General features: G+C 58.8%; 48 protein-coding genes and 1 pseudogene (1 of these 49 running past the window's edge). 21 read left to right on the forward strand and 28 right to left on the reverse strand.

Features of this window, described 5'->3' with window-relative positions; translation table 11 throughout:
- The 9 genes and pseudogenes from AACY11_RS10445 to AACY11_RS10485 form a co-directional block, all read right to left on the reverse strand.
- Positions 1–252: pseudogene (locus tag AACY11_RS10445) on the reverse strand (IS4 family transposase); the annotation flags it as partial.
- Positions 253–379: 127 nt separating this feature from the next.
- The gene (locus AACY11_RS10450; protein WP_339494662.1) at positions 380–820 is read right to left on the reverse strand and encodes a hypothetical protein; all 441 of its coding nucleotides are present in this window, start codon (positions 818–820) and stop codon (positions 380–382) included.
- 516 nt (positions 821–1,336) lie between these two features.
- Positions 1,337–1,747, reverse strand: coding sequence for a hypothetical protein (locus AACY11_RS10455; RefSeq protein WP_339494664.1), 411 nt, complete (start codon positions 1,745–1,747; stop codon positions 1,337–1,339).
- 99 nt (positions 1,748–1,846) lie between these two features.
- Positions 1,847–2,290, reverse strand: a complete 444-nt coding sequence (locus AACY11_RS10460; protein ID WP_339494666.1) for a hypothetical protein — start codon at positions 2,288–2,290, stop codon at positions 1,847–1,849.
- Positions 2,269–2,637: a hypothetical protein gene (locus tag AACY11_RS10465; protein ID WP_339494667.1), complete on the reverse strand. Its 369-nt coding sequence runs from the start codon at positions 2,635–2,637 to the stop codon at positions 2,269–2,271. The genes AACY11_RS10460 and AACY11_RS10465 overlap by 22 nt, the downstream gene beginning before the upstream one ends.
- Positions 2,638–2,698: 61 nt before the next feature.
- Positions 2,699–3,001, reverse strand: a complete 303-nt coding sequence (locus tag AACY11_RS10470; RefSeq protein WP_339494751.1) for a hypothetical protein — start codon at positions 2,999–3,001, stop codon at positions 2,699–2,701.
- A gap of 78 nt (positions 3,002–3,079) precedes the next feature.
- A complete protein-coding gene (locus tag AACY11_RS10475) occupies positions 3,080–3,583 on the reverse strand; it encodes a hypothetical protein (protein WP_339494669.1) in 504 nt (167 codons plus the stop codon).
- Positions 3,584–3,760: 177 nt separating this feature from the next.
- Positions 3,761–4,174, reverse strand: a complete 414-nt coding sequence (locus AACY11_RS10480; protein WP_339433179.1) for a hypothetical protein — start codon at positions 4,172–4,174, stop codon at positions 3,761–3,763.
- A gap of 15 nt (positions 4,175–4,189) precedes the next feature.
- Positions 4,190–17,098 carry a hemagglutinin repeat-containing protein gene (locus AACY11_RS10485; RefSeq protein WP_339494671.1) on the reverse strand — a complete coding sequence of 4,303 codons (12,909 nt, stop codon included), beginning with the start codon at positions 17,096–17,098 and terminating at the stop codon, positions 4,190–4,192.
- Positions 17,099–17,449: 351 nt separating this feature from the next.
- On the opposite strand from AACY11_RS10485, the gene AACY11_RS10490 reads away from it, so the two are divergent.
- Genes AACY11_RS10490 through AACY11_RS10500 form a run of 3 tightly spaced genes read left to right on the forward strand, consistent with a single transcriptional unit; the run spans position 17,450 to position 22,913 of the window.
- Entirely contained in the window at positions 17,450–18,694 is a 1,245-nt protein-coding gene (locus tag AACY11_RS10490; protein WP_339494672.1) for an exonuclease SbcCD subunit D C-terminal domain-containing protein, read from the forward strand.
- A complete protein-coding gene (locus AACY11_RS10495) occupies positions 18,691–22,332 on the forward strand; it encodes an AAA family ATPase (protein ID WP_339494673.1) in 3,642 nt (1,213 codons plus the stop codon). Before AACY11_RS10490 ends, AACY11_RS10495 begins: the two co-directional genes overlap by 4 nt.
- Positions 22,329–22,913, forward strand: a complete 585-nt coding sequence (locus AACY11_RS10500) for a glutathione S-transferase (protein WP_339494675.1) — start codon at positions 22,329–22,331, stop codon at positions 22,911–22,913. The genes AACY11_RS10495 and AACY11_RS10500 overlap by 4 nt, the downstream gene beginning before the upstream one ends.
- 11 nt (positions 22,914–22,924) lie before the next feature.
- Here AACY11_RS10500 and AACY11_RS10505 read toward each other — a convergent pair whose 3' ends face one another.
- The 8 genes from AACY11_RS10505 to AACY11_RS10540 form a co-directional block, all read right to left on the reverse strand.
- Positions 22,925–23,182: a hypothetical protein gene (locus AACY11_RS10505; protein ID WP_339433184.1), complete on the reverse strand. Its 258-nt coding sequence runs from the start codon at positions 23,180–23,182 to the stop codon at positions 22,925–22,927.
- Positions 23,179–23,391: a hypothetical protein gene (locus AACY11_RS10510; protein WP_339433185.1), complete on the reverse strand. Its 213-nt coding sequence runs from the start codon at positions 23,389–23,391 to the stop codon at positions 23,179–23,181. Before AACY11_RS10510 ends, AACY11_RS10505 begins: the two co-directional genes overlap by 4 nt.
- Before the next feature lie 252 nt (positions 23,392–23,643).
- Complete coding sequence (locus AACY11_RS10515) at positions 23,644–23,823, reverse strand: hypothetical protein (RefSeq protein ID WP_339433186.1); 180 nt, start codon at positions 23,821–23,823, stop codon at positions 23,644–23,646.
- Between the two features lie 156 nt (positions 23,824–23,979).
- The gene (locus tag AACY11_RS10520) at positions 23,980–25,155 is read right to left on the reverse strand and encodes a lactonase family protein (RefSeq protein ID WP_339494676.1); all 1,176 of its coding nucleotides are present in this window, start codon (positions 25,153–25,155) and stop codon (positions 23,980–23,982) included.
- Complete coding sequence (locus AACY11_RS10525; protein ID WP_339466136.1) at positions 25,142–25,453, reverse strand: DUF5629 family protein; 312 nt, start codon at positions 25,451–25,453, stop codon at positions 25,142–25,144. Before AACY11_RS10525 ends, AACY11_RS10520 begins: the two co-directional genes overlap by 14 nt.
- Positions 25,454–25,619: 166 nt before the next feature.
- Positions 25,620–27,200 (reverse strand): aldehyde dehydrogenase (NADP(+)), encoded by a 1,581-nt coding sequence (locus tag AACY11_RS10530; protein ID WP_339494678.1) that lies wholly within the window; start codon positions 27,198–27,200, stop codon positions 25,620–25,622.
- Positions 27,201–27,209: 9 nt separating this feature from the next.
- A complete protein-coding gene (gene araD1 / locus AACY11_RS10535) occupies positions 27,210–28,202 on the reverse strand; it encodes an AraD1 family protein (RefSeq protein ID WP_339433190.1) in 993 nt (330 codons plus the stop codon).
- Between the two features lie 99 nt (positions 28,203–28,301).
- Entirely contained in the window at positions 28,302–29,624 is a 1,323-nt protein-coding gene (locus AACY11_RS10540; RefSeq protein WP_339494679.1) for an MFS transporter, read from the reverse strand.
- A gap of 194 nt (positions 29,625–29,818) precedes the next feature.
- On the opposite strand from AACY11_RS10540, the gene AACY11_RS10545 reads away from it, so the two are divergent.
- The gene (locus AACY11_RS10545) at positions 29,819–31,555 is read left to right on the forward strand and encodes an IlvD/Edd family dehydratase (RefSeq protein ID WP_339433192.1); all 1,737 of its coding nucleotides are present in this window, start codon (positions 29,819–29,821) and stop codon (positions 31,553–31,555) included.
- A gap of 171 nt (positions 31,556–31,726) precedes the next feature.
- Entirely contained in the window at positions 31,727–32,446 is a 720-nt protein-coding gene (locus AACY11_RS10550) for a FadR/GntR family transcriptional regulator (RefSeq protein ID WP_339433193.1), read from the forward strand.
- A gap of 102 nt (positions 32,447–32,548) precedes the next feature.
- Here the strand turns inward: AACY11_RS10550 and AACY11_RS10555 are convergent, their stop codons facing one another.
- Positions 32,549–34,933 (reverse strand): efflux RND transporter permease subunit, encoded by a 2,385-nt coding sequence (locus AACY11_RS10555; protein WP_339494681.1) that lies wholly within the window; start codon positions 34,931–34,933, stop codon positions 32,549–32,551.
- Positions 34,930–35,973 (reverse strand): WD40/YVTN/BNR-like repeat-containing protein, encoded by a 1,044-nt coding sequence (locus tag AACY11_RS10560; RefSeq protein WP_339494683.1) that lies wholly within the window; start codon positions 35,971–35,973, stop codon positions 34,930–34,932. Before AACY11_RS10560 ends, AACY11_RS10555 begins: the two co-directional genes overlap by 4 nt.
- A gap of 439 nt (positions 35,974–36,412) precedes the next feature.
- On the opposite strand from AACY11_RS10560, the gene AACY11_RS10565 reads away from it, so the two are divergent.
- The 7 genes from AACY11_RS10565 (at position 36,413) to AACY11_RS10600 (ending at position 41,747) form a co-directional block, all read left to right on the forward strand.
- Positions 36,413–37,003 carry an amino acid synthesis family protein gene (locus AACY11_RS10565; protein WP_339466128.1) on the forward strand — a complete coding sequence of 197 codons (591 nt, stop codon included), beginning with the start codon at positions 36,413–36,415 and terminating at the stop codon, positions 37,001–37,003.
- 31 nt (positions 37,004–37,034) lie between these two features.
- Positions 37,035–37,868 (forward strand): alpha/beta fold hydrolase, encoded by an 834-nt coding sequence (locus AACY11_RS10570; RefSeq protein ID WP_339433197.1) that lies wholly within the window; start codon positions 37,035–37,037, stop codon positions 37,866–37,868.
- The gene (locus AACY11_RS10575; protein WP_339494684.1) at positions 37,865–39,346 is read left to right on the forward strand and encodes an aldehyde dehydrogenase; all 1,482 of its coding nucleotides are present in this window, start codon (positions 37,865–37,867) and stop codon (positions 39,344–39,346) included. The genes AACY11_RS10570 and AACY11_RS10575 overlap by 4 nt, the downstream gene beginning before the upstream one ends.
- A gap of 12 nt (positions 39,347–39,358) precedes the next feature.
- Positions 39,359–39,844, forward strand: coding sequence for a flavin reductase family protein (locus AACY11_RS10580; protein ID WP_339494685.1), 486 nt, complete (start codon positions 39,359–39,361; stop codon positions 39,842–39,844).
- 137 nt (positions 39,845–39,981) lie between these two features.
- Positions 39,982–40,371: a carboxymuconolactone decarboxylase family protein gene (locus AACY11_RS10590; protein WP_339494686.1), complete on the forward strand. Its 390-nt coding sequence runs from the start codon at positions 39,982–39,984 to the stop codon at positions 40,369–40,371.
- A gap of 58 nt (positions 40,372–40,429) precedes the next feature.
- Positions 40,430–41,182: a GntR family transcriptional regulator gene (locus tag AACY11_RS10595; protein ID WP_339433201.1), complete on the forward strand. Its 753-nt coding sequence runs from the start codon at positions 40,430–40,432 to the stop codon at positions 41,180–41,182.
- 1 nt (position 41,183) lies between these two features.
- Positions 41,184–41,747, forward strand: coding sequence for an NUDIX hydrolase (locus tag AACY11_RS10600; RefSeq protein ID WP_339494688.1), 564 nt, complete (start codon positions 41,184–41,186; stop codon positions 41,745–41,747).
- Between the two features lie 38 nt (positions 41,748–41,785).
- Here AACY11_RS10600 and AACY11_RS10605 read toward each other — a convergent pair whose 3' ends face one another.
- Entirely contained in the window at positions 41,786–42,082 is a 297-nt protein-coding gene (locus AACY11_RS10605; RefSeq protein ID WP_339494690.1) for a DUF1330 domain-containing protein, read from the reverse strand.
- Between the two features lie 65 nt (positions 42,083–42,147).
- Between AACY11_RS10605 and ribBA the strand changes: the two genes are divergently transcribed.
- From ribBA to AACY11_RS10630, 5 genes are all read left to right on the forward strand, one after another.
- Positions 42,148–43,257, forward strand: a complete 1,110-nt coding sequence (gene ribBA / locus AACY11_RS10610) for a bifunctional 3,4-dihydroxy-2-butanone-4-phosphate synthase/GTP cyclohydrolase II (RefSeq protein ID WP_339433204.1) — start codon at positions 42,148–42,150, stop codon at positions 43,255–43,257.
- A 321-nt stretch (positions 43,258–43,578) separates the two neighbouring features.
- A complete protein-coding gene (locus tag AACY11_RS10615) occupies positions 43,579–44,604 on the forward strand; it encodes an ABC transporter substrate-binding protein (protein WP_339433205.1) in 1,026 nt (341 codons plus the stop codon).
- Positions 44,601–45,548 (forward strand): ABC transporter permease, encoded by a 948-nt coding sequence (locus AACY11_RS10620; protein WP_339433253.1) that lies wholly within the window; start codon positions 44,601–44,603, stop codon positions 45,546–45,548. Before AACY11_RS10615 ends, AACY11_RS10620 begins: the two co-directional genes overlap by 4 nt.
- A gap of 6 nt (positions 45,549–45,554) precedes the next feature.
- Entirely contained in the window at positions 45,555–46,364 is an 810-nt protein-coding gene (locus AACY11_RS10625; RefSeq protein WP_339433206.1) for an ABC transporter permease, read from the forward strand.
- Between the two features lie 17 nt (positions 46,365–46,381).
- Complete coding sequence (locus AACY11_RS10630; RefSeq protein ID WP_339433207.1) at positions 46,382–47,536, forward strand: ABC transporter ATP-binding protein; 1,155 nt, start codon at positions 46,382–46,384, stop codon at positions 47,534–47,536.
- Between the two features lie 108 nt (positions 47,537–47,644).
- Here AACY11_RS10630 and map read toward each other — a convergent pair whose 3' ends face one another.
- From map to AACY11_RS10660, 6 genes are all read right to left on the reverse strand, one after another.
- The gene (gene map, locus AACY11_RS10635; protein ID WP_339433208.1) at positions 47,645–48,436 is read right to left on the reverse strand and encodes a type I methionyl aminopeptidase; all 792 of its coding nucleotides are present in this window, start codon (positions 48,434–48,436) and stop codon (positions 47,645–47,647) included.
- A complete protein-coding gene (locus AACY11_RS10640) occupies positions 48,433–48,660 on the reverse strand; it encodes a ParD-like family protein (protein ID WP_221734137.1) in 228 nt (75 codons plus the stop codon). The genes map and AACY11_RS10640 overlap by 4 nt, the downstream gene beginning before the upstream one ends.
- 114 nt (positions 48,661–48,774) lie before the next feature.
- Complete coding sequence (locus AACY11_RS10645; RefSeq protein WP_339494691.1) at positions 48,775–49,740, reverse strand: sensor domain-containing diguanylate cyclase; 966 nt, start codon at positions 49,738–49,740, stop codon at positions 48,775–48,777.
- A 63-nt stretch (positions 49,741–49,803) separates the two neighbouring features.
- The gene (locus AACY11_RS10650) at positions 49,804–50,382 is read right to left on the reverse strand and encodes a hypothetical protein (RefSeq protein ID WP_339466123.1); all 579 of its coding nucleotides are present in this window, start codon (positions 50,380–50,382) and stop codon (positions 49,804–49,806) included.
- Position 50,383: 1 nt separating this feature from the next.
- A complete protein-coding gene (locus AACY11_RS10655) occupies positions 50,384–52,546 on the reverse strand; it encodes a xanthine dehydrogenase family protein molybdopterin-binding subunit (protein WP_339494693.1) in 2,163 nt (720 codons plus the stop codon).
- A 20-nt stretch (positions 52,547–52,566) separates the two neighbouring features.
- Positions 52,567–53,022: a (2Fe-2S)-binding protein gene (locus AACY11_RS10660; RefSeq protein ID WP_339433212.1), complete on the reverse strand. Its 456-nt coding sequence runs from the start codon at positions 53,020–53,022 to the stop codon at positions 52,567–52,569.
- Positions 53,023–53,585: 563 nt separating this feature from the next.
- Here AACY11_RS10660 and AACY11_RS10665 point away from each other — a divergent pair.
- The 4 genes from AACY11_RS10665 to AACY11_RS10680 all read left to right on the forward strand — a co-directional run bounded on the left by AACY11_RS10665 (position 53,586) and on the right by AACY11_RS10680 (position 56,233).
- Complete coding sequence (locus AACY11_RS10665) at positions 53,586–53,951, forward strand: DUF6124 family protein (protein WP_339433213.1); 366 nt, start codon at positions 53,586–53,588, stop codon at positions 53,949–53,951.
- Between the two features lie 113 nt (positions 53,952–54,064).
- Positions 54,065–54,733: a class I SAM-dependent methyltransferase gene (locus AACY11_RS10670; RefSeq protein WP_339433214.1), complete on the forward strand. Its 669-nt coding sequence runs from the start codon at positions 54,065–54,067 to the stop codon at positions 54,731–54,733.
- A gap of 127 nt (positions 54,734–54,860) precedes the next feature.
- Positions 54,861–55,364 carry a VOC family protein gene (locus AACY11_RS10675; RefSeq protein WP_339494695.1) on the forward strand — a complete coding sequence of 168 codons (504 nt, stop codon included), beginning with the start codon at positions 54,861–54,863 and terminating at the stop codon, positions 55,362–55,364.
- Positions 55,365–55,399: 35 nt separating this feature from the next.
- The gene (locus AACY11_RS10680) at positions 55,400–56,233 is read left to right on the forward strand and encodes an AraC family transcriptional regulator (RefSeq protein ID WP_339494696.1); all 834 of its coding nucleotides are present in this window, start codon (positions 55,400–55,402) and stop codon (positions 56,231–56,233) included.
- A gap of 21 nt (positions 56,234–56,254) precedes the next feature.
- Here the strand turns inward: AACY11_RS10680 and AACY11_RS10685 are convergent, their stop codons facing one another.
- Together AACY11_RS10685 and AACY11_RS10690 are read right to left on the reverse strand one after the other, a co-directional pair.
- Positions 56,255–56,842 carry a LysE family translocator gene (locus AACY11_RS10685; RefSeq protein WP_339494697.1) on the reverse strand — a complete coding sequence of 196 codons (588 nt, stop codon included), beginning with the start codon at positions 56,840–56,842 and terminating at the stop codon, positions 56,255–56,257.
- A gap of 83 nt (positions 56,843–56,925) precedes the next feature.
- On the reverse strand, positions 56,926–57,671 hold the final stretch of the coding sequence (locus AACY11_RS10690; RefSeq protein ID WP_339494699.1) for an ATP-binding protein. It continues 1,492 nt past the right edge of the window; the window shows 746 of its 2,238 coding nt (coding positions 1,493–2,238); its start codon lies off the right edge, out of view — the gene reads right to left on this strand; it ends in the stop codon at positions 56,926–56,928.

Consider the following 57,671-nt stretch of genomic DNA (forward strand, 5'->3'; position numbering starts at 1 on the left):
TGCCCGAAGCATTACCCAATAGAACAATGGACGCTCTGATCTCAAGTGTTGATTGCCCAGCAACCGATCCACACGCTTGATCGAATGCTTGGGATAAGCACGCCCCGTCATGAAGCGACCAAGAGCGGTCAGTGTCAGTCGACGTCCTTGCAGTAACGAACTGACACAACTCATCAGTGATGTCAGGCGGCGAGAATGGATAGAGGGCAGTGCTTGAGCGAGCGCTCTGTGCAAAAATCGGATGGCTTGCATGGGTTCGGTTTCTTGTATTTGTGTGGTGCAAACCAAGTTGCCGACTCATGCAGGCCTCTTCAATATTCCAACTTCTTGACTTTCTGTAAGAAAAATCGGGGATCCCTCAGGGTCTGTCCCGTTATCCTCAGTGATCGAACACAGAACGAACATGTTCCGTCAGTCCAATTAAATCCTTGTATGCCACTGGACCAAGTAAAGGTTCATGAATGGACAAATAGACCGCTGCCGTCATGTTTGCTTGCAGAGCACATTCACCCACCTCCCACATCCTTGACGGTGCAATCATCCAGTTAATCCCGGGTAGCTCTTCGCGTGACCGGCCAACAAGCGACCATGATAAAGACCCCTTGTACCCTTCCACGGCGGCCTTCAACTTGTCGATATCAATCTTGATAATACACTCAAACCTGAAAGCGATGAAGGGTGGCAGCGCAGAATGATCCTCCCGCTGCATTTCATTCCCAACCCTTACTTTTGGAAAACGTTGTTGATACTTTTGCCACTCCAATACGCCAACTTCAGCAATAACAGTCAGGAGATGGCCTTCTTCATTCACAACTGCCATAAATTAAAGACCTTTGATCCCTCGAGACAGACCACGTTTATTTAAATGTGATCTACCCCATTACCCCCTCTGAGAAAAAAACAGGTCACAGAAGCTTTTTAAGCTCATTATAAACCGCCACTTATTCAATCATCTTCTTATACACCACAAGATCGTGATCCCTAACTGCGTATATTGATTCATATTGAAAGGACAGCAGAACTCCCGGAGAACTCAGAATCTTCAGCGTCGACTGACGCTCCCAGTGCTCTCAGGACATCTATTAGTTGCTCGACACGGGGGCAACCCTCAAATTCGAACACCATCATTATGCTCATGGCTTGTGCACCTCAATTACTCTGAACTGGCCATCTTTCAATAAACAGAATCGGAAACAGAATCGGGGACAGACCACGTTTACTTAAACGTGGTCTGTCCTATTTATAGCTTCCTCGACCTAACACAACAGCGTACCGACTGCTCATCAAATCCTTATCGATTCTAATCTCAGCCCCTTTCTTCCGTTTCAGTGATGACCTATGGCAATTTCAGTATCACGACCTCGTCAGAACCATCCGGCAATTCGAGAAGCCACTTCCATTGCTCCAGAACTTTCCTCCACTCCTGCAACGTAAACCAGCTTTGCGGCTGCCCAGTCCAGTCATCGTTGACCAGAATATCGACCTGTACTCCCTCATCACTCATATTCAACAGGACATCGTTTCCCCCGTCAGTGATTGAAGCTTGCACGCCCACCTCTACAGATGAAATAGCTGCCAGCAGACGATCACAATCCTCCGGAACTTGTGCGATGGCATCAAGAACGCTGCACACATAAAGCTGATAGCGTTCAGCGTCTTCCTGATCAGTATTCACTTCAACGATCGCGTGAAACAACTGTCCTTCGGGGTAGGTACCGCCGGCGGTTTGATAAAATTTCAGTTCCATAAATGCCTTGGAATTTACGACTACTCCTCAGTTCGTACGCTGAGGATCAACTTTTTTATGGCAGTTGGACTAACACAACCTCATCTGCGCCTTTCAGACCTATAGGAAAACCGGAAGCAAACCCACTTTACCCGTCACATGCTGCGCACGTTCAGTCGCAGCATTGATCTGATCCGCATACGTCGACACATCGAGGCCAAGACTGATCAAAGATCTGATGGATTCCAGTGCAGCGTAAATCACGCTGCCATTGCGTGAGCTCATCTTCAACAATACGAGCAGTGCTCTTTCATCCGGGGAATCTCCCAGCGTCTCACAGAGCCGCAACGCCCAAAAATCGCTTTTACTGTCTACAACCGCGAAGAGATCCAGCCAATCACCCTCAGAAAAGCCAACCAGCATTTCGGAGGCGCTGATTATGGCGACGTCAGACCAATAGTCCTTTGGATACTCCTCATCAGCGAACATCTCTATAAACTTATCAAACTTGATAAACATCGTTGTTGTACTCGCCGTTTCTCTTAAGAAAGAAACACCTTGCACACTGTGTCCATGTCCAACTGAATGGCTCTCAGCTCCTCGTCATTGACCCCAGCCTCAACAAGCCTCTCAACACTGCACTGATTGTACGTGTCGTTCAAAATATCCAACATATCAATCGCGTAAGGGCTGTCTTTCGACAACTTCAGGCCTCGTCGGTTACCTTCCATATAAATGGCCGTCTGCAGGATTGCATTCGGACCAGGTGCGTCTTTGCGCATCAGGCGCTCCAGCTCATCCTGAGCATAGGCAAAAGCTTGCTCCGGACGAAACCCAAGCTCATCCATCGCGTGAATATAAAGCCCTTTAACCATGCTTCGGGCCTGATTGAACAAGCTTTCAACCCGCATTTCCATTCTCCAGCAGTTTCCGCCCGCAATTAGACCGGGACAGACCACGCGCATTATCAAATCAGTAGTTAAATTTCGTTTTCACTTGTTCGCCTTCGCGGTAGGAGAGAACGAAAAACTTCCAGGGTTCACCACGTTTGACTGCGTTTGCCTGCAGCTGATCGACCAGACGAAGAATTATCGCCCCGTTTATATCGGTTTCGGCGTTCCAGTCCTCAATTCCATCTTTTTCGACGGCTAATTCCGTTTCTATGTAGCCCTCTCCGAGCTCCACACCATATCGGAACGCGTCATAGCCATGGACGATGCCTGCTTCGACCAATTGGAAAATTTCCTCGACGATCTTTATATCTTCAGTGATCACTCTTAAACCCTCGGTGCTGGGCAAAGGCGGAGTTTCATCAGGGCCATTCATATTCCCTCTTTAACCAAATTCTTCACGTTACTTGCCTCTGGCAGCCTGTTCACATCCGATCAATCGCTCTAGAACAGCCTGTTGAGCGGGTAAGGAAGCGACAATTTCGTCACTCACCTCTACGATACCGTCAGACCATCTGTAGACCTTGAACTGCTCCATAAAAACCGACACCAAACGCAGCAACAGACAATGGTCCAGCGCACTCCCGCCCTCGTCCAACTCAATAATCATGAGCGTTTTTTCTGCCAAATCGACAGGCCAAAGAGAGCCGTCTCTATGCAGAAAGTCATCGAGCGCTGACCCTTTAAGTTTTTCAATTCTTATCCAGAGTTCGCTGTCCTGCTTAGCGCTCCACTCCCTGTTGAGTTCCCATTTATTGACTTTTAAATCGAGAAAACTGCAGTCGTTAAACGCCTCTTGATCCTGGATGTAGGAGACGGGAACGTCGCCCCATGCCCGACTGACCAGAACCTCTCTGTCAGGCAAGTCAGATCCTGATTCCACAACAACTGCGTATCTATTGGTCAACACAAGCTTCCTTTTTCTTGCGAGCGCTGCTGGCCTTTCTCAGCGCTTTTGATCAGTTGATTTCTTGCTGACTGACACGAAAGCTAGACAACAATTCGGAGCAGAACCGCAGACAGACCACGTTTAAATAAACGTGGTCTGTCCCATTTACCCATACTCTGTAGTATCCAACATTCTCTACGGCAGTTTGACAAGCACAATCTCATCAGAACCCTTTGGTAACTCCAAAAGGTATTTCCAACCCTCGAGAATTTTTTGCCATTCCTGCAAGGTGAATTTGCTTTCTGGCTGACCGATCCAGTCGTCGTTGATTGATATGTCAACCTGCACACCAGTTGTATCGATATTCAAAACAACGTCGTTTCCACCCGCACAAATTGATTGCTCTGTGCCATCCAATACCGACGCCAGATACCGAAGCAGCCGATCACAACTTGCCGGGGTTTGAGCAACGGCCTCCAGCGTGCTGCAAACATAAAGCTCATAGCGTTGAGCCCCCTCCTGCCCCGGGCTCACTTGCGCCATGTCATAAAAGACCTCGCCCAAAACAGGGTGAGGACCGGCCGATTGATGAAAAAACCTCAGTTCCATGAATGCATCCGATATTTATGGTCTATAAACAGGAAAAACCGTTGTCCTCGGAGTGGTATAGCCGCGAACACTTACACCTGAAGGCGTTGTTGACCGCCAAGCAGTTCCGTTAACAACTTTTGCAGGACTGTTCCATGCGGCATCAACCTCTGCAACTATTCGAGCCTTGTCCCAAGAAGCCGGGAACATCGAGTTCACACCATTATTCGATGTTTTGGTGAGCCATCGATTAGGGTTATTTGGATCACGCACCTGCACCGTTGCCTCGTATACACCGGACGGATCAGCCGGCGTCTGCGTGCCAGGCACAATTCTTACATCCCCGTTCAATAAGGTATGTGCACCGGTAGGATTGCCATCCTTATCATAATCCGCACCAATGATATGCGGATAATCAACCGGACTGTTGTACATATTGCCCGGCGACAGAGGGTCTACCACCGGAGAAACCGTGCTCCACCCTTCTCCATTTTCAATCGTGCTCCCGCCTGTACTGCTCGGTGACGGGGGCTCGATAGTGCTGCCACCTGCGCTTACGGGATGAAGAACGTCAGTTTCTATAATCGGGTTGGTCAGCGTTCCGAACTTAGGATCCAGCAGTTCTATCGGGAAAGCCGTACCGACAATGGTCAGCCACAACTCGGCAGCCACCTTCAGGCGCTCTTGCATCTGCAGCCCTGAGTCCTTGGTCGACTCAATAAAGGCATTGACGGCGTCGCGCATAGCGTCCTGATTCTGTGGTGAGTTTGCCGCCGTCAGCAGCGCAGCGCTCAGGGCAACCAGCGCTCCTCCAGCCACTGCCAAAGGTAAAAAGTTTGTTTGGCCAGGCGTATTGGGCTGCAAGCGCATGAGTCCCAACATCATGCTCAGCGCCAGGCCCGGATTGGTCGCTGCAATTTGAGCAATTTTGTCAGCCAACGCTTGAGTTTCTGGCGTAACGTTGCCGTTCGTCATATTAATGAAGGCGATATTGATCGTTTTCTTTCGCGTTGTTTCATTGCGTAAGAGTTTTACGATCGCGCGAGTAACGGCCCGATCGGCAAGAATGTTATTCGCCTTGCCTACACCTTCACCCAGTGCAAACGCGTTTGTAGCAAGCACCAGGTCCAACAGTTTGTTCAGCGACTCAATGCTGTTGTCACCGTAGTTTTCGACGCTCTCCTTCCACGCGTTATAAGTCTTCACCGGATTCATGACCGCGCCTACGGAGGTACTGCTCGCGTAGAGATCCGTTCGGTGCTCGTCATCGCGAGTCACTTCATAAGCTTTGCTTACATCACGATTAAGTCCCGCCGTGGAGTCCTGACCGGTCGCTTTATCGTGGCGGACAACAATCTCACCTGCGCCAACCGTAGCGTTGAGTGTCTGCTCGCGATTCTTGGTGTAGTTGTAACCCTCCACTGCCCAGCTGTTTTTATCCGGACCTTCCATGCCCTTGTTGGGTTTGTCAGCCTGGGAGTTTGCGCTGCCACCATAACTGCCGCTGACGTTCAGGTAATAACCATGTTCATTGTCTTTGCCAGTGATGTTTCGATAGCCAAGCGTGTCGGTATCCAGTTTCAGGTTGCCGTTGTCGGCAGAGATCAGCGCACCGTCCAGTTGCGTGTGATCTTCGGTACGGATATCGACTTTGCTTTTGCCACTGATAACGGTCTGGTTTTCGACCCAGTTGGTCTTGCCAGTCGTCTGGCCATAGCCCAGTGATCCACTCGCGGTCATGCCCACACTGAACGCCAGCGTCAGGCTGGCATCCATCTCCTTGCCCTCGACCTTGCCGGTGTCGGGTACAGATGTCACCGTTAGATTGCGACCCACGTCACCAATCACTTCATCGCCGCGCAGAGTCGCTCCGGCAATCTTGGTATCGCGACCGCTTTCGAAGTTCAGACTGTTGCCTGCGTAGAGATACGCCTCTTGTTGCTGGACACCTTCACGCTTAAGGTCGCCCAGACCGGCGTTGACCGACCCATAGAAGCCAAATCCGTCGTTGCCGGCGATGACTCCCCCCTCAGCCCCCCAGCTACGACGACTGTCTTCACTGCTCGACGCGTTTTGCGCCGACAGGATATTCAGGTCATTACCCGCCTTGAGCTTGATGTCACGCTCGGCAATAGCATGGGTGCCAACCAGCGTCAGATCGTTTTTGGCGTCCAGATTGATGCTGCCACCGGCATTGAGCGCGGTCGCGACGGAGTTGCCTTGGGACGACTCGCCCTGACTTGCAGCGTTACTGACGCCGACTCCGAGCTTGAATCCACCCGTGGTGCCCCCCTTGAGGCCTCCTTTGCTTTGAGTGTGATTGCCGTCACTGCTTTGCGCTCCGTGAGCGACATCAAGGACGATGTTTTTCCCGGTGATGTTGATGTTACGTCCGGAGTCCAACTGGCTACCGTGAACGCTCACGTTGTTTTCAGCGTCCAGACTGATGTCATTGCCCGCCGAAAGCGTGGAAGGACGATTGCTGATTGATGTCTGCGTATGGGTCTGACCGATGCTCGAAGCACCTTCATGGCCATCGAACGTCGCACCGGCAAAAAACTGGCCGAGGGTATCGACTGACTTCAGCACACTCGAACCTTTGCTGACCCCATCTTCGCCCTTGCCAGCTCCCTGGAGAGTGTTGAGCGTATTGCCGATGTTGTAGGCCATCGTGGTCGTAGTGCCGTTGCGCTTGACGCTGTCCCAGGTGGTAATCACGCTCGCTTGTTCAGCGGCATCAATGTTGATGTCCCGCTTGGCGTTAACCTTCAAGTCAATGCCCGACTCCATGTCTGAACCTTGAAGATTGAAGTCCCGACCGGCAGCGACATTCAGGTTCTGCCCGGCAGAAATGGAGCTACCAGCAGCGGTATGCCCGCTACTGTTGACTCCATTCTTGATTGTTTCATTGCCGACAAAGGTGCTGAAGGCATTGCTGTCGATGGTTTGTTTGATGCCATAGCTCTTGTTGGTTTCCCAACTACTGCTGCGTTGCTCATCAATACTGGCGACCACGTTTACATCACGACCGGCATCAATGTTGGCATCGTGACCGGCATTGATGCCGCTACCGATAATGTTGATGTCCCGGGTCGCTTTCAGAATGGCGTCATGACCAGCATTGATTTCACTACCGACACTGGTGGAACTGACAACTTCACGTCCGCCTTTATGTGATGCATTTGCGGTGATGTCAGCGCCCGCTCCCGGGGTGCCTGCAAACAAGCCGACGGTGTCCTTGAGTGAAAGGCCCAGCTTTTTCTTGAACTCCTCGGCCCGACTGTAGGCTTCGTTATCGGCAGCGGAGAGATTGATGTCCCCGGTCTTGTCCAAAAGGCCGGCATGCAACTCCGCATTGTTGTCCGCGTTGATCACGCTGGCATTCAAGTTGATATCGCGGCCACCGATGATAACGGCGTCGTTCTTGGCGTTGAGTTCACTACCGACCTGAGTAACGCTGGTGGCAAGGTGACTGCTGCCCTTGGACGACATGCCAAACAGGCCGGTTTTGGTTTTCTTGGTATATGAGCCGGTTTCTTCGGTGGCAGAGAGCACGGAAACGTCATTATTGGCGCCCAACACCAAATCATTCCCTGCATTCATCTGACTGCCAATGATGGTGACATTTCGCCCACCATCAAGATTGACGCTGCCGTCTTCATCTTTATGGGTGTTGACGGTCAGGTCATCGCCTGCGTCGATGACTGAAGCGACATTGGTACTGTCGTAGCTTTGGCTTTGCGTGGTTTTACTGCGTCCGAACGATCCTTTTTTCTTCTTGTAGTAATAAGAAGAACTTTCGTCCTTGGCCGAAGCGACTAGGATATCCTGTTCTGCATTCAGACTGATGTTCTCATCGGCCTTGATCCGGCTGGCGATGATCCCCAAATCGTTGCCCGCATGAATGGCAATATCTCGCCCTGAGTTCAGCACGGTGGATTGCTGGGTAATATTGTGAGTCTCCTGCGCCCGCTTTTTGCTGCGAGACACAAAATCACTTTCGTTGGCAGCCGACGTCAGAAGTATGTTGTTACCCGCCGTCAAAGCCATGTCGAGCTTGGCATCCAGACGGCTGGCAATGGCTGTTACGTCACGATCAGCAGTGATCGTCAGATCCCGCCCGGACGTCACTTCAGCGCCGTGCTGCGTAATAGTCTGATTGAGGTAACTGCCGCCACGAGCATCGGTGCTGCGATTTTGAACCGAGGTGATATTCACATCGCGACCAGCATCAAGCGTCATGTCCCGACCGCTTTGCAGCACGCCGCCGATGTTGTTGATGTCCCGCCCGGCGTTCATCGTCAGATCGTTGGCCGCTTCGATCCGTGCAGCGTTGTCCAGGTAGTCGCGGTGCAACAGGTTGCCGCGACCGGCCAGGTCGAAGCCGGTCACGTCGCGCTGGTTGATCACGCTGCCGTTGGTGGCGGTCAGGCTGACGTCCTTGCCGGAGATGATGCCGCCGGACTTGTTGATGATGTCGTTGCCGGCCTTGAGCGTCAGGCGTTCACCGGCTTCGATCAGTCCGGTGTTGGTGAGGTTATTGCCAGCCTCGGCCGAAAGGTTATTGGAGGCTCGCAGCGTGCCGGCGTTATCGAGGTTGCCGCCGGCGATCAGAGTGACATCACCGCCCTGAATCAACGCCCCGTTTGGCGCCAAACGATTATTCGCCTGCGCCAGATACAGCACGGGCACCAGCACTTTTTCGCCGTTCACTTCGTGCTCTTCGAGCCAGACGATGTCGTGGGTCAACGCCGCCACTTGTTGCGCGGTCAGGGTGACGCCCATCGAGAGGTTGAGCTGATCCTTGCTGGCGATGGCGTTGTTCATCAGGTACTTGAACATCGCCTGGTCGGAGGTTTGACCGTCGATGAAGCGTTGGCCGGTGCGCTCTACGACCGCCTGCTGGATCATCCGTTGTTCGAAGAAGCCGTCGCCCAGGCGCTTGGCGCTGTTGTCCGGGTCGTAGCCGAGTTTTTGCAGCAGGTAATCCGAGCTCTCGAACTTCTTGAGGTCAGTGAGTACCGGGTTGGTTTCGATCAGGTATTTGTGCGGGTTGGAGCGCACGCTGGTATCGGGCAGGCCCTGTACTCGAGGCACATTGAAAGAAACGTTGCCACGATTGGGCAGTTGCACGCCGACTGGCCCGTCAGTGGCAGTGGTGCCGACGTTGAATTGGGCGGTTTTGTCGTTGAGGTTCACCGATGCGCCACTGGCAAGCGCCAGATCGCGCTTTTTCACCGAGACCGGGTCATTGGCGTCGAACTGGAAGTCGGCCGCCTGACGGACCGGCATGCCGTCCGAACGTTGGGCGGTGGTGCCGGAAATGGAGCCGACGGTCCATGTCGGGGCTGGCGCAGTGACTTGTTCGCTACCACCTTTTCCGCTGAGTCGGAACATGCCGTTGTCACCCACCGGCAGACTGAAGCCGGGTAATGTCAGCGGGTTGACCTGTTGTTGGGCCAGGTCGGGTGGTAACTGGCTGTTAAGGCTGATAATTACAGGTTTTCCCACTCCGCTAGCGCTAGTCGAGGCACTTCGCGGCGTTGTTGATAGGCCTGTGGAGAATGGGCGCTCCACGCCGTTGGAGATTTTATTTGTTGCCGAAATGGATATGTTGCCGCCGGCCTGGATGATCGCGGGCACCAAGTTGTCAGACGAGGTAGATGAGACAACTATTTGATCGAACGGGGTAGAGCCTTTTATGAAACCAGGCAACTCCATCCGAGTGCCGGTCGAATATTGAGAGTCTGTAAACTTTATTTCTGTACGGACCCTTTCCGTCAGCATGCCAAGTTTTATTACTACAGGACCGAACCGTTGATAATATTCGGTTTCAAAGGGCTTAGCACCATCCCGACCTACTTGTGTATAGGTAGTCGACTCGACGCCTGAAGCATTCCAAAAATGCATACCTCCATTATAAGCGACATCATTGTATATATTGTATTTTACAAGCTCAGCCATATTGCTATAAGTAGGTCTATCGTATGAAAAATACTCCCTACTAACATAATCACCTAAAGCAGAGCCCGAATTTTCAAAACCGCCCACAGAAATATCTATATTACCCGCTGCAGCAACTGTTGAATTTGAGTTTAGAAACGAGCCGCCTTTAACAGTCAAGTTCCCAGATGAGCTCAACGAAGCAGCATTTGAAGCGCTATCTCCCGAGACCGACACTCGATACTTCTTTTCATATACGTAATACGAGGCGGGCTGCCGGTCGTTGACATAAGTAGGAAGCGAATCACAGCTATAGCACCCAAACCCTATCGCCGAAGAGTACAACTCAGCATCGGTCTTAAACCCCCCACGCTTATTAATAATCGAATCCGCATTTATGGAGAAATCCCGCCCACTCTCCATGCTTCCGGAATCATTTTCAACCAACCCCGATCGCTCACCTAGTTCATTGAGCGCAACATCAATATTACCCAAGCTATAAACATCAGACTTGCGATTAGTAAAACCACCTACTCGCAACTTCATATCCGCCCCACTGAACAAAAACCCACCCTGATCGTTCAGCAGCGAAGCAGCAGTCAGTGTCAACGACGTTCCACCGGCAAGCGTGCCGTAGTTATTAACAGTACCTGCATTCATAGCGAGGTTATTGGCCGCAGTAAGCCGGCCATAATTGCTCACGACCGCCAAACCACCCCGCGCGCCAACGGCCGTGTTGCCGCCAGCCGCGATACTCCCGGCGCTGCCAATGTTGAGGGTGGAAGCATCCAGTTGCATGTCACCCAGGCTGCTCACTCGGCCATTGCCGCCGTATGCGCCACCGATCTGGAAGTCCATGCTGCCATCACTGGCGATCAAACCATCGTTTGTCCAGTTACCGCCGCGCGCCAGCAACTGATTCGAAGCGAGCAATTGCCCGCTCGCGGTCTGGACGAAATTACCGACGTTGACCGTCAGGCGCCCGGCCTGAATCACGCTGCTGTTGGTCCAACTGTCGGCGTTAAGCGTCAAGCCGCCACGGGTCACCAGTGAGCCGCCGGCGTTCATGACGTTGGCCGTCGAGATGCCGAACTCACCTAGGCCGACATGCGTCACCGTACCGCCGGCATTGAGGAAGCTTGGTGCGGCGAGGGTGAAATCGGTGTTGGCGGTTTCCACCAGACCGTTGCGGTTATCGAACTGGCTGCCGATCTGGAAACTGGTTTTGCCGCTGGTGCCCAAGGCACGCAGTTTGCCGCTCTGGTTATCGAGATTAGCGGCGCGAATCCCCAGAGTGCTTGCGCTTTCGATCAGGCCGCTACGGTTTGTAAGGTTGCCGTTAACGCCCAACTCGATGGCGCTGCCGCTGACCTGTCCGGCGTTGTTGTTCATCGAACCGGCGTCGACTTTCACCAAGCCTTTGGCATAGATCCCGCCGCCGCTGTTATCAAGTGCATTGCCGCCGGCATTCAGCAGAATGTTGCCGCTGTTGGCGGCGATACGCCCGCCGTCGCTGTAGATACCACCGAGTGCGCGCAGGTCGAGGCGGCGGCCTTCGATCTTGCCGCCCTGGCCGTTGCGCAACACGCCGGTCAGGCGGGTCTGCAGCAAACCCTTGAGGCTCGACAGCACACCGCCACGGCTTTCGAGGCTGGCGGCGGTGAGGGTCAGATCGCCGTTCTGGGCGATGATCTTGCCGCCCTGGTTGTCGATGGCGCCGCTGCCCGCATTCACGGTCAGTGCAGTCATGCTTTGCACGGCACCTTTGCCGTTATTCAGCGCGGCAGCGGTGAGGTTCACCCCGGCATCGCGGCTGGAGATCAGGCCATCGGTATTGTTGTACAGCGTGCCGCCAGCGGTGAGATCCAGTTGGTCTTTGGCCGACACAGTGCCGCTTTGGCTGTTGTTCAGATCACCGCTGGTGAGCAGGCTCAGCAGGGTTCGGCTGATCAATTGTCCGCCGCGGTTGTCGACGCTGGCGGAGCGTTTAATCAGCAGTGGGCCGTTGCTACCAAGCGCACCATTGACGTTGGTCAGGGCACCAAGCAGATCGAGGCTGACGCTGTCATCGCTAACGAGGCTGCCATGGCTGTTGTTCAGTTGTGTGCCGGTGAAGGTCAGGGCTTTTTTCGCGGTGATTCTGCCGCCGCTGTTGTCTAGCGTTGCAGCGCGGACGTCCAGCGTGTCACCGCTCTCGATCAAGCCGCCGGAAGCATTGCTGAGCGCGCCGCCGGTCAGGGTCAGCGTCTGCTTGCCGCCACTGCTGACGGTGCCGTTGCTGTTATCGAGGCTCGCGGCCTTGATGCTCACTTCACCCTTCGCGCCCACGCCACCGTTGCTGTGGTTGGTCAGCGCACCACTGAGGTCGATGCTGGTGTTGCCGAGCAGGCTGGAAACACTGCCTTGCTGACTGTTGTCGAGATTGCCGCCAGTGATGCTCACGCCACTCCAGCCGGAGAGCAGACCGCTCTGGTTTTTCAGATCCGCCGCAGTAATGGTCAGTTGATCGTTGCTGATCAGGTTGCCGCCACGGTTGTCCAGGCTGCTGCCTTTCAGACTGAAGCTGTTGACGCTGGAAATCTCGCCGTTCTGGTTATTCAGGTCACGCAGGTGGGCAATGCTCAGTAAACCCTTGCTGCTGATCAGGCCGCCCTGGTTATTCAGATCCTGTGCGGTGGCGCCCAGATCGATCGCGACGCCCGCAACACCCACCAGCGTGCCGCCCTGATTATTCAGGCCGGTGCTGTTGAGGGTCAGTTGTTGCGCGGCCTTGATGCTGCCCTTGTTCTGGTTGTTCAGCAGGCCATCGACCTTGACGTCGATATCGCTGTCACTGAGCAAAACACCTTCGCCGCTGTTATCCAGACTCGCCGCGCGAACCTGCAGCGCCGCCGCCGCGATCTTGCCTTTGATCGACGTCAGCGCGTTGTCGATCTGCAGGGTGAGTTTCTGATTGCTCAGCAGTTGTCCGCCGCTGTTATCCAGCGACTTGGCGAGCAGCTCGAAAGCCTGCTCGCTGGAAATCTCGCCGCCACGGTTGTTCACGTCAGCCAGATTCTTCAACAGCAACTGACCCGGCGCACTGATGACGCCGCCTTGGTTGTTCAAAACGCCGCCGTTCAGATCGACGCTGACATCAGCATTACTGCTGAACAGCTTGCCGCCCTGTTGATCGAGGCCACGAACATTGGCAATCAGTGCGTTGCCCGCACCGATGCTGCCGTTGGTATTGGTCACCTGCCCGGCTGTCACTTGCAGTTGGTCGCCGGCGTAGATCGTTGCCTGACTGTTGTTGAGGTCACCGGTGGTGAGGGTCAGTTTTGTTTTACTGCTGATCGTGCCTTGTTGCTGGTTATCCAGCGCACTGCTGTTGATCGTCAGATCGGAGTCAGTGAGCAGTTTGCCGCCGCGGTTGCGAATGGCGCCGCGAGTATCGACGGTGAGCGCTTTGGCGCTGGAGACGGTGCCGCCATTGTTGTTGAGGCTATCGGCGTTGATCGCCAGAGCCCCTTCGCTGACGACACTGCCCTGCACGTTGTTCAGGTCCGCAGAGAGGTTGATTGCGAGATCTTTCTGGCCGGTCAGACGTCCGCTGTTTTCCAGGGTCTTGCCCGTCAGGGTCAGGCCGCTGTCACCGGACAGCAGCCCCTTGTTGCGGTTGATGACTTCATTAACAGTCAGCGCCAGATTGCCGCCGGCGAGCATGTAGCCGCTGTCGCTGTTGTCGAGCCAGGCGCCGATGAGGCTCACATCAGCCTTGCTCGACAGTTCGCCGCTGCGGTTGTCGACGCGGTCGACGGTGAGGTTCAGCGCTTTTGTCGCGCCCACCAGACCTTCCTGACGATTATCCAGAGACGCCGCTTTGAGCGTCAGGCCGTTGTCGGCAATGACCACGCCGTCCTGATTATCGAACAGACCGGTGACGCTGAAGTCAACGTCGCCGCGACCACGGATTTCGCCATGGGTATTGTCCAGGCTGGCGCTGCGCGCTTCGATGCCCGCTGAGGCGATCACGCCTTTAATGTTGCTCAGGGCACGGTCAACAATCAGCGTGAGCTTTTCGTTGCTCAGCAGTTTGCCGCCGTCGTTGTTCAGGCTTTGAGCATTGAGGCTCCAGGCCTTGGCGCCGGACATTTCGCCTGCATTGTTGTTCACCTCATTGAGGTTCTTGAACAGCAACTGACCCGGCGCATGAATGTTGCCGCGCTGGTTGTTGAGCAGACCGTTGTGCATGTCCAGGGTCAGGTCGGCGTTGCTGAACAACTCGCCGCCGTCCTGCTCCAGCGAGGTGACCGAGACGTCCAGTTTCTCTTGACTGCCGATGGTCCCGCCCGAGTTGTCCAGGTGAGCGGCGGTGAGCAACAGCGTGCCGTCGGTGGCCAGACTGCCGCCCTGACGGTTGATGAACTCGCCGGTGGTCAGCGTCGAATCTGCCTTGGCGCTGATTACGCCGTTGTCACTGTTGTCGAGGCTGGCGCTGGTGAACGTTAGACCTTTTTGCGAGGCGATCAGGCCACCCTGACTCAATACAGCGCCTTTGGTGGTGAGCGCCATTGCCTCGATGCTCGACAACTTGCCCAGACGATTGTCGAGGCTGCCGCCATTGAGGGTCATCTGCCCTTCACTGCTGATCAGGCCTTGCTGGTTGCCCATGGCCTCGTCGAAGGTCAGGCCCAGCGTGTTCTGGCTGACGATGCGCCCGCCGACGTTGCTCAGGCCGATACCGCTGAGGGTGCTCGCGCCCTTGCTGAAGATCAGGCCGTTGGTGGCGTTGATGATCCGCGCGACTTTCAGGCCCAGGGTCGTGTCAGACAGCACCTTGCCGCCGTCTCTGTTGTCCAGGCGTGCGCCGTTGATGGTCAGGTCCAACTGGCTGGACAGTGTGCTGGCGCGGTTATCGATCTGATCGACGTTGACCGTCAGGGTTTTGAGCGAGCCAACGAGGCTGTCCTGACGACTATTAAGCGTTTTACCGGTGAGTTTCAGATTGCCTTCGGCGACCAGTTCGCCGTGTTGTTGATTGAGGGTCTCGATGTTGGCGTCGATATCACCCTTGGCGGAAATCCGTCCGCTATCGTTGGTCACTTCCTTGGCTTTGAGGCTCATCAGTCCCGTCGACGTCAGCAGGCCACCATTGCGGTTGTCCAGTTCGTTGATCAACAACTTCGCCGCCTGATCGGCACGAATCGTACCGCCGCGGTTGTCGGTGTTGTTGCTGCTGACGGCCAGGGTATTGAGGCTGGAAATTTTCCCGGTGCGGTTATCCAGACGCGTGGCCTGCACGTCCATCGCGCCGTTGGCCTGGATCAGGCCCTTGTTCTGGTTATTCAAGCGATCACTGACGCGGGTGGTCAACGTGCCTTCACTGGTCAACTGGCCTTGCTGGTTGTTGTCGAGTTGTTGCGCTCGCACGGTCAGATTCTGCTTTGCGCCGATCCTGCCGGTGCTGTTGTTGATCGCGCCGAGGGCTGTGATGTCGAGCAAACGGCCGGCGGTCATCAGGCCAGCGACGTTATCCAGCGACGTGACGGTCAGAACAATGTCGCTCTGACTGCTCAGCTCACCGTTGCTGTTGATGAGTCGGCCGACGTTCGCCGTAATCTTTGCGTTGCTGTTGATCACACCGTTGTTGTTCAGCACCTGAGTGGCATTCAGGATCAGCGTGGTATTGCTCAGGACCTTGCCTGCATTGCGGTTATCCAGCGTTGCGGCAGTGATCGCGGTGGTTTGCCCGCTAAGGGTGCCACCCTGGTTGCTCAGGGTTTGCGAGGTGTTGACCATCAGGTTGCGGCTGGCGATCAGGCTTTTGCCGGTGTTGTCGAGGTTCTGCGCGCTCAGGCTCAGATCACCGCTGGCGTTGCGGCTGCCATCGGCATTGACGCCCGCTACGATGGCACCGGCGTTGCTCAGTTGCCCGCCGGCGCTGAGGTTGATGCTGTCGCGTGCGGCGAGGGTCTGGCGGTTAGTCAGGTTACCTTGGGTCTGCACGTTCGCGCTGGTGCCGGCGTAGACCGGTCCGCGAGCATCGAGGCTGGCAGCCTTGACGTTGACTGCCCCGGTCGCCGAGGTATCAACCAGACTCAGATGACCATTGGCATCGAGCTGAATATCACCACCGCTGGCGATCAGTTTGCCGTCGAGTTTCACCCCGACCCCAGCCTCGGTGCCGACCAGTTTGATCGCCCCGGCGTACATGCCGCCCAGCGCCGAGGAGTCGATCGCCAACTGCGGCTTGGCGCTGCCATCATCGGCACGGGCCGTGGCATTCAAGGTTTGCGCGTTGACGTCGTTGCGCCCGGCGACGATGGTCAGGTTCTGTGCCTGAAGTTGCGCGTTGATCTTGGCGCTACGGGTGATGATTTCGAACCGGTCGACGTTGGTAGCATTGAGGCCTGAGCCTTCGATGGCCACAGAACCCTGATCGACCTGAAAGCGATCCAGCCGACCGTTGTCGAACACCGGTTTGCCGGTGGTCAGCGTCACACGCGGCGAATTGATAAAACCGCAGCCGTTGCAAGTGATGCCGTAGGGGTTGGCGACAATCACCCGCGCCGACTGCCCCGCCACTTCGGTGTACCCGCGCAACTGGCTCGGGTTGCCACTGATGACTTCGTTGAGAATCGCCTGCGCCGAACCGCTGTTCTTCAGGTTCGGGTTACCGATGATGTGACCACCCAGTTGTGTGGCGGAGGTCTGCACAGAGCCGTTGTTGAGGATGACGCCCTGCGCCCCTACGTTGTAGTCGTGGAACTGGTTGTGCGACAGCCCGCTGCCGTTGGGCGTGGCGATGTTGATGATCGGTACGCCGTTGCCAGCGCGATCCAGCGAGGTGTTCGGGTTAGCCACAACGATGCCGTCGGCCTGCGCCCAGATCGGTTGCCAGAACATCACGTTGGCCAACAGAAACGCCAGACCGCGCTTGGGCATACCCAGGAACGATTCACGATTTTTTACGGCAGCAGAAGGCTGGCGAGCAAAAAAGGCGTACTGGCGAACGTCCATGTTTGAAGTCTCATTACAGCAGGCAGGAATACGGGATCGACAACAGGCGCAGTACTCTCCAACAGGCACACACCTCTGTGCCGATCACAGTAAATAGTGTGCAAAGAAGAATTGCTGGCCAAGCGCCATCATGTTGGCAGCGCGATATTAGATGGCCACTATTTTGGCGTCAATTAATAGATGCGCCGACAAGCTGTTACGATGAATGGCGCCGGTTAAGCGGACGCTTACCCAGCAGGCAACCCGCTGCACGACCAGCCCTCCCACCGCAATAATCTGTAAACTCCCCCCTCTTTAGCCGCCCATCATTTTCCTGCGGCCATCACCTCTTTATCTGTAGCGGAGTCCACCTTGCGTCTGTTTCACACCTCCGACTGGCACCTTGGGCAAAACCTGCACGGCCAGGAGCGCGATTTCGAGCATGCGTGCTTTCTCGAATGGCTGCTGCGCCAACTGAAACTGGCGCAGCCGGATGTGCTGTTGATTGCCGGGGACATCTTTGACACGGTCAATCCGCCGGTCAAAGCCCAGGAACGCCTCTACGACTTCATCGTCAGCGCCCACGAGCAGCAGCCGTTGCTGACCATCGTGATGATTGCCGGCAATCACGATTCCGGCTCACGGATCGAACTGCCGGCACCGTTGATGCGGCGTTTGCGTACCCATGCGCTGGGTCGGGTGTTGTGGCTGGATGACGGCCAGCTCGATGCCGAACGTCTGCTGCTGCCACTGCCAAATGCCCAAGGCGAAATCGCCGCGTGGTGCCTGGCGCTGCCGTTCCTGCGTCCGGCCGAGGTGACTGGCGCGCATCTGGGTGACAACTACCTACGCGGTATCGGTCAGGTGCATGAATGGCTGATCGAAGCCGCCAATGCCAAGCGCAAGCCGGGTCAGGCGCTGATCGCGATCAGCCACGCGCACATGGCCGGCGGTTCGGTGTCGGAAGATTCCGAGCGCAGCCTGATCATCGGTAATGCCGAAGCCCTGCCCGCCAGTCTGTTCGGGCCGAGTATCAGCTATGTCGCCCTCGGCCATTTGCACAAGCCGCAGAAGGTCAACGGTGAGGAACGCATCCGCTACAGCGGCTCGCCGATTCCGTTGTCGTTCTCGGAGATCGGCTATCAGCACCAGATTCTCGACATCACCCTCGACGGCGAAACCCTGGTCAGCGTCGAGCCGAAACTGATCCCGCGCGCGGTCAACCTGCAACGCATCGGCCCGGCGCCGCTGGCAGAGATTCTGCTGCAACTGGCGGACCTGCCGAACATCGATCTGCTCGCCGAAACCCAGCGTCAGCCGTGGCTTGAAGTCCGCGTGACTCTCGACGAGCCGCAGCCAGACCTGCGCCACCAAGTGGAAAGCGCCCTGCAAGGCAAAGCCGTGCGCCTGGTGCGGATCGCCGCCGAGTACGCCGGCAACCGTGGCGCTGACGGCGCGGAAGAAGGCACGGCGCTGATCGAACTCGATCAACTTACCCCGCAGGAATTGTTCAGCCGCGCCTGGCTCGACAACTACGGCAACGAGGTCGATGAGCAGACGCTCAAGGACTTCGCCGAACTGCTGCAAGACGTGCAAATGGAGGGCGAGCAGCCATGAAGATTCTCGCCATTCGCTTGAAGAACCTGGCCTCGCTGGCCGGCCCCTTCGAGATCGACTTCACCGCTGAACCCCTGGCCAGTGCCGGTCTGTTCGCAATCACCGGGCCGACCGGCGCCGGCAAAAGTACCCTGCTCGATGCCTTGTGCCTGGCGCTGTTCGGCGCCGTGCCGCGCTTGAACAACACCGGCCGTGACGCCAAAGTCCCGGACGCCGACGGCGAAATCGCCACCGGTGACCCGCGCACTCTGCTGCGCCGTGGCACCGGCGAAGGTTACGCCGAGGTGGATTTTGTCGGTATCGATGGCCGTCGTTACCGCGCGCGCTGGGAAGCCAATCGTGCGCGGGAAAAGGCTGGCGGCAAGTTACAAGCCAGTCGGCAAAGCCTGCGCGATATCGATCAGGATCAACTGCTCGCCAGCCAGAAAAGCGAATACAAGACTCAACTGGAAGCCGCGCTGGGCCTGAACTTCGAACAGTTCACCCGCGCCGTGCTGTTGGCGCAGAGCGAGTTCAGTGCGTTCCTCAAGGCTGACGACAACGACCGCAGCGAACTGCTGGAAAAACTCACCGACACCGCGCTCTACACCCGACTCGGCCGCCGCGCGTTCGACAAGACCAAAGAGGCCCGCGAAGCGCACAAGCTGCTGCAGGATCAGGCCACCGGCGTCACGCCGCTGCCGCCCGAAGCCCGGGCTGAACTGGATGAGCGTTTCAACGCCGCCCAGCAGCAATTGAAGTTGCAGCAAGCGCAGCTCAAGCAACTGGAGCAGCAGCACAGTTGGCTCAAGGAATTGCGCCAATTACAGGACAAGCAACAAGCGGCTGCCGAGCAATTGCAGAGTGCGCAGCAACAGTGGGAAGCTCTGGCCAGCGAACGCCTGAAGCTGACGCGCCTGGAACAACTCGCGCCGCAACGTCACCAGTTCGCGCGCAAGTCCGAACTCGACGCGCAACTGACGCCGCTGGCGGCCCAGATTGCCGCGCACACCCAGCAACAAGGCGAACTCGGCGAACGCCAGACGCAACTGGAACAATCGCTCGATACGGCGAAAGTCGCCCTGAGCGAAGCGCAGCAGCGACACAGCGAAAGTGCGCCGTTGTTGCGTCAGGCTTTCGAAGAGCAAAGCACCCTTGCTCGCCTCGCCAAGGACACCGCCCTCAGCGCAGAGGCCCGACAGTCTGCCGAACAGGCGTGCACACAAGGCCAGAGCGCCATTCAAGCGTTGCAGGCGAAACAGGCCGAAGTCGCTGAACGCCTGCAGAAAATCGCCGCCGAGCTGGAACAGAGCGCCGAGCTGGCGCCGTTGAGTGATGCGTGGAATGCCTACCGCGATCGCCTGCAACAGTTGATGCTGATCGGCAACCGCTTGAACAAGGGCCAGTCTGAACTGGCCAGCCTCGAACAAACCGCCAGCCGCAGCGCCGAAGAACTGACGTCGCAGAAGCAGCAACTGGAAGTGCTGTTCAAAGAGGCCGGCGCCGAACCCGATGCCGTCGCCGAGCAGATCGGTATCCTCGGTAATCTGTTACAGGACAACCGCAAACAACTGCGTGCCATTGAAGACCTGTCGCGCCTCTGGGCCACCCGCCAGGATCTGGACAAGCGCGGCGCCGAGCTGCAACAGCGCCAGCTCAAGGCCCAACAGGAACGCGAGCGCCTGACCCAGGACGGGGTCAAGACCAAAGCTGAACTGACTGTCGCCGAGCAAACCCTCAACGTCACCCGCGAACTGCTCGAACGCCAGCGTCTGGCCCGTAGCGCCAGTGTCGAAGAGCTGCGCGCGCAGTTGCAGGACGATCAGCCGTGCCCGGTGTGCGGCAGCAACGAGCATCCGTATCACCAGCCCGAAGCGTTGCTGCAAAGCCTCGGCAAACACGATGAAAGCGAACAGGCCAACGCACAGCAGGTGGTCGATCAGCTCAAGGAAAAACTGACGGAGTTGCGCGCCGAAGTCGGCGGGGTCATTGCTCAGCAAAAGGAACTGCTGCAGCAACAGGAACAACTGGCCGACCAGCAACATGCCCTCGCGCCGAGCCTCGACGCTCATCCGCAAGCGGCGCAGTTGATGAACCAAGACGCCGACAAACGCGACGCCTGGCTCAACCGGCAAAACGAGCAGTTGAACCAAAGCATCGCGCAGGACGAGCAACGCCAAAGCGCCCTGCTCGCCCTGCAACAGGACGCCGCGCGCCTGACTCAGCAGTTGCGTCAGGCCGAAACCGCGCATCAGCAGGCCGCACAGTTGCTGAGTAACCAGCAGCGAGAACTGGGCAGCGACCGTCAGCGCCTTGACGAAGAGTTGTCGGCGTTCAGCCATTTGTTGCCGGCAGACACCCTTGAAGCCTTGCGCCTTGAGCCGGCGGCGACGTTCATGCAACTCGACCGACGAATTGCCGAGCGCCTGGCGCAAATCGATCAGCAAAAGGAAGAGCTGGGAGAACAACAACAGCGCCAGCAGACGCTGGAAAAAGAACAGGATCGTCAGCAACTGCGCGCCCAGCAATTGCAAACCGCCGAACAGCAGTTCACTGCGCTGGCCGAGCAGCAACAAACCTGCCAGCAAAAACTCGCGCAATTGCTCGGCGAACACCCCAGCGCCGAACAGTGGCAACAGCAACTGGAACAGGCCGTGGAGCAGGCGCGCAACGCCGAAACCGGCACGGCCCGGGAACTGCAGGACGTTCGCACACAACTGGTGCAGACCGCTGCCGAACTCAACGCGCAGCAAGAACGCTTGCAGGCGCTGAACAGTGAACATCAGGATCTGGCCGGCAAGATTGCCGACTGGCGCGCCCGTCACCCCGAACTGGATGACGGCGGGCTCGAAGACCTGCTGCGCGTCGACGATGCGCAACTTTCTGAGCTGCGCCAACGCTTGCAAATCAATGAAAAAGCCATCGAACAGGCCAAGGTGCTGTTGCAGGAGCGCAATCAACGTTTGCTCGATCATCAGGCCCAGCACAACGCCCATCTCGATGCCGAACAATTGGCCAGCGCCCTCGCCGACCTGCAAAACCAGTTCAACGTCAGCGAGCAGCAATGCGCCGAATTGCGTGCCGAACAGGCCGAAGACCAGCGCCGGCAGAACGCCAATCAGGCCTTGGCGCAGCAGATCGCCGACGCCTATGCCGAATACCAGCGCTGGGCGCGTCTGAGTGCGTTGATCGGCTCGGCCACTGGCGACACTTTCCGCAAGATCGCTCAGGCGTACAACCTCGACCTGTTGGTGCACCACGCCAACGTGCAATTGCGGCAACTGGTCAAACGCTATCGCCTCAAACGCGGCGGCAGCATGCTCGGCCTGTTGGTGATGGACACGGAAATGGGCGACGAACTGCGCTCGGTACATTCGTTGTCCGGCGGTGAGACGTTCCTCGTTTCGTTGGCGCTGGCGTTGGGGCTGGCGTCAATGGCATCGAGCACCTTGAAGATCGAATCGCTGTTTATCGACGAAGGCTTCGGCAGTCTCGATCCGCAATCCCTGCAACTGGCGATGGACGCCCTCGACGGCTTGCAGGCGCAGGGCCGTAAAGTCGCAGTCATTTCCCACGTACAGGAAATGCATGAGCGAATCCCGGTGCAGATTCAGGTACTGCGCCAAGGGAACGGTTTGAGCACGTTGGAGGTGAAATGAACACGCTCTATTCCTTCCGCCGCTGCCCGTATGCGATGCGGGCGCGGATGGCCCTGCGCTATTCGGGCGTGCCGGTGGAGATCGTTGAAGTCAGCCTCAAGGCCAAACCGGCCGAGATGCTGGTGCTCTCGCCCAAGGGCACGGTGCCGGTGCTGGATGCGAATGGCCGGGTGATCGATGAAAGCCTGGAGATCATGCGCTGGGCACTGGCGCACAATGATCCGCAGGATTGGCGGCTGGAGGGTGATTCGAGAGTTGCCGAGTTGATCGAAGCCAATGATCAGGTATTCAAGGTTCACTTGAATCGCTACAAGTACGCCGAGCGCTATCCCGAACAGCCGATGGAGGCGTATCGGGCTGAAGGGATGCTGTTCTTGCACACGCTTGATGAGTTGCTCAAGGATCGTGATTACTTGCTGGCGGATCATCCAAGCCTGGCCGATGTGGCGCTGTTTCCATTCGTTCGCCAATTCGCCCATGTTGATCGCGAGTGGTTCGCGCAGACGCCTTACGTGCGGCTGCAAGTGTGGTTGCAGCGCTTTCTCGAATCTGACCTCTTTACCTCGATCATGAGGAAATAAAGCACCCGGGTTCAGGCCAGAGCCTGGCACATCCCGAGTGCCGAGCAATCCACTTCAAAGGGGCCGAGAAAATCGGCCGAGACTTTGATCGGCGGATTGCCTGCCATCAGCCCCAGCGTATTGGCGCGCTCAATGTTGTGCGCGATGTTGTGATTGGCCTCTATGGCCCGGGCCAGCGCGCCAACCGAGCCCTGGCCAATCCCCAGTAATGAAGCACCATTGATCAGGAACGCCAGACCGGCGATGACCCAGAGTCTGTAGCCTTTCATGCTCCGCCCACTCCTGCGAGTTCGGCCTGATCGACCGTCACGTTTTGCGAGCGAAGTTCGAACTGAATGCCGGGATGGGCAACTTGAATCGGTGCGTCGAAACGGTGTTCCATTTGCGATGTGACGCTGACGACCAGCACCACGGCCAGGTAAAGACCGATGACCAGGTAGGCGCCGCGTTTGGCAGAAGTGATGATTGCGCTGGCCATGGTGTTCTCCGTTGGCATGTTTCAGTGCCAACAGAATCAATCAAAAAAGCTGCAGCCACCACTCAGGGTTTCCCATAGTAACCATCAGCTTCATTGATCATTTAGCCCGTCTATCTCGACGTTGAATAAAACCTATCGTGTTGCAAAACACACACGCACAGAAGCTGCCGAAGGCTGCGATTTCTTGATTTTGCTTTTGAAAAACAAGATCAAGAAATCGCAGCCTTCGGCAGCCCTTGGGCGTGCAGACTTTCAGTGTTGGGCTTTGTGATCCAGGGCGGCGTAGAAATTGGCGCTTTGTTGCAGGTACTTCTGGGTGTAGCTCTGGGTGTGGGATTTTTTGCTGCTGACGTCAGCGTGGGCGCTGGCAGGCAATGCAACAGTGGCAGAGATGGCGGAAGCGGCGATGACAGAGAAGAGATTGAAGTTCATGGCGGTAACCCTCGTATTCGGTTGGCTTGCTTGCCCGGCTGGGCTGTGAAGCAAACTTAACGCTCGACGGTTGCTTGCTTGAAATGCTTTGTAGCATTAGCTGTTATCAGCGCGATTGATACAAAGAGACAGGCCCCGTAAACCGGGGCCTGTGGCTTATTGTCGCGTCAGAAACTTCAGGTCGCTCGGGGCGTCCATTGGCAGTTTCTGCACGGTTTTGCCAAGCAAACCGGTCTTGCCATCGCGCTCGACGACCACAATCTCGTTGCTCTTCTGGTTGGCAATCAGCAGGAATTTGCCCGTTGGGTCGAGGCTGAACTCGCGCGGGTGATCGCCTTCCACCGAGCGTCGCTGCAACTCTTTGAGCTGGCCGCTGGCCGGGTCGATAGCGAACACCAGCAACTGATTGGCGGTGCCACGGTTGCTGACATAGAGGAATCTGCCGTCAGCGGACGCGTGCAGCGCGGCGGCGGCCTTGTCGGAAGTCGGCTGCCCGGCCGCCAGGTCGATCATTTGCGTCTGGGTCAGCACACCGTCGTTGTAGTCGAAGACCGCGACTTGCGCGCTCATTTCCATGGTCAGCCAGGCATGCTTGCCGTCAGCACTGAACAACAGGTGACGCGGGCCGCTGCCGGCCGGCAACGATACCGAAGCGGTTTTCGCCGCAGTCAGCGGCAGCTCCGGATTGCCTTTCGGGTCGAATTGGTAAATGAAGATTTTGTCCGCGCCCAGGTCATTGGAGAACACATAGCGACCGTCCGGCGAGGACACCGTCGAATGCACGTGGTTGGACGCCTGACGCTCGGGATTGACCCGGCTCGCCGGGTGGCCGCTCATCTGCACCACTGGTTTGAGCTTGCCGTCGCTGTCGACGGGCAACACCGCCAGTGTGCCGCCCGGATCTTCGACCACCGAATAGTTGCTGACAAACAGGTGGCTGGCGTCACCGCTGAGGCTCGAATGGGTGGGCTCGTTGCCCAGACTTTGCACCTGATTGATCAGGCTCAGCGCTTGGGTCTTTGGATCAATCGCGTAGCTGCTGACGCGGCCGATTGAATCCTTCTGGCCGGGGCCGTTTTCGTTGACCACGAACAGACGTTTCTGGTCTTTGGAAACGGTCAGCCACGAAGGGTTTTCGCTGTTGACCACTTGCAGCGGCCTGGCATCGATCTGGCCTGTGGCGCTGTCGAAATTCATTCGATAGATGCCTTGGCTGGAGCCCGCCGTGTAGGAACCGACCAGCAACTGGAAGCTTTCGGCAGAGGCCGTGGAAAGGCCCATCGCGCCGACGCTGCCAGCCATCAACAGAGGCCAGAACTTACGCATTTTCATCAGTTTCATCCTCGTCGTCGCTGCTGCTGATGACGTCGCCGAGGCAGACCAGGCGATGTTCGCCGGTTGTCTTGGTGTCGCTGGCAAAACCAATGATCAGCCAGCTCTGCAGGTCTTCGTCAAACGTTGCCGCTTCAACCTGCGCCGGCGTGAATTCCCAATGCTTGGCCGCTCGGCCATCGATGCACTCGATGTGCAGGTTATCGTCTTCATCGAGGGCGAATTTGAAGGCATGCAAGCCGTCGATTTCGACCATATCGCAGTGTTCGAGGGCGTTGAGAAGGGTTTGGGCAGTCATGGCAAACAGTCTTTCTAGGGGGGAAAGCGCCAATGATAGCTGATTGTCGCAGCAGAACCTTGTGGGAGCGGGCTTGCTCGCGAACGCGGCGTGTCAGTCTACACATATGTTTCTGATAGACCGCATTCGCAAGCAAGCCTGCTCTCACAGGGGATTGGGGGTGGGTTTAGAGGGCGTCGCGCGATGGCTTACCGTCAACCAGGCGCTGGATACGCAGCGGATTGGCGTTTTTCAGCGGCTCGGGCAGCAAGCTGTCCGGATAATTCTGGAAGCACACCGGGCGCAGGAAGCGATCAATCGCGAGCGTGCCGACCGAGGTACCGCGCGCATCGGACGTGGCCGGATACGGCCCGCCGTGCACCATCGAATCACACACCTCGACACCGGTCGGATACCCGTTGAGCAGGATTCGCCCGACCTTCTGTTCCAGTAGCGGCGTCAGTTCGGGGAAGCGCTCGAAGTCAGCAGGTTCACCAATGATCGTCGCCGTGAGTTGCCCGTGAAGACCGTTCAACGCCAAGCCGAGCTGCGCTTGATCGGCCACTTCAACAATCACCGTGGTCGGGCCGAACACTTCTTCCTGCAACACTTCGTCGCCGTTGATCAACAGGCTGGCATCAGCCTTGAACAATTGCGGCTGCGCTTGAGTGCCCTGCTGTGGATTACCGGCCAGATGCTCGATGCCAGGATGTGCCAAGAGCTTGTGCAAGCCTTTGCCATAGCTGCCAAGGGTGCCTGCGTTGAGCATGGTTTGCGCCGGTTGATCGCCGATCAGCCCCGCGACCTGCTGCACAAAGGCAGTGAATGGCGCCGAGCGAATACCGATCACCAGACCCGGGTTGGTGCAGAACTGACCGCAGCCCTGCACCACCGACGCGGTGAGGTCACGCGCCACGCTCTCCGAGCGTGCCGCCAGTGCCTGCGGCAAGACGATCACCGGGTTGATGCTCGACATCTCGGCGAACACCGGGATCGGCTGCGGGCGTGCGGCGGCCATGTCGCACAGCGCACGACCGCCCTTGAGCGAACCGGTGAAGCCCACCGCCTGAATCGCCGGATGCTTGACCAGCCATTCGCCGACGCCCCCCCCGTAGATCATGTTGAACACGCCGGCCGGCATGGCGGTTTTTTCCGCCGCGCGAATCAGCGCGTCGGCCACCCGCTCAGCGGTGGCCATGTGACCGCTGTGGGCCTTGAACACCACGGGGCAACCGGCGGCCAGAGCCGAAGCGGTGTCGCCGCCGGCCGTGGAAAACGCCAACGGAAAATTGCTCGCACCGAACACCGCCACCGGGCCGAGGCCAATGCGATATTGACGCAGATCCGGGCGCGGCATTGGCTGGCGTTCCGGCAGCGACAGGTCGATCCGCGCCCCATAGAAATCGCCACGGCGCAGCACTTTGGCGAACAGGCGCATCTGCCCGCTGGTGCGTGCGCGCTCACCTTGAATCCGCCCGGCCGGCAACGCGGTTTCGCGGCAAACCACGGCGACGAAATCATCACCGAGGGCGTCGAGTTCATCGGCAATGGCATCGAGAAACTGCGCCCGGCGTTCAGCGCTGAGGCTGCGATAAGCAGGGTACGCGGCAGCGGCGGCTTTGGCGGCGGCGTCGACTTCCTGCTCGGTGGCCTGAATGAAATCGTGGGGCAGTTGTTCGCCACTGCTGGCGTCAACGCTGTGCAGTTTGACGTTACCGGCCGCGCTACGCTGACCGCCGATGTAGTTGTGACCGAGAATCTGAGTCATGGGATCTCCTTAAAGGGTGCCGATGCTGTCCGGTTCAAATGCTGCTGCGACCGGTGTGATGCCATTGATCAGCGGTGCGCCGAATTCGGCCTGGCTGATCTCGAACACGTCGCCCGGCTGCGTGCGAATGCCATCGGCGAACGACAGGGTCGCGGTGCCGAAGAAGTGAATGTGTACGTCGCCCGGACGCAAGAACTGGCTGTATTTGAAGTGGTGGTATTCGAGGTTGGCCAGGCTGTGGCACATGTTGGCCTCGCCGCTGAGGAATTCGTTTTGCCACAACACTTCGCCGTCACGCAGGATGCAAGTGGTGCCTGCCAAGTGTTGGGGTAGTTCACCGACGCGAAGTTCCGGACCATAACTGCAACTGCGTAATTTCGAGTGCGCCAGATACAAGTAATTCTTGCGTTCCATGACGTGGTCGGAGAACTCGTTGCCCACCGCGAAACCGAGGCGATAGGGTTTGCCGTCAGGACCGATGATGTACAGACCGGCCATTTCCGGTTCCTCACCGGCATCCTCGGCAAACGGCGGCAACGGGAATGGCTGGCCCGGGCGCACGACGATACTGCCGTCACCTTTGTAAAACCATTCCGGCTGTACACCGGCCTGCCCTGCCGCCGGCTTGCCGCCCTCAACGCCCCATTTGAAGATACGCATGGTGTCGGTCATGGCGGCTTCGTCGCCCGCCTGTTGATGCATCTTGTCGCGGGCCGAAGCGCTGCCCAGATGTGTCAAGCCGGTGCCGCTGACCAGCATGTGGGCCGGATCCGGGTGATCGAGTGGCGGCAGGATGCGCAGCTCGTTGAGCAACTGCGCATAGTCATGACTGATACCCAGGCCAAGGGTTTGCACTTGCTGCTCCAGCGTGCCGCCGGCTTCGATGGCCGCCAGCGCCAGATCGCGCACGGTGCGGGTATCCTGCACTTCGCGCACCACGCCTTTGTCGACGACACCGACGCGGCGCTCGCCGTTACTCAATTCGAATTGCACCAGATGCATGTTCTTCTCCTTTTAGAGCACAAATGTTGAAAACCACGCCGAACCACTGTGAGAGCGGGCTTGCTCGCTCCCACATGGGTTCTGTGCTGTTCTTTAGATTCAGGTTCGGGTAGCGCCGCGTGCGCTGGCGGCGAACTGGTCAACGGGCAGTACGTGTTTGCGCTCAAGCACTCGATACACAACACCGGTCAGGACCAACCCGAACACCATCACCCCCGAGAGGAAATACAGGCCCGACGCCAGATTCCCGGTGTATTCCTTCAACGCGCCGATCACGAACGGCCCGATGTAACCGCCAAGATTGCCCACCGAGTTGATCAACGCGATCCCTGCCGCTGCACTCGCGCCGGCAAAGAAGCGCCCCGGCAAGGTCCAGAACACCGCCGTGCAGGAAAACAGCGCAAACGCCACCAGACACAGCGCGGCCAACTGCGCCACTGGCATCGACAGCCAGGCACTGAGAAAAAGACCTATCGCGCCCAGCACATAAAGCACTGCCAGATGGCCGTAGCGATCATTCAAACGGTCTGAACTGCGCGGCACGATCAGCAAACCGATGATCCCGAAGATGTACGGCACCGATGACACGAAACCGGTCACCAGATCAGTGCCGCCAAATTGTTTGATCAGCGTCGGCAGCCACAAGCCGAGGCCATAAATGCTCAAGGTCACCGGCAGATAGAACAGCGCCAGCAGCAAGACGCGTTTGTCTTTGAGCGCATGCAGCGGATTGCCGTGACGGGTCTGGCCGTATTCCTCCAGATCTTTTTTCAGCTCACGGGTCAGCCAGTCCTTCTCGGCCTGATCCATCCACTTCACTTGCTCCGGGCCATCCGGCAACCAGCGCAGCACTGGCCAGGTCAGCAAGATTGCCGGGGTGCCGATGACGATGAACAGCCACTGCCAGCCATGCAGCCCGAGGACGCCGTCCATCCCCAGCAGGCCGCCGGAGACGGGGCCGGTGATCAGCATCGCGATGGGCTGCGAAAGAATGAACAGGCCAAGAATCTTGCCGCGATGGCGCACCGGGAACCATTGGGTGATGTAGTACAGAACGCCGGGAAAGAACCCCGCTTCTGCCGCACCGAGCAGAAAGCGCATGACATAGAAACTGTGTGGGCCCTGGACGAACGCCATGCCGATAGTGATGGCGCCCCAGGTGATCATGATCCGCGCGAACCAGCGCCGCGCGCCGAAACGCTCAAGCATCAGGTTGCTGGGGATTTCCAGCAGAAAGTAGCCGATGAAGAACAGCCCAGCACCGAGGCCATAAGCCGCATCACCGATGCCGATGTCGGCTCCCATGTGCAGTTTGGCGAAGCCGACGGCGGAGCGATCCACATAGGCAATCAGGTACAGCAGGATCAGGAAGGGGATCAGTTTCAGCGTGATGCGGCGAATAAGCCGCAGTTCCTGGCTCATGGGATCGGTCTCCGATTGTTGTTTTTATAGAACCTCGGGGGACGCCTCTCACGAAAAACCGCCAGGGCCATCCCTCCGTCGAAAACGACTATATAGTAATACTAATTACCCAACAACCACTTCCAAACCGCCTAAATTGCGCTTATGTTAAGCCTCAGCTCGAACACTATAGTCATACAATAAGAGAATCGATCATGTCTGATAAGAAACCCACCCTGCGCTCGGCCCAATGGTTTGGCACGGCCGACAAGAACGGCTTCATGTACCGCAGCTGGATGAAGAATCAGGGCATCGCCGACCACCAGTTTCATGGCAAGCCGATCATCGGCATCTGCAATACCTGGTCGGAACTGACCCCGTGCAACGCGCATTTCCGCCAGATCGCGGAGCACGTCAAACGCGGGGTGATCGAGGCCGGTGGTTTCCCGGTGGAATTCCCGGTGTTCTCCAACGGCGAATCGAACTTGCGTCCCACCGCCATGCTGACACGCAACCTGGCGAGCATGGACGTCGAAGAAGCCATTCGTGGCAACCCGATTGACGGCGTGGTGTTGCTGACCGGTTGCGACAAAACCACTCCGGCGCTGCTGATGGGCGCGGCCAGTTGCGACGTGCCGGCCATTGTTGTCACCGGCGGGCCGATGCTCAACGGCAAACACAAAGGCAAGGACATCGGCTCGGGCACCGTGGTCTGGCAGCTCAGTGAGCAAGTCAAGGCCGGCACCATCACCCTGGACGACTTCCTAGCAGCCGAGGGCGGCATGTCGCGTTCGGCGGGCACCTGCAACACCATGGGCACCGCGTCGACCATGGCTTGCATGGCTGAAGCACTGGGCACTTCCTTACCGCACAACGCGGCCATCCCGGCGGTAGATGCGCGGCGGTACGTGTTGGCGCACATGTCCGGCATGCGCGCTGTGGAAATGGTGCGTGAAGATTTGAAACTGTCGAAGATCCTGACCAAGGAAGCCTTCGAAAACGCGATTCGCGTCAACGCCGCCATCGGCGGTTCGACCAACGCCGTGATCCATTTGAAAGCCATCGCCGGACGCATCGGCGTCGAACTGGAACTGGACGACTGGACGCGCATCGGTCGCGGCATGCCGACCATCGTCGACCTGCAACCTTCCGGGCGTTTTCTGATGGAAGAGTTCTATTACGCCGGGGGATTGCCAGCGGTGCTGCGCCGTCTCGGTGAGGCCAATCTGATCCCCCATCCGAACGCGCTGACAGTCAACGGCAAGTCCATTGGCGAGAACACCAAAGACGCGCCGATCTACGGCGAAGACGAGGTCATTCGCACCCTCGACAATCCGATCCGTGCTGACGGCGGCATCTGCGTACTGCGCGGCAATCTGGCACCTCTTGGTGCCGTGCTCAAACCGTCCGCCGCCACGCCAGCGTTGATGCAGCATCGCGGCCGTGCCGTGGTGTTCGAGAACTTCGACATGTACAAGGCGCGGATCAACGACCCAGAACTGGATGTTGATGCCAACTCGATTCTGGTGATGAAAAACTGCGGGCCGAAGGGTTATCCGGGCATGGCTGAAGTCGGCAACATGGGCCTGCCGGCCAAGCTGCTGGCCGAGGGTGTGACGGACATGGTGCGCATCTCTGACGCACGGATGAGCGGCACCGCTTACGGCACGGTGGTTTTGCACGTTGCCCCGGAAGCCGCCGCCGGCGGACCCCTGGCCACAGTGAAAGAAGGCGACTGGATCGAACTCGACTGCGCCACCGGGCGTCTGCACCTGGACATTCCGGACGCCGAACTGGCCGCGCGCATGGCTGACCTGCAACCGCCGCAGCAATTATTGGTGGGCGGTTATCGTCAGTTGTACATCGACCATGTGCTGCAGGCGGATCAGGGCTGCGATTTCGACTTCCTGGTCGGCTGCCGTGGAGCTGAAGTGCCGCGCCATTCCCATTAAAAACAAACAATCGCAGCCTTCGCCAGCGCCTGCATTGGAATGCATCCCCCTGTGGGAGCGGGCTTTCTTGAGCAAGCCCGCTCCCACATTTGATTGTCTGTCTGCCTCACGTTTGTGTCGTGCCTGCTATGATGCGCGGCATCTTAATCGCTCAGGATCGCGCCACTCCCCATGGATTACCGCAAACCTTCCGACCGCAAAAGCATGCACTCGCGCATCGTCCAGGAATTGGGCATGCAGATCGTCTCCGGACGCTTCCTGCCCGACGACAAACTGCCCGCCGAAGCCTTGCTCTGCGAGGAGTACGCGGTCAGTCGACCGGTGTTGCGCGAAGCCACGCGGGTGTTGGTGGCAAAAGGTCTGGTGTACTCCAGACCGCGCGTGGGCACGGTGGTCAAGGCGCGCCGCGAATGGCACATGCTCGACCCGGACGTGCTGCACTGGCTGATGCAAAGCAGCCCGCAGAATGAATTTTTCAATGTCCTGACCAGCGTGCGCAGCATCATCGAACCGGCCGCCGCCGCCCTCGCCGCCCAGCATGCGACCGACGCTGAGATCACCGCCATCGGCGAGGCTTACCAGCGCATGGAGGCTGCATCGACACCGCAAGCCCTGTTGCAACCGGACCTGGATTTCCACAGCAGGATTGCCGATGCGACTCACAATGATTTGCTGGCAAATCTGTGCAACATGCTCTCGGTGGCGATTGCCGAGGCGTTGAAGCATTCGAATCAACGGCCGAACCTGCATGAATTGGCGTTGCCACGGCACAAGGCGATTCTCACCGCGATCGAGAACCGTGATGCCTTGGGTGCAAGGCATGCGACGTTGGTGCAACTGGATGATGCACGCAGTGCGCTGAGCGTAGTGCTTGGTACCGAACGCTCCTGAACACTGAAGATCGCCCGCTCCCACAGGGGGTTAGTGTGAATATCGAGATATAAAAAAAGCCGCAACCCGAAGGTTGCGGCTTTGTCGTTTCAGGCGCTCAGGTCAGTGGGCAAACAACGAATTGCCTTTCTGCCCCGCCAGCTTCTCCGGTTTGATCAGGAACTTGGCCAGTGCCGGCAGCAGCCACAGCGCACCGAACATGTTCCACAACAGCATGAAGGTCAGCATCAGGCCCATGTCGGCCTGGAACTTGATCGCCGAGAAGATCCAGGTGCACACGCCGATGGCCAGGCACAGGCCGGTGAACAGCACCGCTTTACCGGTGGATTTCAGGGTCTGGTAATAGGCTTCCTGCAACGGCAGACCGGCACGCAGGAAACTCTCCAGACGGCTGTAGATGTAGATGCCGTAGTCCACGCCGATCCCCACACCCAGCGCCACCACCGGCAAGGTCGCGACTTTCACGCCGATGCCCATGAACGCCATCAGTGCGTTGCCGAGTACCGACGTCAGCACCAGTGGCAGCACGATGCACAAGGTCGCCGCCCACGAGCGGAAGGTGATCATGCACATGACTGCCACACAGATGTACACCAGAATCAGGATGGTCAATTCAGCCTGCTTGATGACCTCGTTGGTGGCGGCTTCGATCCCGGCGTTACCCGCCGCCAGGATGAACTCCAGACCGTCCTTATTGTTCTCCCTGGCAAATTCCTGCACCGCATGCACCGCCCGATCAAGGGTTTCAGCCTTGTGATCGTTGAGGAACACCAGCACCGGCGCTACTGAGCAACTGTTGTTGTACAGGCCATCGGCCCGTGCAATCGAGCTGTTCAGCACGTCTGGGTTGCGCGACAGGGTTTCCCATTTCAGGTTGCCCTCGTTCATGCCCTTGATCATCTGCTTGGACACGGTCACCAGCGAGATCGCCGACTGCACGCCCTCGGTGTTCTGCATCTTCCACATCAGCTCATCGATCGGTGCCATGGCTTCGTAACGCGAACAACCTTCTTTCTTGGTCTTGACCATCACCACCAGCACGTCGGAGCTGGTCGAGTAGTTGTTGATGATGAAGTTGTTGTCCTTGTTGTAGCGCGAGTCCGGACGCAACTCCGGCGCACCTTGGTCGAGGTCGCCGATTTTCAGGTTTTGGCTGTACCAGAGGCCGCCACCGAAGGCGATCAGCGCCAGAGCAACGGAGACCGGTGCGACTTTCGGGCTGGCGAAGTTCGACAGCAGGCGCCAGAACGGATGTTCGCGGTTTGCGTCCTTCTTGCTTCTGGCAATGGCGCGTTTACTGATGCCGACATAAGAGATCGCGACCGGCAGCAGAATCAGGTTGGTGAACACGATCACGGCCACACCGATGGACGCGCCGAAAGCCAGTTCGCGGATCACACCGATGTCGATGATCAGCAGCGTGATGAAGCCGACCGCGTCCGCGAGAATCGCGATCATCCCCGGCAGGAACAGTTGCCGGAACGTTCGCCGTGCGGCGGTCAGGGCGTTTTCTGCCTCGCTCGATTGCAGGGCGATCCCGTTGATCTTCTGCACACCGTGGGAGATGCCGATGGCGAAGATCAGGAACGGCACCAGCATCGAATACGGATCGAGGCCAAAGCCAAAGAAGTGCATCAACCCCAGTTGCCAGACCACCGCCACCAGCGTGGTGCTCAACACCGCAATGGTGCTGCGCACGCAGTTGGTGAACCACAGCAACAGGATCAGGGTGATGACGAACGCGATGCCGAAGAACAGCACCACCATCACCAGACCGTCGATCAGGTCGCCCACTTTCTTGGCGAAACCGACGATGTGGATTTTGACGTTGGGGTTTTGCGCTTCGAACTTGTCGCGGATCTTTTCTTCCAGTTCATGGGAGAACTTGCGGTAATCCAGCGCCAGCAACTTGCCCTGATCCTGCGGGTCCGGGTAGGACTCCAGCAGCGGAATGTCGACGATGCTCGACTTGAAGTCGTTGGCCACCAGACGTCCGACCTGACCGGACTTGAGCACGTTGTTGCGCAGCAGATCGAGGCTGTCCTGCGAGCCGTTGTAGCTCTGCGGAATCACTTCACCGCCGGCGAAACCCTCTTCGGTCACTTCGGTCCAGCGCACGCTAGGACTCCACAGCGACTTCAGACCGGAACGGTCTACGCCGGAGATGTAGAACACCTCGTCGTTGATCTGGCGCAGGGTCTCCATGTATTCCTTGGAGAAGATGTCGCCGTCGGTGGCTTCCACCGAAATACGCACGGTATTGCCCAGGTTCGCCAGGTCGTTGCGGTGCTCCATCATCTTCTCGATGAACGGATGCTTGAGCGGGATCATTTTCTCGAAGCTGGTGGACGGCCGGATCAGCGTGGCCTGCCAGAACAGAAAAATGCTCACCACCAGGCAGATCAGGATCACCACCGGGCGGTTGTTGAAAATCAGACGTTCAAGGAACGTCGCCTTGTCCTGATGATGATTGCTCAAGGAAGTCATAGCCCCGCCTTCTTATTATTGATCTCGGCACCGTTTGACAGCGTGGTGTGAACACCACCCTGCCCGGTCAGAATCAGGTTGCCGTTGCCGGCGGCGGTGACCGACGACAGCGAAATGCGATCCGGGCGATTGAACACGCTGAAGGTCTGGCCGTCGTCGCTGCTGCTGATCACCGAGCCACCGTTGCCGACGATCACGATCGAGCCGTCCTCGAGCAACGTAGCGCCGGACAGACCGAATTCCAGCGAGCCTCGCGCGGCTTTCAGCTCGACCTGTTCCCAGGTGCTGCCGAAATCCGTGGAGCGGTAGAGGTTGCCGCGCAAGCCGTAAGCGAGCAGCGTCTGGGGCTGGGCCGTGCCGATCACGCCAAACAGCGAGCCTTCATAAGGACCTTCAAGTTTTTCCCAGGTCTGCCCCCCATCGGCGGAGCGGAACATGCTGCCCGACTCGCCGACAATGAACAGCCCGGCGTCTTTCACCGCCGCGATGGCGTTTAGGTGGAACTGGTCTTCGTTGTCGAGGCGGTCGCTGATGTCTTCCCAATGCTTGCCGCCGTCGGTGGTTTCCAGCAGCGCGCCGTAGGCACCTACGGCGATACCGCTGTTGACGTCCTTGAACCAGACGTCGAGCAGCGGCGATTCGCGTTTGAGGTCTTCGAATTGTTTGGTCCAGGTCAGACCGCCGTCCTCGCTGGCGAGAATCTGCGCATCGTGGCCGACGGCCCAGCCATGTTTGTCGTCGACAAAGTACACAGCGGTCAGCAGTTGCCGGCTCGGCACCTTGGCCTGGGTCCAGGACTTGCCCTGGTCATCGGAATAGAGAATGTGCCCACGATCCCCGACGGCCACCAATCGGGCGCCGGCATGGACGACGTCAAGCATCAGGCTTTTTGCGGCTTTGGCTGATTCGAGGGCATACACCACGTCGGCTGGCGCCTCGGCGGCGATCACGGGTGCCGACACGCTGGCGAAGCCCAGCATGGAGAGTGCTGTGACCAGCAACGCGGTGTTGCGAAACGCCGGCGGGCGGCAACGACTCATAGACCTTCCCCTATTTATTATTGTTAGGCCGTTTGGCCTTCAAGGGCGCCGCAAGGGTGCTCCGGTGATGACTGGTCAGAAGCATAGTCCTGAAACCCGCCATCCAGAGCCCCTTCGGAAGCTGGCTCATCCTATCGGGCTTTCGAAACGTCTGACAATCGGCGCCACGTTATCTTTTGTTAACCAGATACAGGCTCCTGTCGCCAGTGATTTGCATTGTGGGAGGGGGCTTGCTCCCGAAGGCGATGTGAATGCGCCGATTTCGCAAGCAAGCTCCCTCGCACAGGGTTAGTGGTGTTTTGGGGATTTGTGGCTGTAGGTGAATGCATGGCCATTCGCCGGATGGATGCGGCAAAAGTTACCGAGGGGACTTGCACGATTGGTATTATGGTATACCATCAGACGCACAGACACCCTCAATCCCCCTACGGAGCAGCTCATGAGTTTCGAAATTCGCAAGATCGTCAGCTATGTCGAAGAAACCTTCATCGAAGGCGGCAAAGCCACCGACACGCCGGTGACCATGATCGGCCTCGCTGTTGTGATGAAAAACCCTTGGGTGGGTAACGGCTTTGTCGAAGACCTGAAACCGCAGATCCGCGCCAACTGCTCCGACCTCGGCGCCATGATGGTCGAGCGTCTGGTCGGCCTCATTGGCGGCGCAGAAAAAATCGAGGCCTACGGCAAGGCTGCCGTGGTGGGTGCTGACGGCGAAATCGAACACGCCTCCGCCGTGATCCACACCCTGCGCTTCGGCAACCACTACCGCGAAGCGGTCAAAGCCAAGAGCTACCTGAGCTTCACCAACAAGCGCGGCGGCCCGGGCACTTCGATTCAGATTCCGATGATGCACAAGGACGACGAAGGCCTGCGTTCGCACTACATCACCCTGGAAATGCAGATCGAAGACGCACCGCGCGCCGACGAAATCGTCGTGGTGCTGGGTTGCGCCGACGGTGGCCGCCTGCACCCGCGCATCGGCAACCGTTACATCGATCTGGAAGAACTGGCCGCCGAAAAAGCCCAGTAATCACAATAAAAAGGCATTGCAGGAGCGCTCCATGATTCGGCTCACCGCTGAACTCACCCCGGCTGGCACCAGTTATCTGGCGACCGGCGAAGGCCAGCCCGTGGTCTTGATCCACGGCGTGGGCCTGAACAAAGAAATGTGGGGCGGCCAGATCGTCGGCCTCGCCACGCAATATCGGGTGGTCGCTTACGACATGCTTGGCCATGGCGCCAGCCCGCGACCGGCCAGCGGTACCGACCTGCTCGGTTACGCCGATCAGTTGCTGGAGCTGCTCGATCACCTCAACCTGCCGCAAGCAGCGGTGATCGGCTTCTCGATGGGCGGTCTGGTGGCGCGGGCCTTTGCGCTGCATTACCCGCAGCGCCTGCAAAGCCTGGTCGTGCTCAACAGCGTGTTCAATCGCAGCGAAGAGCAGCGCGCCGGCGTCATTGCGCGCACCGCTCAAGCCGCCGAACACGGTCCGGACGCCAATGCCGAAGCCGCGCTGTCGCGCTGGTTCAGCCGCGAATATCAGGCCGCCAACCCGGCGCAGATCGCCGCGATCCGCCAGACCCTGGCCGGCAATGACCCACAGGGTTACCTGACCACCTACGAACTGTTCGCGACGCAGGACATGTACCGCGCCGACGACCTGAGCAGCATTCAGGCGCCGACGCTGATCGCCACGGGCGAGCTCGACCCCGGTTCGACCCCGGAAATGGCCGAGCAACTGGCCCGCCGCATCCCCGGCGCGAAGGTTGCCGTGCTGGCGGAACAACGGCATATGATGCCCGTAGAGTCGCCGCGTCTGGTCAACCAGACGCTGTTGGAATTTCTCGAATTCGCACACTCCCGACAAAACCATATAAAGGGGATCGTTGCATGACACTCGCACGCTTCCAGATGTGCATCGGCGCAGAATGGGTCGATGCCCTCAGCGGCAAGACTTTCCAAAGCCTCAATCCGGCCCTGGCCGAACCTTGGGCTGAACTGCCTGACGCAGATGAGGCCGACGTCGAACGCGCTGTGCAATCAGCGCAAAGCGCGTTCGACAGCCCTGCCTGGCGCGGTCTGACCGCCACCGCGCGCGGCAAACTGCTGCGCCGCCTCGGTGACTTGATCGCCGAGAACAAAGAGCAACTGGCGCAGCTGGAAAGCCGCGACAACGGCAAACTGATCCGTGAAACCCGGGGTCAGGTGGGTTATCTGCCGGAATTCTTCCACTACACCGCCGGTTTGGCTGACAAGCTCGAAGGCGGCACCTTGCCGCTGGACAAGCCCGACCTGTTCGCCTACACGGTTCACGAAGCCATGGGCGTGGTCGCGGCGATCATTCCCTGGAACAGTCCGCTGTACCTGACCGCGATCAAACTCGCGCCGGCGCTCGCCGCCGGTAACACCATCGTAATCAAGCCGTCAGAGCACGCGTCGGCGACCATCCTTGAACTGGCGCGTCTGGCCCTCGAAGCCGGGATTCCGCCAGGCGTGGTCAACGTTGTGACCGGTTACGGCCCGAGCACCGGCGCCGCCCTTACCCGCCATCCGCTGATCCGCAAGATCGCCTTCACCGGCGGCGCGGCCACGGCCCGGCATGTGGTGCGCAGCAGCGCCGAGAACTTCGCCAAGCTGTCGCTGGAACTGGGCGGCAAGTCGCCGAACATCATTTTTGCCGACGCCGATCTCGACAGCGCGATCAACGGCGCGATTGCCGGGATCTATGCGGCCTCGGGCCAGAGCTGTGTGTCCGGTTCGCGATTGTTGGTGCAGGACGAGATTTACGACGAGTTTGTCAGTCGTCTGGTCGAACGGGCCAAACGCATCCGCATCGGCAACCCGCAGGAAGACAGCAGCGAAATGGGCCCGATGGCCACCGCGCAGCAACTGGCAGTGGTTGAAGGGCTGGTCGCCGACGCCATCGCAGAAGGCGCGCGCTTGCGCACCGGCGGCAAACGTCCGAGCGGTCTCGGTGAAGGTTGGTTCTACGAGCCGACGCTGTTCGAGTGCGATCGCAATTCGATGAAGATCATGCAGGAAGAAGTCTTTGGCCCAGTGGCGTCGGTCATCCGTTTCAAGGACGAGGCCCAAGCGCTGGCGATCGCCAACGACTCGCAATTCGGACTCGCCGCCGGCATCTGGACGCGCGATCTGGGCCGCGCCCATCGCCTGGCGCGCGACGTGCGTTCGGGGATCATCTGGGTCAACACCTACCGCGCCGTTTCAGCGATGGCACCGATAGGCGGCTTCAAGAACAGTGGCTATGGACGCGAAAGCGGCATCGACTCGGTGCTGGCCTACACCGAACTGAAAACGGTGTGGATCAACCTCTCTCAGGCGCCAATGCCTGATCCGTTTGTGATGCGCTAGGAGTCCTGCGACATGATCGAACCCGGCATTTACAAAGACGTCATGAGCTCGTTTCCGTCCGGCGTCACGGTCGTCACCACCCTCGATCCGGATGGCGCCATCGTCGGCATCACCGCCAGCGCCTTCAGTGCGCTGTCGATTGATCCGGCGCTGGTGCTGTTCTGCCCCAATTACGCTTGCGACACCTACCCCGTGCTGCGTGACAGCAAGAAATTCGCGATCCATTTGCTGTCCGCCGAGCAGACCGCTGAAGCCTACGCCTTCGCCGGTAAAGGCAAGGACAAAGCCAAAGGCATCGAGTGGCACTTGAGCGAACTCGGGAATCCGATTCTCGCCAAAGCCACCGCAATCATCGAGTGTGAGTTGTGGCGTGAATACGACGGTGGCGACCACGCGATCATCGTTGGCGCAGTGAAAAATCTGACCCTGCCAGCGCAACCGGTAGCGCCGATGATTTATCACAAGGGCAAGCTGGGCGCCCTGCCCACCTTGGCCTGACGGATACACATTGTTCCCAATGTGGAAGCGGGCTTGCTCGCGAAGGCATCGTGTCAGTCGACATCAATGTCGAATGATCCACCGCATTCGCGAGCAAGCCCGCTCCCACAGGGAGAAACAGGGTGATTGGAGGAATGATGAGTCACGAAAAGTACGAAAAAGGCCTGAAGATCCGCACTCAGGTTTTGGGCGAAGCCTATGTGCAACGCTCAATAGAGAACGCCGACGACTTCACCCGTCCGCTGCAGGAAATGGTCACCGAATACTGCTGGGGTCATGTCTGGGGTCGCGAAGGTCTGTCGCTCAAAGAACGCAGCATGATCAACCTGGCGATGATCTCGGCGCTTACCCGCCCGCATGAACTCAAGCTGCATGTACGTGGCGCCTTGCGTAACGGCCTGAGTCGTGAGCAAATACGCGAAATTCTGCTTCAGGTCGGCATTTATTGCGGCGTCCCGGCGGCCGTGGACAGTTTCCGGCTCGCCCGTGAAGCCTTCGCCGAAGCCGACGCCGAGGCCTCCAGTTAACCCCTCGGCTGTTTAGATGCCCGTCTGGCATGGACAGCCAACTTAAAGAGCGGATCCCATGAAACGCCAGCCACTCGACGACAGCTTCAAGGTCAATCGCAACCCCGTTACCCTGCGCGAAATCGTGCTGGATAAACTGCGTAGCGCGATTATGAATTTCCAGCTCATGCCAGGCGATCGTCTGGTTGAACGCGATCTGTGCGATCGCCTGGGCGTGAGCCGCACGTCGGTGCGCGAAGCCTTGCGTCACCTTGAATCCGAAGGCCTGGTGGAATTCGCTGACGCCAAGGGCCCGCGTGTCGCCATCATCACCCTGGCCGACGCCGTCGATATCTACGAACTGCGTTGCGTGCTGGAAGGCCTGATCGTTCAACTGTTCACCCTGCGCGCCAAAGCCAAGGACATCAAAGCCCTGGAAAAAGCCCTCGAAGAGAACCGCAAGGCGCTCAAGGACGGCGAGCTGCAACAGGTGATCGACTCGGTACAAGGCTTCTACGACGTCCTGCTCGAAGGCTCCGGCAACCACGTTGCGGCCACGCAATTGCGCCAGTTGCAGGCACGCATCAGCTACCTGCGGGCGACGTCGGTGTCCCAGGAAAACCGTCGTGGCGCCAGTAATCAGGAAATGGAAAAAATGGTCGCGGCAATCAAGAGCGGCGACCCGCTGCTGGCGCATCAGGCCTGCGTTGATCACGTCCGCGCTGCCGCGACGGTCGCCCTCGATTACCTCAAGCGCAAACAGGAAGAGACCGGCGCAACTCCCGCGATCACCCTGCCCATCGCGCTGAAAGAACCGCGCATAGGTCACTGACATGTCCAGCCCGAGCTTTTGCCCGAAATGCGGTGGCCCTGACCTCGGTCAGCAGATGCCGCCGGGTGATACGCACGAGCGCCTGATGTGCCGCGGCTGCGGCTACATCCACTACGTCAATCCGAAGATCATTGCCGGCTGCATCATCGAGCAGGACGGCAAATACCTCTTGTGCCAACGAGCGATACCACCGCGTCCGGGCACCTGGACGTTGCCAGCGGGCTTCATGGAAAGCGGCGAGACCACCGAGGAGGCGGCGCTGCGCGAAGTCTGGGAAGAAAGCGGCGTGCGCGCGGAAATCGTCTCGCCCTATTCGATCTTCAGCGTGCCGAAGATCAGCGAGGTGTACATCATCTTCCGCGCCCTCGCGCTGGAGATCACCGGCCAGTTCGGCCCCGAGACCCTGGACTACAAGTTCTTCGCCCCCGAAGACATCCCGTGGGAGCAGATCTACTACCCGGCGATCCGGCAGATCCTCGAACGCTACATCGAGGAACGCCAGGCCGGGGTGTATGGGATCTACATGGGCAACGACGACAGCGGCAAGATTCATTTCATCCGCTGACGATCACCGTCGCCCCCACAGGGGATTTGTGGTGATTCTCAAAGTGGCGCCACGCCCTCGACGATGATGATTTCTGCCCTCGCCCATTCCTCGCGGTAGCGCTTCGCCTCCTGATATGCCGCCGAGTGGTAGCACGCCAGTGCTTGCTCGTAGCTATCGAATTCGATCACCACACTGCGCTGTGGCGTCTTGCGTCCTTCCATCGCCTCGCTGCGCCCGCCTCGCGCCAGAAATTTCGCGCCAAACTCGGCGAACGCTTTCGGGGCGCGTTGGGTGTATTGGCTGTAGTGATCGGGATCGGTGATGTCCACGTGAGCAATCCAGTACGCCTTCATAGTGACCTCTTGGTTGAATTTGTATTATGGTATACCACGAATTACATCCACATCGAGAGTCCAGCATGGCCTTCAACAGCATCGAAGAAATCATCGAAGATTATCGCCTCGGCAAAATGGTCCTGCTGGTCGATGACGAAGACCGGGAAAACGAAGGCGACCTGTTGCTGGCCGCCGACCGTTGCACGCCCGAGGCGATCAGTTTCATGGCCCGTGAGGCCCGGGGGCTGATTTGCCTGACATTGACCGACGATCATTGCCAACGCCTGGGGCTTGAACAGATGGTGCCGAGCAACGGCAGCGTGTTCAGCACCGCGTTCACGGTTTCCATCGAAGCGGCGGTCGGCGTGACCACCGGCATTTCCGCCGCTGACCGCGCCCGTACGGTCGCCGCCGCTGTCGCCAGAGACGCCCGCGCCGAAGACCTTGTGCAGCCCGGGCATATCTTCCCGCTGCGCGCCAAGGAAGGAGGCGTGCTGACCCGCGCCGGTCACACCGAAGCAGGTTGCGATCTGGCCCGCCTCGCCGGTTTTACCCCGGCATCCGTCATTGTTGAAGTAATGAACGATGACGGCACCATGGCCCGTCGCCCGGATCTGGAAGTGTTCGCGCGCAAGCACGGGATCAAGATCGGCACCATCGCCGACCTGATCCACTATCGCCTGAGCACCGAGCACACCATCGAACGCATCGGTGAGCGCGAATTGCCGACGGTCCATGGCACGTTCCGATTGATCACGTTTGAAGACCGTATCGAAGGCGGCGTGCACATGGCGATGGTCATGGGCGATTTGCGCCGCGAAGCGCCGACGCTGGTGCGCGTGCATGTGATCGATCCGCTACGCGATCTGGTCGGCGCCGAGTACAGCGGGCCGAGCAACTGGACATTATGGGCGGCGCTGCAGCGGGTCGCGGCCGAGGGCCATGGCGTCGTCGTGGTGTTGGCCAATCATGAGTCGTCCCAGGCTTTGCTGGAGCGTGTACCGCAACTGACTCAACCACCCCGACAGTTCAGCCGGTCGCAATCGCGGATTTATTCGGAAGTGGGAACCGGGGCTCAGATTCTGCAGAACCTTGGTGTGGGCAAGTTGCGCCATCTCGGCCCGCCACTGAAGTATGCAGGCCTGACCGGGTATGACCTGGAGGTGGTCGAGAGCATCCCGTTCACCGAATAATCCACGCCAGACACAATTCCAACTGTGGGAGGGGGCTTGCTCCCGAAGGCGATGTATCAGTCGACATCAATGTTCAATGACCGACCGCGTTCGGGAGCAAGCCCCTTCCCACAAGGGTTTTGCATTTCCCGATCGTCATCTCACGGCCCCAAAAAGGACATTCGCCAGATAACCGGTAAGGCAAAGTGCTTGCACAAAGTTTGGAATACCATAATATGATATTCCATAGACCGGACATTCCAAAGAACGTCCATCTACTGCTCCCCGATAGGCGGGCAACAACGCAAGCCCGCTCAAAAACACAACAATGAGGGCGTAAAAATGGTGTTGAACAAAGCTGCAACCGCAATCCTTTTTGCCGGACTGCTGAGCGTCACCGGCCAGGCCGCCATGGCCGCCGAGAGCGTGAATTTTGTCAGTTGGGGCGGAAGCACCCAGGATGCGCAGAAACAGGCCTGGGCTGACCCGTTCAGCAGGGCCAGCGGCATCACTGTCGTGCAGGACGGTCCGACCGACTACGGCAAACTCAAAGCCATGGTCGAAAGCGGCAACGTGCAATGGGACGTGGTCGATGTCGAAGCCGATTTCGCCCTGCGCGCCGCCGCTGAAGGGCTGCTCGAACCCCTCGATTTCAACGTCATCCAGCGCGACAAGATCGACCCACGCTTTGTCAGCGATTACGGCGTCGGCTCGTTCTTCTTCTCCTTCGTCCTCGGCTACAACGAAGGCAAGCTCGGCGCTGCCAAGCCGCAAGACTGGACGGCGCTGTTCGACACCAAGACCTACCCCGGCAAACGCGCCCTGTACAAATGGCCAAGCCCCGGCGTGCTCGAACTGGCGCTGCTGGCCGATGGCGTACCCGCCGACAAGCTCTACCCGCTGGACCTGGATCGCGCCTTCAAGAAACTCGACACCATCAAGAAAGACATCGTCTGGTGGGGCGGCGGCGCGCAGTCGCAGCAACTGTTGGCCTCGGGTGAAGTCAGCATGGGTCAGTTCTGGAACGGCCGCATTCACGCCCTGCAAGAAGATGGCGCGCCGGTGGGTGTGAGCTGGAAGCAGAATCTGGTCATGGCTGACATTCTGGTGATTCCAAAAGGCTCGAAAAACAAGGACGCGGCGATGAAGTTCCTGGCCAACGCCAGCAGTGCCAAAGGCCAGGCCGACTTCTCCAACCTGACCGCTTACGCCCCGGTCAACGTCGACAGCGTGGCGCGCCTGGATTCGGTGCTGGCCCCGAACCTGCCGACTGCCTACGCTAAGGATCAGATCACTCTCGACTTCGCGTACTGGGCCAAAAACGGCCAGGCCATCGCGACACGGTGGAACGAATGGCTGGTCAAATGAAAATGGCGGCCACTGCGTCCCGTCCCTCCACTGCCACCGGGAGCGCCGCAAGCGCTGCCGGCTCGGCCGCAGGACAAAAGGCGATTGCGATGCCGCAAGCCCCCTCCCTCAGACAACGCTGGCGCGGCGCCGGCAACCTCGTCCCGGCGCTGCTGTTCCTCGGCCTGTTCTTTCTGGCGCCGTTGATTGGTTTGCTGTTGCGCGGTGTGCTCGAACCCACCCCGGGCCTTGGCAACTATGAACAACTGTTCGCCAACTCGGCGTATGCCCGCGTGCTGCTCAACACCTTTTCAGTGGCCGGGCTGGTGACGCTGTTCAGTCTGTTGCTGGGCTTCCCGCTGGCCTGGGCGATCACCTTGGTGCCGCGCGGCTGGGGTCGCTGGATCCTCAACATCGTGTTGCTGTCGATGTGGACCAGCCTCCTCGCCCGCACCTATTCGTGGCTGGTGCTGCTGCAAGCCTCAGGGGTGATCAACAAGGCTTTGATGGCGCTGGGCATCATCGATCAGCCGCTGGAAATGGTGCATAACCTGACCGGCGTGGTGATCGGCATGAGCTACATCATGATTCCGTTCATCGTGCTGCCATTGCAGGCGACCATGCAGGCCATCGACCCGATGATCCTGCAGGCCGGCTCGATTTGCGGGGCCAGCCCATGGACCAACTTCTTGCGGGTGTTCCTGCCCCTGTGCAGGCCCGGGCTGGCGTCCGGTGGGTTGATGGTGTTTGTGATGTCGCTCGGTTACTACGTCACCCCGGCGCTGCTGGGCGGAGCGCAGAACATGATGCTGCCGGAGTTCATCATTCAGCAGGTGCAATCGTTCCTCAACTGGGGCCTGGCCAGTGCCGGCGCCGCGTTGCTGATCGCCATCACCCTGGTGCTGTTTTACTTCTACCTGAAGCTTCAGCCGGAATCCCCGGTTGGCGCCAGTAACGCGAGGTAAGCCGAGATGCTCCTGACTCCCAATGCCATGAGCCGCCGGATGCGTTTCGGGCTCTACACCACCACCGGGCTGATCGGTTTGTTTCTGCTGTTGCCGATCGTGTTCATTGTCCTGCTGTCGTTCGGCTCGTCCCAATGGCTGGTGTTCCCGCCACCGGGGTGGACACTGAAATGGTACGGCCAGTTCTTCTCCAACCCCGACTGGATGAATGCGGCACTCGCCAGCCTCAAGGTGGCGGTGCTGACGACCGTCTGCGCCGTGATCCTCGGTCTGCCGACAGCGTTTGCCTTGGTACGTGGGCGCTTTCCCGGCCGGGAATTGCTCTATGGCCTGTTCACTCTGCCGATGATCGTGCCGCTGGTGATCATCGCCGTGGCGGTGTACGCGCTGTTCCTCAAACTCGGTTACACCGGGACGATGTTTGCCTTTGTGGTCAGCCATGTGATCGTCGCGTTGCCGTTCACCATCATCTCGATCATCAACTCGCTGAAGCTGTTCGATCAGTCGATCGAAGACGCGGCAGTGATCTGCGGCGCCTCACGCCTGCAAGCGGTGCTCAAGGTGACGTTCCCGGCAATACGTCCGGGCATGGTCGCCGGCGCCCTCTTCGCCTTCCTCGTTTCGTGGGATGAAGTGGTGCTCAGCGTGATGATGGCCAGCCCGACCCTGCAAACCCTTCCCGTGAAAATGTGGACCACCCTGCGCCAGGACCTGACACCGGTGATCGCCGTCGCTTCGACGCTGCTGATCGGCCTGTCGGTATTGGTCATGGTGATCGCCGCCGCCCTGCGCCGGCGCAACAACATCAGCGCCTGAGCGCCCAGGAGTACGACATGAGTGCCGTGATCAAAGACGCATCCCAGCAGAACGACAACCCCCTGGTCAGCCTGCGCAACCTGAACAAGCACTACGGCGACTTTGCCGCCGTGGACAACATCTCCCTGGACATCAAGGACGGTGAGTTCCTCACCTTCCTCGGCTCCAGCGGTTCCGGAAAAAGTACGACGCTGTCGATGCTCGCCGGTTTCGAAACCCCGAGCAGCGGCGAGATCCTCGTCAACGGCCAGTCGCTGGTCAATGTGCCGCCGCACAAGCGCGACATCGGCATGGTGTTTCAGCGTTACTCGCTGTTCCCGCACCTGTCGGTGCGCGACAACATCGCCTTCCCGTTGGCGATCCGCAAACTCGCTGCGGCCGAACGCGACAAGCGTGTCGATGCGATGCTCAAACTGGTGCAACTTGAACAGTTCGCTCATCGCCGCCCTTCGCAACTGTCCGGCGGCCAGCAACAACGAGTCGCCATCGCCCGGGCGCTGGTCTATGAGCCACGCATTCTGCTGATGGACGAACCGCTGGGTGCGCTGGACAAAAAACTGCGCGAAGACCTGCAAGACGAACTGCGCCAACTGCATCGTCGGTTGGGCATCACCATCGTTTACGTGACCCACGATCAGGAAGAAGCCATGCGGTTGTCCCAACGCATTGCGATTTTCAGTCACGGCAAGATCGTTGGTTTGGGCAGCGGGTATGACCTGTATCAGAATCCGCCGAACGCGTTTGTCGCCTCGTTCCTCGGCAACTCGAACTTCCTCAAACTCAAGGCGCAGGGCAATGCGGCCGCGAGTTTTGAAGGGCAGCCGCTGTCGATCCGACTGACCGCAGGCCTGCACACTGATCAGGATGTGCTGCTGATGGTACGCCCGGAAAAAGCCTTGGCGCTGAGCGTGCAGCAAGCGAGCGATGAGCCGTTGATGGGGGGGTGGAATGAGGTGTCAGCGACGGTGGTTGAAGTGCTGTTTCTCGGCGAGAGCCAGACCTGCAGCGTGGTGACCTCGGGCGGGACGTCGATGACCGTCAAAGCGCTGTCGGCGGCGGGCATGCCACTCAAGGCGGGGGATCCGGTACGCGTACGCTGGGCCACCGCCGATGCCTGCGTCTACACCGAATGGAGCGAAAGCGACCTGAACAAAGCCGCCGGCGCTCACTAAACGCATCAACACCCTACAAATCCCCCTGTGGGGCGAATCCAAAAAACCGTCCATCGCCGGTCAAATCTGTGGGAGCGGGCTTGCTCGCCGCCACAGGTTTTGTGGCCCTCAGTTAATCGCGGCAAAACCCTCAATCTGATCCGGCCACGGCGTCAACACTTCAAACCCGCTTTCCGTCACCGCCACCATGTGCTCCCATTGCGCGGATAACGAACCGTCCTTGGTCAGTACAGTCCAGCCGTCCGGCATGTTCTTCACATGACGTTTACCCGCGTTCAGCATCGGTTCGATGGTGAAAATCATCCCGGCCTTGAGCTTCATGCCTTGATTGGGAAAACCGTAATGCAGGATCTGCGGCTCATCGTGGTAGACCTTGCCGATTCCGTGCCCGCAATACTCGCGCACCACACTGAAGCCTTCCTTCTCCGCCAGGCTCTGGATCGCATGGCCGATATCACCCAGGGTCGCACCCGGACGCACCGTGCGAATGCCGGCGCACATGGCGTCGTAAGTGGTCTTGATCAAGTGCTGCGCCTGCGGCGTCGCTTCACCCACCACATACATGCGGCTGGTATCGCCGAACCAACCGTCCTTGATCACCGCGATGTCGAGGTTGACGATGTCGCCATCCTTCAACGGTGTGCCCGATGGAATGCCGTGGCACACCGCGTCGTTGACCGAGGCGCAGACCGTTTTTGGAAAGCCGTGATAACCGACATTGGCCGGAACCGCTTTCTGTACGTTGACGATGTAGTCATTGCACAGCCGATCCAGTTCATCCGTGGTCACGCCAGCCTTGACGTGCGGCACCAGCATCGCCAGCACTTCGGCGGCGAGCTTGCCGGCGACGCGCGATTGAGCGATCTCGGCCCGGGTATTGATCTTGATCTGGTTTCTCATGCGGTGACGGCTTCCTGAGTCAGTGTTTGCAAATCCAGCCCACCGTTCTGCTCGGCGCGGATGAGCAAGCGGCAAATGGCGCTGTGATCGAGGTTGGGGTGCAACTCGGCGAGCATGCCGATGCGCATCCAGTGCTCGGCCTGCGCGTTGATCGAGCGGCTGAGGGCGTTACTGGAGATGCGCAGATTCTCGTGCATGTCTTCTGAAATCTTTACGATGCCCATGGCAAAATCCGATACGAAATGTATACGGATCATATATTAGTCATCGGAGTAAACGAAACCATTGCGCCGAACATTGACGACACAATCCATTCCCAAATGCATGACTAATCTGAATCAGACACGCTTCAACGCCTGCTTATGCGCATACATCGCGCCATCCGCATCCGCCAGCAGCCGATCCACAGTGTCATGGCGCTTGGCGTCGTACTCGATCTGGCCGACGCTGAAGCGAATCGCATAACCACGCTGCAACATGGCGTTGCGCTCCTGGAGAATCTCGTTGAGTCGCGCCATGATCGCCGTGGTTTCGACGTGACTGGAGCCTGTCAGCAAGGCGACAAATTCATCGCCGCCCAATCGCCCGACCACGTCGCTCTCACGAAAGGCAATGCGCAGCACGTCGGCAAAGGTCTTGAGCGCACTGTCACCCTCGGCATGACCATAGAGATCGTTGATCTGCTTGAAGTCATTGAGGTCGAAGAAAAGCAGCGTCGCCGGCCTGTTCAGCCGTGCGCAAGCATCCAGCGCGTGCTGGGCCAACTGCATGAACCCACGGCGATTGGACAACAGCGTCAACTCGTCCATGCTCGCGATCTGTACCGCCATCAACTCCTGCTCGGCCATACCAGCCAGGTCACGCAGTAGCGCACGTTCTTCGTCATCGAGTTCACGGGGTTTGGTGTCGATCAGGCAAAGCGTGCCCATCTTGTTGCCATTGGGCACGGTCAGCGGGTAGCCGGCGTAGAAGCGAACGTTCGGTTCGCCGGTGACCAGTGGGTTGTCATGGAAACGCTCGTCCTGGCGGGCGTCGGGAACCAGCAACAAATCGTCCTTGAGAATCACATGACCGCAGAATGAGACGTCCCTGGGTGTTTGCGTGACGTCCAGCCCGACACAAGACTTGAACCACTGCCGATCCTTGTCGACCAGTGTCACCAGGGCAATCGGCACATTGAACAGGCGCCTGGCCAGTCGCGTCAGTCGATCGAAACGCTCCTCCGGAGCAGAATCGAGAAGGTTGAGTCCGTGCAGCGCTTGAATGCGCGCGTCTTCATTGGCGGTTTTTCCTGGGACCAGCATTCGCACACTCCATTGGCATCCATACACTTCAGCGTAGCGCTAATTCAGCAACGGCTCAGATTCTCATCCCCCCGCCACCGGACACGGCCCGCCGGCATCGGCCCAGAGCTTGAACTGGTTCACGAATAGGTCGTGGGGCACCGGCACCGGCGCACGCCCTGCCCCGGGGTTCCAGCCCCATAGCACCAGTTTGTCCTCGCTGACGTGTTTGATCAGCGCGGCAAAATCGCGATCACCGTTGCTCGAACGGTCCTTGATCATCGCGCAGAGTTTGTCCGCTGGCAGGCCAATCCAGGCCATTTTGTGCGCCGCCGGCGGCAGGCTCCAGTGCGGCGCACCGGGAGGCGCATGGGGGCCGTAACTGGCGGGCGGATTGCTTTGGGCGTGACACGTTGCGCACGGCAAACCGGCGGCGCCCTTGCCGTCCATGCCCCGCACCACGTTCATCGCGTGGGGCGTGCCGGCATCGAATTGCAAGGGTGAATCCCCGGGAATGTGGCAGTTCTGGCAACGCGGGCTCTGGAATACTTTCTGAATGGTGTCGAACGCCTTCAAGGCTTGCTGATCATCGGCGAACAGTTGCGAGGCGTATCCGCCTGCACCCATCAGAACCAGTGCGCCCAACAGCAGATGTCGTTTCATCTCACACCCCCGACAATTGCAGCGGCAATTGGCGCAGTCGCTGCCCGGTCAAAGCAAACACGGCGTTGGCCACCGCCGGTGCGGTCGGCGGCACACCCGCCTCGCCGATGCCGCCGGGTTTATCGTGGCTGGGCACGATATGCACCTCAACCACCGGCATTTCGTTGAGCCGCAGCACCTGATAGTCGTGATAGTTGGACTGCGTGACCATGCCGTCCTTGAGCGTGAGTTTGCTGTGCAGCGCCATGCCCAGACCGAAGGTGATGCACGACTCCATCTGCGCCGCGATGCTCTGTGGATTGACCGCGATCCCGCAATCCACCGCGCACACTACGCGATGCACACGAATGGCCAGATCGTCCTGAGAAACCTCGGCCACTTGCGCCACATAGCTGCCAAACGATTCGTGCACCGCCACGCCCAAGGCATGCCCGTCCGGCAGCGGCGCCGACCAGTTGGCCTTCTCCACCGCCAGATTCAGCACGCCGAGATGCCGTGGATGCGCCTTGAGCAACGTGCGGCGGTAGTCGACCGGATCCTTGCCTGCCGCAGCGGCCATTTCGTCGATCAACGACTCCATGACAAACCCGGTGTGGCTGTGCCCCACTGAGCGTAACCACAGCACATTGATCCCGGTCTGCGGCGAATGCAGTTCAACCTGATGATGGGCCAGACCTTTGACGTAAGGGCTGTCGGCCACGCCCTCAACCGACGTCGGGTCAATGCCGTTCTTGACCATGGTCGCCTCCATCAGCGTACCGGTCATGATCGATTGCCCGACCAGCACATGCTGCCAGCTCAACGGCATGCCATCGGCTCCCAGCCCTATACGCGCCTGATGCAGGAACATCGAACGGTAATAACCGCCGCGAATGTCATCCTCGCGCGACCATACGGTTTTCACCGGCATGCCCGCCGCTTTCGCCACCTCCACCGCTTCGGCCACAAAATCGGAGGTTGGATTGGCCCGACGACCAAAACCGCCGCCAAGGAATTCGGTGTGGATTTCGACCTGCTCGGGTTTAAGTCCGGTGATCTTGCCGACAATCATTTGGTCCAGCGTCTGAAATTGCGTACCGGTCCAGATTTCACACTTCTGGGCGCTGATCTTCACCGTGCAATTGAGCGGCTCCATCGGCGCGTGAGCCAGGTATGGCACGCTGTACTCAACGTCGATCTTTTTCGCCGCTTTACCGAAGTTGCCCATGGCATCCCCGGCCTGACTGGCCGACGTGCCCGGTGTGGCGGCCAGTTTGCGAAAGCGCTCCAGCACGTTCTCGCTGCTCAGGTCTGCGTGCGGCCCCAGGTCCCAATCGACTTTCAGCGCATCACGGCCCAGTTTCGCCGCCCAATAATGCTCGGCGATCACGGCCACCCCGGTCGGCACTTGCACCACTTTATGCACGCCCGGCACGGCCAGCGCTTCGGCGCCCTCGAAGGATTTGACGCGGGCACCGAATACCGGCGCTCGGGCAACCATCGCCGTCATCAACCCTTCAAACTGCACGTCCATGCCGAACCTGGCGCGGCCGGTGATCTTCTCTGGGGTATCGAGGCGTTTCGTGGGTTTGCCGATGACCTTCCAGTCCTTGGCCTCTTTAAATGTAATGGATTTCGGATCGGGCACCGGCAATTGCCCGGCGGCGTCCGCCAACTCGCCGTAAGTGGCGCGTTTATCGCCAGCGATCACCACGCCCGACTCGGTGCGAATCGTCGAAGGCGCCACGTCAAAACGCTTGGCCGCCGCCTCAACCAGCATTTGCCGCGCCGTAGCGCCCGCCAGCCGATAGCGGTCGAACTCCATCCAGGTCGAGGTCGAGCCGCCGGTAATCTGCATGCCGCCAAAACCGGGTAGACCGTAATCGGCGGCCGAGGCTGGCGAGTGTTCGACGCGAATCTTCGACCAGTCGGCCTCCAGCTCTTCGGCGATCAGCATGGTCAGCCCGGTCCAGATGCCCTGCCCCATCTCCGAATGCCCAAGCAGCACGGTGACGCTGTTGTCCGGCGCAATGCGCAGGAACGCATTGGGCGCAAAGACCTTGCCCTCATTCTCCGCCGCCAACGCAAAACGATGGGCGCCGGGCACCACAAACGCCACCACCAGACCGCCGCCCAACATGGCACTGCCTTTGAGAAAACCCCGACGCGATACGGGACTGTTCATGGTCTGTCTCCCCGTCTGGTTCAACCGATTTCGGACGCACGTTTGACCGCGGCGCGAATTCTTGGATAAGTGCCGCAACGGCAGATATTGCCGGAGAGCGCCTGATCGATATCGCTGTCGGTGGGTTTGGGGATTTTCGCCAATAGGGCTGCGGCGGACATGATCTGCCCGGACTGACAATAACCGCACTGCACCACATCCAGTTCTGCCCAGGCTTGCTGCACCGGGTGCGAGCCGTCCGTGGACAGGCCTTCGATGGTGAGGATTTTCTGCCCATGGGCGACGGCGGTGGCCGGGGTGATACAGGCGCGCAACGGCGCACCGTCGACATGCACGGTGCAGGCGCCGCACTGGGCCATGCCGCAGCCGAATTTGGTACCGGTCAGGTGCGCGATATCGCGCAGAACCCAGAGCAACGGCATGTCCGCGGGGACATCGAGCTCCTGATCCTTGCCATTGATATTCAGGGTCAGCATCGGGGATTTTCCTCAGACTCACGGTGTTCTGAAGGGGCGTCGCTGCGGCCGCGAAGCCTGCGCACGCTTGGGCTTATCCCATTGAGCTAAGCGCAATTTGCGTTTTAGGCCAGATGCGGCGACCACCGGTCATGCATGAGTGCTCTGAATGGTGAGGGTGTCGCAGACTCTCGCTAACCCACATTCCCCCTGCGTAAACATCATTGCGTGAGCGCGTTTAAATGACACTCCGCGTAACGCCATACAGGCTACAAAACCTTGCGCCGTTACCTACGCGTACGCCAGAATCCGCCGGCTTACACGGCTGTGGGGCGGGTTGTATCGTTTCCCTGTCACTGCAAATCAGTGATCGGGTTTGGTAGCCCGCTTTAAATTGTCGTTGTTGCGACACCTTCGATGCTGTCTCTTTTTTGAGGTATAGCTTTGTATGGTGGGCATGCGTGGGGCTCATTCGTGAGCGCCGGGTTTCCCAATTTAACCGGTCTACCAACCTGCGCATGGCCGCCACCCACCGTTTGGTAGCGAGGGTGATGGCTCCCATTTTTTAAATTGGAGCTTTATCTATGTTCAAAATCACGCCAAACCCACCGCACACCGATCCAGTCCCACACGACCCCGCCCTTGACCCGCAAAAGGTCAAAGAAGCAACTGATCGCGCCCTCGACTACTACCTCAGACCCGAAGCACTGTCGGCCCCGCCAAGCTCGCCCAAGTTTCGCCCCGTCTTTCTCGTCGATCCCACGCTGGATGAAGAAACCCTGCTCGTCGAAGCCTGTGAGTCGCTGTCATACGCTCATGCCATGGCCGGTAACATCGCCGACTCGGTGGGCGGCCCGGAGCGAAAACCGCTGCTGGCGCTGCAACAGGTGATCATGTTGAACGAGCTGTTGGTCAACCGATTGCTGGATAAACTGCGCCTGCCGCAGTAGGTACCACACGGTTCGCCATGCAGGGCCAGTGCATCCTGCATGGCGATCTTGAACGCGGCGTCCATACTGATCTTTGCGCACGGCATCCTCCACTCAACGGTCCGGACAACGACATGCCCTCCCCTGAATCCACTCTTTTGCAGAGCTGGCACGACAACGCCCACGTCTGGATCGAAGTGGTCCGCAGCGGCGCGATTGAAAGCCGTCAGCAGGTCACCGATCAGGCGATCCTGCTGGCAATCATGGGCCGGCAACCTGCGCGCGTGCTCGACCTGGGTTGCGGCGAAGGCTGGTTATTGCGGGCACTGGCGGATCGGGGCATTGCTGCAGTGGGCGTGGATGGCGACGCGACATTGGTTGAAGCGGCGCGTTTGGCCGGTGCATCGCAAGTGTATGTCGCCAGTTATGAAGCGCTGGTTGAAGCGAATGTGGACATCGGGCGGGACTACGACCTGATCTGCGCCAATTTCTCTCTGTTGCATCAGGACATCATCCCGCTGCTCGCGGCGATGAACGCCTTGCTGGTGCCCGGCGGTGTGCTGGTGATCCAGACGCTGCACCCATGGGCCGTCGCGGCGGGCGATTATCAGGATGGTTGGCGGCAAGAGACCTTCGCCGGGTTCGAAGGCCAGTGGCAGCCGATGCCGTGGTATTTCCGCACGCTGTCGAGCTGGATCAATGCGCTCGACATGGCAGGTTTCCAGTTGGCCGCACTGCAAGAACCGCAGCATCCGCAAAGCCCTGTGCCGCAGTCGTTGCTGATGGTGGCTGAGCGGCGCTAGTTTCAGTCACGCTGCGATCCCTGTGGGAGCCAGCACGCACCCACTTGTCGATCTACGGCACCGCCGTTCGACCAAGAACTGACTACGCTGTTAATCCAGCGTGTCTAACCTGCCGAGGACGACTGCCATGCAACGCTTTCAAAAACTCACGCCGTGCCTGTGGTTCGACGATCAGGCCGAGGCCGCCGCGAAGTTCTACTGTTCGATCTTCGACCACTCGAAAATCACCGGCCTGACCCACTACAGCAAGGTCGGTCAGGAATTTCACGGCAAGCCGGAAGGCGCGGTGATGACCGTCAGTTTCGAGCTCGACGGCCAGACCTTCACCGGCCTCAACGGCGGGCCGACGTTCAAGTTCAGCGAAGCCATTTCATTTCAGGTCAACTGCCAGAACCAGGAAGAGGTCGACCACTTCTGGGGCAACCTTAGCGCCGGTGGGCCGGTTGAAGCGCAGCAATGCGGCTGGCTCAAGGACAAGTTCGGCGTGTCGTGGCAAATCGTGCCGGTGGCGTTCATGCACATGATGCTGGATGCGGACACCCGCAAGTCCCAACGGGCGATGCAGGCCATGTTCACCATGAAAAAACTCGACATTGCCCAACTGGAACGCGCCTTTGCCGGCCAGAGCTAATACACTCGGGCCCTGGCCTGCCGGGAACGACGTCGATGAAACACGCTGCCGCGAAAAACCCTGAAAAAGCCCCGCGTTTCTGGCGCGACGAGGCTCTGCCCTTTATCGAGGCGCGGGGTATCGCTGATGGTCGCGAGGTTTGCTACGCGCGGCATTCTCATGCGCACTTTTCCATCGGGGCGATTACCGCCGGGCGCAGCACGTATGTGCATGAACAGGCGCAGTTCGAAGTCGCCGCCGGCACCGTGGTGTTGATGAACCCCGGTGATGTGCACGCCTGCAATCCGATCGATGATCAGCCGTGGTCATACCTGATGCTGTACGTCGAAACGCCATGGCTAACCGATTTGCAACATCAACTGGGCTTCAGTGCCGAGCTTGAATTCCGCCGCTTTGCGACCACCCATCTCAACGATGCCGGCCTGTTCCGCGATCTCAAGGGGTTATACGAAATTCTCGTCGACGGGCAACAGGATGTGCTGCGAAAACAGAGCGCTGCGGTCGAGTTTTTCACGAATCTGCAATTGCGCCTGAACCCGGCTGAACAGCCATCGCGCGAGCCGAATTTCAAGCTTGAACGCGCCGCCGATTACATCCGCGAACACTGCACCGATCTGCTGAGCCTCGATGACATTTGCCGCGCGGCGCAGTTGTCGCCGTCGTACCTGATCCGCGCCTTCAAGCAGCATTACGGCATGACGCCCCATGCGTTTGTGATCAACCAGCGCATCCAGTTCGCTCGCGAGCGGTTGCGCAGTGGACGGTTGATTGCCGATGTGGCGCTTGAGGCGGGGTTTGCCGATCAAGCGCACTTTCAACGGGCGTTCAAACAGCATCTGGCGGCGACGCCGGGGCAGTATCGGGGCTGACAGCAATCCCCTGTGAGGATTTCAAGGCAACAACAGATAAATCGCACACACCGCCAACAACCCTGCCATCAGCCTGTTGAACAGGCGCATCCCCGCCGGGTTGCCCAGGTAGCCGCGCAAGAACGTCCCGGCATACGCCCAGCAGCCCACCGACAGATAGCAGATCACCAGATACACCGCCGCGAACTGCCAGACCAGCCGCGCCTCGCCATCGGCGACAAACGCGCCCATGCCGGCCACGCACGCCAGCCAGGCTTTCGGGTTGAGCCACTGCATGACCGCGCCATAGAGCATCGAAGGTGCGCGGCCCGAGTCCCCGGCATTCAACTGCCCGTTGTCGGTCGCCAGCTTCCAGGCCATGAACAGCAGAAACGCCACCCCGGCCAGTTGCACGACGCGGGTCATGAATGGCCAGAGTTTGAGCACTTCATGCAGCCCCAAGCCCATCAGCACCAGCAACAAGACAAAGCCCAACGTAGCTCCGGCGACATGCCGTTGGCTGGCGCGAAAGCCGAACTGCGCGCCGCAACTCAGCGCCACGATGTTGACCGGGCCGGGGGTAATGGACGCGGCCAGGGCAAACGCCGCCATCGAAACAATCAGACTCATCGCACACCTGCTTCAAACCAAGGAACAAGGCGTCCACGGTAACCAGCGCCCTGACCACGGTATTGAAGAAAATGCCCCTGCGATCAATCCAGACGCGGCACCGTAAAGCGGAACTCACTGCCCTGCCCTGGCTCACTCTCGGCAACGATACGTCCGCCATGCGCCTCGACGATGCCTTGGGTGATGTACAAACCCAGGCCTGAGCCCGTCGGATTGCCCTCTTTCACTGTCCAGTAACGGTCGAATACATGGGGCAGGTTTTCACTGGGAATCCCCTCGCCGCTGTCACGCACGGTGAAGACAATTTCATTGCCGACCAATTTGGCATGGACGCCGACCGTGCCCAAGCGCGGGGTGAACTTGATCGCATTGCCGACCAGATTCGACAGCACTTGAAACAATCGCTCGGGGTCGGCGTGGATGCGCAGATCGGGGTCTGCCTCGAAGGAAATGCTGATGTCCTTGTCCAGTGCCAAAGGTGCGAGCAATGCTTGCGCCTCTTCGAACATCTGCCCGACATCGAGTTTCTGTGGCGTGATGACGTAGCGCCCGGCGTCGATTTTCGAGGTATCGAGCAGGTCTTCCAGCAACGTGTTCATACGTCCGGCGGCCTGTTGCATGGTGTCGATGGCCGTGGAGATTCGGCGCGAAGTGTGCGGGCCGTCGGAGCTGAAAGCCTTCTGCATCATGCCGCAGAGCATCGAGATAACCGTCATCGGATTGCGCAGATCGTGCGACACCACTGCGACCAGTTCATCGCGGGCGCGCACCGCTTCCTGTTCGCGGCATACCTGTCGGGCCAAGTCATTTTCCAGCGCCGAACGACGCA

The sequence above is a fragment of the Pseudomonas sp. RA_105y_Pfl2_P56 genome (assembly GCF_963970845.1).
Classification (GTDB): Bacteria; Pseudomonadota; Gammaproteobacteria; order Pseudomonadales; family Pseudomonadaceae; genus Aquipseudomonas; species Aquipseudomonas baetica_A.

Bases quoted from the DNA above. Each gene is read 5' to 3' on its own strand.
- AACY11_RS10450 (WP_339494662.1), bottom strand. From the start codon at position 820: ATGGCAGTTGTGAATGAAGAAGGCCATCTCCTGACTGTTATTGCTGAA.
- AACY11_RS10455 (WP_339494664.1), bottom strand. From the start codon at position 1,747: ATGGAACTGAAATTTTATCAAACCGCCGGCGGTACCTACCCCGAAGGA.
- AACY11_RS10465 (WP_339494667.1), bottom strand. From the start codon at position 2,637: ATGCGGGTTGAAAGCTTGTTCAATCAGGCCCGAAGCATGGTTAAAGGG.
- AACY11_RS10480 (WP_339433179.1), bottom strand. From the start codon at position 4,174: ATGGAACTGAGGTTTTTTCATCAATCGGCCGGTCCTCACCCTGTTTTG.
- AACY11_RS10485 (WP_339494671.1), bottom strand. From the start codon at position 17,098: ATGGACGTTCGCCAGTACGCCTTTTTTGCTCGCCAGCCTTCTGCTGCC.
- AACY11_RS10495 (WP_339494673.1), top strand. From the start codon at position 18,691: ATGAAGATTCTCGCCATTCGCTTGAAGAACCTGGCCTCGCTGGCCGGC.
- AACY11_RS10500 (WP_339494675.1), top strand. From the start codon at position 22,329: ATGAACACGCTCTATTCCTTCCGCCGCTGCCCGTATGCGATGCGGGCG.
- AACY11_RS10505 (WP_339433184.1), bottom strand. From the start codon at position 23,182: ATGAAAGGCTACAGACTCTGGGTCATCGCCGGTCTGGCGTTCCTGATC.
- AACY11_RS10510 (WP_339433185.1), bottom strand. From the start codon at position 23,391: ATGGCCAGCGCAATCATCACTTCTGCCAAACGCGGCGCCTACCTGGTC.
- AACY11_RS10515 (WP_339433186.1), bottom strand. From the start codon at position 23,823: ATGAACTTCAATCTCTTCTCTGTCATCGCCGCTTCCGCCATCTCTGCC.
- AACY11_RS10520 (WP_339494676.1), bottom strand. From the start codon at position 25,155: ATGAAAATGCGTAAGTTCTGGCCTCTGTTGATGGCTGGCAGCGTCGGC.
- AACY11_RS10525 (WP_339466136.1), bottom strand. From the start codon at position 25,453: ATGACTGCCCAAACCCTTCTCAACGCCCTCGAACACTGCGATATGGTC.
- AACY11_RS10530 (WP_339494678.1), bottom strand. From the start codon at position 27,200: ATGACTCAGATTCTCGGTCACAACTACATCGGCGGTCAGCGTAGCGCG.
- araD1 (WP_339433190.1), bottom strand. From the start codon at position 28,202: ATGCATCTGGTGCAATTCGAATTGAGTAACGGCGAGCGCCGCGTCGGT.
- AACY11_RS10540 (WP_339494679.1), bottom strand. From the start codon at position 29,624: ATGAGCCAGGAACTGCGGCTTATTCGCCGCATCACGCTGAAACTGATC.
- AACY11_RS10545 (WP_339433192.1), top strand. From the start codon at position 29,819: ATGTCTGATAAGAAACCCACCCTGCGCTCGGCCCAATGGTTTGGCACG.
- AACY11_RS10550 (WP_339433193.1), top strand. From the start codon at position 31,727: ATGGATTACCGCAAACCTTCCGACCGCAAAAGCATGCACTCGCGCATC.
- AACY11_RS10555 (WP_339494681.1), bottom strand. From the start codon at position 34,933: ATGACTTCCTTGAGCAATCATCATCAGGACAAGGCGACGTTCCTTGAA.
- AACY11_RS10560 (WP_339494683.1), bottom strand. From the start codon at position 35,973: ATGAGTCGTTGCCGCCCGCCGGCGTTTCGCAACACCGCGTTGCTGGTC.
- AACY11_RS10565 (WP_339466128.1), top strand. From the start codon at position 36,413: ATGAGTTTCGAAATTCGCAAGATCGTCAGCTATGTCGAAGAAACCTTC.
- AACY11_RS10570 (WP_339433197.1), top strand. From the start codon at position 37,035: ATGATTCGGCTCACCGCTGAACTCACCCCGGCTGGCACCAGTTATCTG.
- AACY11_RS10575 (WP_339494684.1), top strand. From the start codon at position 37,865: ATGACACTCGCACGCTTCCAGATGTGCATCGGCGCAGAATGGGTCGAT.
- AACY11_RS10580 (WP_339494685.1), top strand. From the start codon at position 39,359: ATGATCGAACCCGGCATTTACAAAGACGTCATGAGCTCGTTTCCGTCC.
- AACY11_RS10590 (WP_339494686.1), top strand. From the start codon at position 39,982: ATGAGTCACGAAAAGTACGAAAAAGGCCTGAAGATCCGCACTCAGGTT.
- AACY11_RS10595 (WP_339433201.1), top strand. From the start codon at position 40,430: ATGAAACGCCAGCCACTCGACGACAGCTTCAAGGTCAATCGCAACCCC.
- AACY11_RS10600 (WP_339494688.1), top strand. From the start codon at position 41,184: ATGTCCAGCCCGAGCTTTTGCCCGAAATGCGGTGGCCCTGACCTCGGT.
- AACY11_RS10605 (WP_339494690.1), bottom strand. From the start codon at position 42,082: ATGAAGGCGTACTGGATTGCTCACGTGGACATCACCGATCCCGATCAC.
- ribBA (WP_339433204.1), top strand. From the start codon at position 42,148: ATGGCCTTCAACAGCATCGAAGAAATCATCGAAGATTATCGCCTCGGC.
- AACY11_RS10615 (WP_339433205.1), top strand. From the start codon at position 43,579: ATGGTGTTGAACAAAGCTGCAACCGCAATCCTTTTTGCCGGACTGCTG.
- AACY11_RS10620 (WP_339433253.1), top strand. From the start codon at position 44,601: ATGAAAATGGCGGCCACTGCGTCCCGTCCCTCCACTGCCACCGGGAGC.
- AACY11_RS10625 (WP_339433206.1), top strand. From the start codon at position 45,555: ATGCTCCTGACTCCCAATGCCATGAGCCGCCGGATGCGTTTCGGGCTC.
- AACY11_RS10630 (WP_339433207.1), top strand. From the start codon at position 46,382: ATGAGTGCCGTGATCAAAGACGCATCCCAGCAGAACGACAACCCCCTG.
- map (WP_339433208.1), bottom strand. From the start codon at position 48,436: ATGAGAAACCAGATCAAGATCAATACCCGGGCCGAGATCGCTCAATCG.
- AACY11_RS10640 (WP_221734137.1), bottom strand. From the start codon at position 48,660: ATGGGCATCGTAAAGATTTCAGAAGACATGCACGAGAATCTGCGCATC.
- AACY11_RS10645 (WP_339494691.1), bottom strand. From the start codon at position 49,740: ATGCTGGTCCCAGGAAAAACCGCCAATGAAGACGCGCGCATTCAAGCG.
- AACY11_RS10650 (WP_339466123.1), bottom strand. From the start codon at position 50,382: ATGAAACGACATCTGCTGTTGGGCGCACTGGTTCTGATGGGTGCAGGC.
- AACY11_RS10655 (WP_339494693.1), bottom strand. From the start codon at position 52,546: ATGAACAGTCCCGTATCGCGTCGGGGTTTTCTCAAAGGCAGTGCCATG.
- AACY11_RS10660 (WP_339433212.1), bottom strand. From the start codon at position 53,022: ATGCTGACCCTGAATATCAATGGCAAGGATCAGGAGCTCGATGTCCCC.
- AACY11_RS10665 (WP_339433213.1), top strand. From the start codon at position 53,586: ATGTTCAAAATCACGCCAAACCCACCGCACACCGATCCAGTCCCACAC.
- AACY11_RS10670 (WP_339433214.1), top strand. From the start codon at position 54,065: ATGCCCTCCCCTGAATCCACTCTTTTGCAGAGCTGGCACGACAACGCC.
- AACY11_RS10675 (WP_339494695.1), top strand. From the start codon at position 54,861: ATGCAACGCTTTCAAAAACTCACGCCGTGCCTGTGGTTCGACGATCAG.
- AACY11_RS10680 (WP_339494696.1), top strand. From the start codon at position 55,400: ATGAAACACGCTGCCGCGAAAAACCCTGAAAAAGCCCCGCGTTTCTGG.
- AACY11_RS10685 (WP_339494697.1), bottom strand. From the start codon at position 56,842: ATGAGTCTGATTGTTTCGATGGCGGCGTTTGCCCTGGCCGCGTCCATT.